Source organism: Streptomyces sp. NPDC091287, assembly GCF_044768525.1.
Classification (GTDB): domain Bacteria; phylum Actinomycetota; class Actinomycetes; order Streptomycetales; family Streptomycetaceae; genus Streptomyces.
The window spans coordinates 160,334-218,004 of the sequence record NZ_JBIVUV010000016.1 but is presented as its reverse complement, the minus strand read 5'-3'; the positions used below and the strand labels follow the sequence as shown (position 1 = coordinate 218,004).

At 71.1% G+C, this 57,671-nt stretch carries 43 protein-coding genes, 1 tRNA gene and 3 pseudogenes (2 of these 47 running past the window's edge); 21 read left to right on the top strand and 26 right to left on the bottom strand.

Annotated features, from left to right (window positions below):
* On the top strand, positions 1 to 542 hold the 3' portion of the coding sequence (locus ACIQRW_RS26745) for an IclR family transcriptional regulator (protein WP_403764724.1). It extends 271 nt beyond the left edge of the window; only the last 542 of its 813 coding nucleotides appear in the window; its start codon lies off the left edge, out of view; it ends in the stop codon at positions 540 to 542.
* Between the two features lie 62 nt (positions 543 to 604).
* Here ACIQRW_RS26745 and ACIQRW_RS26740 read toward each other — a convergent pair whose 3' ends face one another.
* Positions 605 to 1,261, bottom strand: a complete 657-nt coding sequence (locus ACIQRW_RS26740) for an HD family hydrolase (RefSeq protein ID WP_403764722.1) — start codon at positions 1,259 to 1,261, stop codon at positions 605 to 607.
* Positions 1,262 to 1,332: 71 nt separating this feature from the next.
* Positions 1,333 to 2,133: a FadR/GntR family transcriptional regulator gene (locus ACIQRW_RS26735; RefSeq protein ID WP_403764720.1), complete on the bottom strand. Its 801-nt coding sequence runs from the start codon at positions 2,131 to 2,133 to the stop codon at positions 1,333 to 1,335.
* A 290-nt stretch (positions 2,134 to 2,423) separates the two neighbouring features.
* Between ACIQRW_RS26735 and ACIQRW_RS26730 the strand changes: the two genes are divergently transcribed.
* The 5 genes and pseudogenes from ACIQRW_RS26730 to ACIQRW_RS26710 all read left to right on the top strand — a co-directional run bounded on the left by ACIQRW_RS26730 (position 2,424) and on the right by ACIQRW_RS26710 (position 5,987).
* Complete coding sequence (locus tag ACIQRW_RS26730) at positions 2,424 to 3,290, top strand: fumarylacetoacetate hydrolase family protein (protein ID WP_403764718.1); 867 nt, start codon at positions 2,424 to 2,426, stop codon at positions 3,288 to 3,290.
* Positions 3,291 to 3,347: 57 nt separating this feature from the next.
* Entirely contained in the window at positions 3,348 to 4,280 is a 933-nt protein-coding gene (locus ACIQRW_RS26725; protein ID WP_403764716.1) for a VOC family protein, read from the top strand.
* Positions 4,281 to 4,347: 67 nt separating this feature from the next.
* Positions 4,348 to 4,893: pseudogene (locus tag ACIQRW_RS26720) on the top strand (FAD-dependent monooxygenase); the annotation flags it as partial.
* Between the two features lie 218 nt (positions 4,894 to 5,111).
* Positions 5,112 to 5,264, top strand: a pseudogene (locus ACIQRW_RS26715) (FAD-dependent monooxygenase); the annotation flags it as partial.
* Positions 5,265 to 5,324: 60 nt separating this feature from the next.
* Positions 5,325 to 5,987: a monooxygenase gene (locus ACIQRW_RS26710; RefSeq protein ID WP_403764778.1), complete on the top strand. Its 663-nt coding sequence runs from the start codon at positions 5,325 to 5,327 to the stop codon at positions 5,985 to 5,987.
* A 42-nt stretch (positions 5,988 to 6,029) separates the two neighbouring features.
* Here ACIQRW_RS26710 and ACIQRW_RS26705 read toward each other — a convergent pair whose 3' ends face one another.
* Entirely contained in the window at positions 6,030 to 9,443 is a 3,414-nt protein-coding gene (locus ACIQRW_RS26705) for a glycosyl hydrolase (protein ID WP_403764714.1), read from the bottom strand.
* 281 nt (positions 9,444 to 9,724) lie between these two features.
* Here ACIQRW_RS26705 and ACIQRW_RS26700 point away from each other — a divergent pair, with 281 nt between their 5' ends.
* Complete coding sequence (locus tag ACIQRW_RS26700) at positions 9,725 to 10,786, top strand: LacI family DNA-binding transcriptional regulator (protein ID WP_403764712.1); 1,062 nt, start codon at positions 9,725 to 9,727, stop codon at positions 10,784 to 10,786.
* A 57-nt stretch (positions 10,787 to 10,843) separates the two neighbouring features.
* Here the strand turns inward: ACIQRW_RS26700 and ACIQRW_RS26695 are convergent, their stop codons facing one another.
* The 3 genes from ACIQRW_RS26695 to rhaI all read right to left on the bottom strand — a co-directional run bounded on the left by ACIQRW_RS26695 (position 10,844) and on the right by rhaI (position 15,652).
* Positions 10,844 to 12,349, bottom strand: coding sequence for a rhamnulokinase family protein (locus tag ACIQRW_RS26695; protein WP_403764710.1), 1,506 nt, complete (start codon positions 12,347 to 12,349; stop codon positions 10,844 to 10,846).
* A gap of 17 nt (positions 12,350 to 12,366) precedes the next feature.
* Positions 12,367 to 14,409 carry a bifunctional aldolase/short-chain dehydrogenase gene (locus ACIQRW_RS26690; RefSeq protein WP_403764708.1) on the bottom strand — a complete coding sequence of 681 codons (2,043 nt, stop codon included), beginning with the start codon at positions 14,407 to 14,409 and terminating at the stop codon, positions 12,367 to 12,369.
* Positions 14,410 to 14,485: 76 nt separating this feature from the next.
* Positions 14,486 to 15,652 carry an L-rhamnose isomerase gene (gene rhaI / locus ACIQRW_RS26685; RefSeq protein WP_403764706.1) on the bottom strand — a complete coding sequence of 389 codons (1,167 nt, stop codon included), beginning with the start codon at positions 15,650 to 15,652 and terminating at the stop codon, positions 14,486 to 14,488.
* Between the two features lie 270 nt (positions 15,653 to 15,922).
* Between rhaI and ACIQRW_RS26680 the strand changes: the two genes are divergently transcribed.
* From ACIQRW_RS26680 to ACIQRW_RS26635, 10 genes and pseudogenes are all read left to right on the top strand, one after another.
* The gene (locus ACIQRW_RS26680; protein ID WP_403764704.1) at positions 15,923 to 16,252 is read left to right on the top strand and encodes an L-rhamnose mutarotase; all 330 of its coding nucleotides are present in this window, start codon (positions 15,923 to 15,925) and stop codon (positions 16,250 to 16,252) included.
* Positions 16,253 to 16,313: 61 nt separating this feature from the next.
* Positions 16,314 to 17,630 (top strand): MFS transporter, encoded by a 1,317-nt coding sequence (locus ACIQRW_RS26675; RefSeq protein ID WP_403764702.1) that lies wholly within the window; start codon positions 16,314 to 16,316, stop codon positions 17,628 to 17,630.
* Positions 17,631 to 17,680: 50 nt separating this feature from the next.
* Positions 17,681 to 18,718 carry a LacI family DNA-binding transcriptional regulator gene (locus tag ACIQRW_RS26670; RefSeq protein WP_403764700.1) on the top strand — a complete coding sequence of 346 codons (1,038 nt, stop codon included), beginning with the start codon at positions 17,681 to 17,683 and terminating at the stop codon, positions 18,716 to 18,718.
* A gap of 145 nt (positions 18,719 to 18,863) precedes the next feature.
* Positions 18,864 to 20,315 carry an arabinose isomerase gene (locus ACIQRW_RS26665; RefSeq protein WP_403764698.1) on the top strand — a complete coding sequence of 484 codons (1,452 nt, stop codon included), beginning with the start codon at positions 18,864 to 18,866 and terminating at the stop codon, positions 20,313 to 20,315.
* Between the two features lie 86 nt (positions 20,316 to 20,401).
* The gene (locus tag ACIQRW_RS26660; RefSeq protein WP_403764696.1) at positions 20,402 to 22,543 is read left to right on the top strand and encodes a family 43 glycosylhydrolase; all 2,142 of its coding nucleotides are present in this window, start codon (positions 20,402 to 20,404) and stop codon (positions 22,541 to 22,543) included.
* Between the two features lie 158 nt (positions 22,544 to 22,701).
* Positions 22,702 to 22,881 (top strand): annotated as a pseudogene (locus tag ACIQRW_RS26655) (rhamnose isomerase); the annotation flags it as partial.
* 83 nt (positions 22,882 to 22,964) lie between these two features.
* Positions 22,965 to 23,672, top strand: a complete 708-nt coding sequence (locus tag ACIQRW_RS26650) for a (Fe-S)-binding protein (RefSeq protein WP_403764694.1) — start codon at positions 22,965 to 22,967, stop codon at positions 23,670 to 23,672.
* A complete protein-coding gene (locus ACIQRW_RS26645; RefSeq protein WP_403764692.1) occupies positions 23,669 to 25,153 on the top strand; it encodes a lactate utilization protein B in 1,485 nt (494 codons plus the stop codon). The genes ACIQRW_RS26650 and ACIQRW_RS26645 overlap by 4 nt, the downstream gene beginning before the upstream one ends.
* Positions 25,150 to 25,818 (top strand): lactate utilization protein C, encoded by a 669-nt coding sequence (locus ACIQRW_RS26640; RefSeq protein ID WP_403764691.1) that lies wholly within the window; start codon positions 25,150 to 25,152, stop codon positions 25,816 to 25,818. The genes ACIQRW_RS26645 and ACIQRW_RS26640 overlap by 4 nt, the downstream gene beginning before the upstream one ends.
* Before the next feature lie 30 nt (positions 25,819 to 25,848).
* Entirely contained in the window at positions 25,849 to 29,127 is a 3,279-nt protein-coding gene (locus ACIQRW_RS26635; RefSeq protein WP_403764689.1) for a family 78 glycoside hydrolase catalytic domain, read from the top strand.
* A gap of 161 nt (positions 29,128 to 29,288) precedes the next feature.
* Here ACIQRW_RS26635 and ACIQRW_RS26630 read toward each other — a convergent pair whose 3' ends face one another.
* Complete coding sequence (locus ACIQRW_RS26630) at positions 29,289 to 29,588, bottom strand: IclR family transcriptional regulator C-terminal domain-containing protein (RefSeq protein ID WP_403764773.1); 300 nt, start codon at positions 29,586 to 29,588, stop codon at positions 29,289 to 29,291.
* Between the two features lie 514 nt (positions 29,589 to 30,102).
* Between ACIQRW_RS26630 and ACIQRW_RS26625 the strand changes: the two genes are divergently transcribed.
* From ACIQRW_RS26625 to ACIQRW_RS26615, 3 genes are all read left to right on the top strand, one after another.
* Entirely contained in the window at positions 30,103 to 30,357 is a 255-nt protein-coding gene (locus ACIQRW_RS26625) for a type II toxin-antitoxin system VapB family antitoxin (protein ID WP_403764687.1), read from the top strand.
* A complete protein-coding gene (locus tag ACIQRW_RS26620; protein WP_403764685.1) occupies positions 30,357 to 30,776 on the top strand; it encodes a PIN domain nuclease in 420 nt (139 codons plus the stop codon). The genes ACIQRW_RS26625 and ACIQRW_RS26620 overlap by 1 nt, the downstream gene beginning before the upstream one ends.
* A gap of 151 nt (positions 30,777 to 30,927) precedes the next feature.
* Positions 30,928 to 32,097: a hypothetical protein gene (locus ACIQRW_RS26615; RefSeq protein WP_403764684.1), complete on the top strand. Its 1,170-nt coding sequence runs from the start codon at positions 30,928 to 30,930 to the stop codon at positions 32,095 to 32,097.
* 7 nt (positions 32,098 to 32,104) lie between these two features.
* Here the strand turns inward: ACIQRW_RS26615 and ACIQRW_RS26610 are convergent, their stop codons facing one another.
* The 13 genes from ACIQRW_RS26610 to ACIQRW_RS26550 form a co-directional block, all read right to left on the bottom strand.
* Entirely contained in the window at positions 32,105 to 32,455 is a 351-nt protein-coding gene (locus tag ACIQRW_RS26610) for a hypothetical protein (RefSeq protein ID WP_403764682.1), read from the bottom strand.
* An 11-nt stretch (positions 32,456 to 32,466) separates the two neighbouring features.
* Positions 32,467 to 32,925, bottom strand: a complete 459-nt coding sequence (locus ACIQRW_RS26605; RefSeq protein WP_403764680.1) for a hypothetical protein — start codon at positions 32,923 to 32,925, stop codon at positions 32,467 to 32,469.
* Positions 32,926 to 33,823: 898 nt separating this feature from the next.
* Positions 33,824 to 33,900: transfer RNA gene (locus ACIQRW_RS26600), tRNA-Thr, on the bottom strand.
* Positions 33,901 to 34,023: 123 nt separating this feature from the next.
* Positions 34,024 to 35,553, bottom strand: coding sequence for an alpha/beta hydrolase (locus tag ACIQRW_RS26595; protein ID WP_403764678.1), 1,530 nt, complete (start codon positions 35,551 to 35,553; stop codon positions 34,024 to 34,026).
* Between the two features lie 79 nt (positions 35,554 to 35,632).
* Complete coding sequence (locus ACIQRW_RS26590; RefSeq protein WP_403764676.1) at positions 35,633 to 36,838, bottom strand: DNA polymerase III subunit delta'; 1,206 nt, start codon at positions 36,836 to 36,838, stop codon at positions 35,633 to 35,635.
* A gap of 214 nt (positions 36,839 to 37,052) precedes the next feature.
* Positions 37,053 to 40,340, bottom strand: coding sequence for a dTMP kinase (tmk, locus tag ACIQRW_RS26585; protein ID WP_403764674.1), 3,288 nt, complete (start codon positions 40,338 to 40,340; stop codon positions 37,053 to 37,055).
* A gap of 263 nt (positions 40,341 to 40,603) precedes the next feature.
* Positions 40,604 to 43,507, bottom strand: a complete 2,904-nt coding sequence (gene topA / locus ACIQRW_RS26580; protein ID WP_403764673.1) for a type I DNA topoisomerase — start codon at positions 43,505 to 43,507, stop codon at positions 40,604 to 40,606.
* A 281-nt stretch (positions 43,508 to 43,788) separates the two neighbouring features.
* Positions 43,789 to 43,986 carry a hypothetical protein gene (locus tag ACIQRW_RS26575; protein ID WP_032791540.1) on the bottom strand — a complete coding sequence of 66 codons (198 nt, stop codon included), beginning with the start codon at positions 43,984 to 43,986 and terminating at the stop codon, positions 43,789 to 43,791.
* Positions 43,987 to 44,546: 560 nt separating this feature from the next.
* The gene (locus tag ACIQRW_RS26570; RefSeq protein WP_403764671.1) at positions 44,547 to 46,073 is read right to left on the bottom strand and encodes a methyltransferase; all 1,527 of its coding nucleotides are present in this window, start codon (positions 46,071 to 46,073) and stop codon (positions 44,547 to 44,549) included.
* A 78-nt stretch (positions 46,074 to 46,151) separates the two neighbouring features.
* The gene (locus ACIQRW_RS26565; protein WP_403764669.1) at positions 46,152 to 46,838 is read right to left on the bottom strand and encodes a small secreted protein; all 687 of its coding nucleotides are present in this window, start codon (positions 46,836 to 46,838) and stop codon (positions 46,152 to 46,154) included.
* Between the two features lie 469 nt (positions 46,839 to 47,307).
* Positions 47,308 to 49,737, bottom strand: coding sequence for a sodium-translocating pyrophosphatase (locus ACIQRW_RS26560; RefSeq protein ID WP_403764667.1), 2,430 nt, complete (start codon positions 49,735 to 49,737; stop codon positions 47,308 to 47,310).
* A 451-nt stretch (positions 49,738 to 50,188) separates the two neighbouring features.
* Complete coding sequence (locus ACIQRW_RS26555; protein ID WP_403764665.1) at positions 50,189 to 50,659, bottom strand: ATP-binding protein; 471 nt, start codon at positions 50,657 to 50,659, stop codon at positions 50,189 to 50,191.
* Between the two features lie 199 nt (positions 50,660 to 50,858).
* The gene (locus ACIQRW_RS26550; protein ID WP_003967428.1) at positions 50,859 to 51,212 is read right to left on the bottom strand and encodes an STAS domain-containing protein; all 354 of its coding nucleotides are present in this window, start codon (positions 51,210 to 51,212) and stop codon (positions 50,859 to 50,861) included.
* Between the two features lie 79 nt (positions 51,213 to 51,291).
* Here ACIQRW_RS26550 and ACIQRW_RS26545 point away from each other — a divergent pair, with 79 nt between their 5' ends.
* Positions 51,292 to 53,760 carry a DEAD/DEAH box helicase gene (locus ACIQRW_RS26545; protein ID WP_403764663.1) on the top strand — a complete coding sequence of 823 codons (2,469 nt, stop codon included), beginning with the start codon at positions 51,292 to 51,294 and terminating at the stop codon, positions 53,758 to 53,760.
* Here the strand turns inward: ACIQRW_RS26545 and ACIQRW_RS26540 are convergent.
* From ACIQRW_RS26540 to ACIQRW_RS26515, 6 genes are all read right to left on the bottom strand, one after another.
* Positions 53,723 to 54,223, bottom strand: coding sequence for an Rv3654c family TadE-like protein (locus ACIQRW_RS26540; RefSeq protein WP_403764661.1), 501 nt, complete (start codon positions 54,221 to 54,223; stop codon positions 53,723 to 53,725). The genes ACIQRW_RS26545 and ACIQRW_RS26540 overlap by 38 nt on opposite strands.
* 174 nt (positions 54,224 to 54,397) lie before the next feature.
* Positions 54,398 to 54,763 carry a TadE family type IV pilus minor pilin gene (locus ACIQRW_RS26535; RefSeq protein ID WP_403764659.1) on the bottom strand — a complete coding sequence of 122 codons (366 nt, stop codon included), beginning with the start codon at positions 54,761 to 54,763 and terminating at the stop codon, positions 54,398 to 54,400.
* Positions 54,764 to 54,857: 94 nt separating this feature from the next.
* Positions 54,858 to 55,124, bottom strand: a complete 267-nt coding sequence (locus ACIQRW_RS26530; RefSeq protein WP_403764657.1) for a DUF4244 domain-containing protein — start codon at positions 55,122 to 55,124, stop codon at positions 54,858 to 54,860.
* A 148-nt stretch (positions 55,125 to 55,272) separates the two neighbouring features.
* Positions 55,273 to 56,115 (bottom strand): type II secretion system F family protein, encoded by an 843-nt coding sequence (locus ACIQRW_RS26525; protein ID WP_403764655.1) that lies wholly within the window; start codon positions 56,113 to 56,115, stop codon positions 55,273 to 55,275.
* Entirely contained in the window at positions 56,112 to 57,035 is a 924-nt protein-coding gene (locus tag ACIQRW_RS26520) for a type II secretion system F family protein (RefSeq protein ID WP_403764653.1), read from the bottom strand. The genes ACIQRW_RS26525 and ACIQRW_RS26520 overlap by 4 nt, the downstream gene beginning before the upstream one ends.
* A protein-coding gene (locus tag ACIQRW_RS26515) for a TadA family conjugal transfer-associated ATPase (RefSeq protein ID WP_403764651.1) crosses the window boundary here: on the bottom strand, positions 57,032 to 57,671 show its 3' portion. The gene runs 509 nt beyond the window's last position; 640 of the gene's 1,149 nt are visible here — the last part of the coding sequence; its start codon lies off the right edge, out of view — the gene reads right to left on this strand; the stop codon is at positions 57,032 to 57,034. Before ACIQRW_RS26515 ends, ACIQRW_RS26520 begins: the two co-directional genes overlap by 4 nt.

The following is a 57,671-nucleotide window of genomic DNA, read 5'->3' as shown; positions in this document are numbered from 1 at the left end:
ACCTGGGACTGGCGGTCTTCCGCAACTTCGACTTCCGCACCGCCGCTCACGCCGCCCTGACGCGCCTGCGCGACCTCACCGACGAAACGGTCCATCTGGGCGTGCTCCGCGGCACCGACATGCTCTTCCTGGACGGCATCGAGAGCCGGCGCGTGCTGCGTACCGGCAGCCGACTCGGCTGGACGCTCCCCGCCCACGCGACCGCGGCCGGCAAGGCGATACTCGCGGCCCTACCGGAAGAGGAGCTGGGCACGCTCTATCCGACCGGACAGCTCGAGGCGGCGACACCCCATACCGTCACGAGCCTGGAAGTACTGCGCAAACAGCTGGCCGAGACCCGCGAGCTGGGCTATGCGGTCAACACCGCCGAAAGCGAGACGGACGTGAGCGCGGTGGCCCTCGCGGTACGCGGCAAGGACGGCCGTCCCCGCGCGGCCATCACGGTCACCGCCCCCCGCTCCCGCGCCGTCGGCACGTGGGCGGCGACCACCGCTGCCACCGCCCGCCCCGTCATCGAGAATCTCGAAAAGCAGATGCACTGAGCCCGCGTCCAAGCCTCTGCTGCCGTGCCCCTTTCCGCGGCAGAACAGCCGGCGTGGCTCCGTCACCCCTGGGGCGTGGCGCGTCTCGACCAGCCGCGTGCCTCGCCCTCGTCGATGAGGCGTCGCCCAGCCTCCCACAGCGAGACGGACGCCTCCCCGATCACGGCCTTGCGGGTCCGGACATGGTCAGCGGTGACCCCCGGAGTGCGCCACGTACCGCCGCGCGCCATCCAGTTGAGAAGAAGTGGCTGCAGCCGGTCCATCGCCTTGGCGAACTTGGCCTCGGGAGTGCGACGCTCCTCGAATTCGTCCCAGAGAACCCGCATGCGCTGTGCTTGATCTGCGGGAAGCAGGCCGAAGAGCTCGTCGGCCGCGACCACTTCCCGCTCGCGCTGACCGCTCCCCGCGTCACTGTCGTACAAGGGGGTGTCACCGGCGTAGATCTCCACCAGATCGTGCAGGAGAACGAGCTGAACGGTGTGCCCCACGTCGATGGGCCGGTCGGAGTGTTCGGCGAGGACCAGCACCATCATCGCCAGGTGCCACGAGTGCTCGGCGTCGTTCTCGCGGCGGTCCGCCGCGGCGAGGGGGGACTGGCGCAGGACGGTCTTGAGCTGGTCCACCTCGACGAGGAAGGTGAGCTGGGCGCGCAGTCGCTCGTCGAGGTCGTCGGGGAAGGGGGTCTTCTCGGCAAGAAGGATCCGGCGCTCGTCACTCATCGGCCCATCGTGGCACGCGCCGCCGGGCCGACAGGTGACCCGGCATCCGGAAGCATCCGGCCACCGCTTGGTCAGACGGTCCCGCGCGGGCCGTCGCCCGCGGTGAACGTGGTGTTGTGCTCGCGGATCAGACGCATCGCCTCGTCGCGGTCACGGCGGTCGAGGGCGTCGACGAGGTCGCGGTGCAGGGTATGGCGGTGAGCGATGTACTCATTCAAGGGCTGTTCGCCCGCCGGCAGCACCGACAGGGTGTGGCCCTCGATCAGGTCCAGCAGGCCGGTGTAGAGCGAACCGAGCAGCGTATTGGGGCTGATCGCGGCGATGGCGGCGTGCAGGCGCCAGTTGGCGTGGACGAAGGCGACGGGGTCGGCCTCCGCAACGGCCCGCTCCATAGCCGTGAGGTGTTCGCGCAGCCCCGCGATGTCGGCAGGTGAGGCGTGCCAGAGGGCGTCCTCGATCAGCAGCGGGTCGAGCGCGTCGCGGATGCGTACGGCGTCGGCGACATCCGCTTCCTGCGCGTCCAGGGCGAGGACGGAGTTGCCGAGGCGAACCATCGGTGTCTGCCGGGCACTGAACAGCCCCCCGCCGGGCCCGGGCCTGACCGTGACCAAGCCGCGTGCCTGCAGCAGGCGCAACGCCTCGTTGAAGGTGCCCACCGACACCTCGCACAGGGTGCGTAGCTCCTCCTTGGTGCCCAGGCGCTCTCCGGGCTGCACGCTCTGGACCAGCACGGCGATCCGTTCGGCCGCGCCTTCGGCGCGTCCCGGGCCCGCCGCCCGCGGTGAGCCCTCAGCGCGGCGGCCCGCGCGGGGCGGGGCCGCGTGGCCGCTGAACGGACCGCCGCGGCGCAGGTCAGGAGCATCGTCATCCACGGATGCCCCCTGCCCCTCGGTATGAGTGTGCGCGCCGGCCTTGGAAGTGGACGTCACAGCTGCCTCCCCTCGTCTCCCCATATTCATCATGGTTGTTTTTCTCCGCACTCTTGACGCTGCCGCCATCCGCACGCAATATCAACGCAATCATCATGCTGAATTGATGGCGGGTGAAGCAAGGACTTCCGTGCCGCCGCCGGCAGGAGCTTGCTGGACCCACGGCAGCTGAGCGTCGTCCGCCGACACGGTTTCGGTCGTCCCGCTCCCTCTTCCCCTTCGGGAGACACATCGTGCGCATCGCCAACCTTTCCGGCCGTCTGGTCCTCGTCGTGGACGGCAGGGCCGTCGACGTCGAACAGGCCAGTGACGGCGGCTTCTCCGCCGACCCGCAGGCCGTCTTCGAGCGGTGGGAGGCGTTCCGGGCCTGGGCCGGCGCCGCCGACCTGCCCGAGGGCGTGGCGTTCGACCCGGCCGAGCTGGGCTCGCCGGTCCCGGCCCCGAGGCAGACGCTGGCGATCGGCCTGAACTACCACGATCATGCCGCGGAGTCCGGGTTCACGGCGCCCGAGGGGCTGCCGCCGGTGTTCACCAAGTTCGTCACCAGCATCAGCGGTCCGGTCACCGAGGTGAAGCTGCCCGCCGGCGGCCACACCGACTGGGAGGTCGAGCTGGTCGCGGTCATGGGGCGCCGCGCCGAAGGCGTCGCCGAGGCCGATGCCTGGAGTCACGTCGCCGGTCTGGCGGTCGGGCAGGACATCTCCGAACGGGTCTCGCAGCTGGCGGGCCCCGTACCGCAGTTCAGCCTGGGCAAGTCCCGCCCCGGGTTCACGCCGATCGGGCCGTGGCTGGTCACCCCGGACGAGTTCGACGACCCCGACGACCTTGAGCTGCGGTGCGCGATCAACGGCGAGGAGGTCCAGAAGGGCCGCACCCGTGACCTGATCTTCTCGGTGCCCGCGTTGATCGCCGGGCTGTCCGCGGTGCTGCCGTTGCTGCCCGGCGACGTCATCTTCACCGGCACCCCGGCCGGCGTGGGGCTGGACCGGGATCCCCAGCGCTGGCTGACCGCCGGTGACGAACTGGTCAGCACAATCAAGGGCATCGGCGAACTGCGCCAGACCTTCGTCGCCTGGCCGCCTGACCGCCTGAACGCCTGACCGCCTGAGCGCCGGACCCGACGGACCCGACGGACCCGACGGACAAAGGAGTCCCCCATGGCACTGCACCGGCTGAGCTCCCTCACCATGGGGGTCCCCAACACCGCCGAGACCGCCGCCTACTACACCGACTTCGGTCTCACCCCCGACGGCGACGGCTGGTTCACCACCCAGGACGGCGGACGCCAGCTCCGCATCGTCCACGCGCCGACCCGCCGCCTGGTGGAGGTACGTATCGGCGCCGACACCCCCGACGACCTGGCATCCGCCGCCTCCCGCCTCAAACAGTTCGGCACCGAGTCGACTCTCGACATGAACCGGCGCAGGCTCACCGCCTACGACAAAGCCACTGCCGTACGGGCCGTCCTCGAAGTCGTCCCCCAGTGGACCCAGCGCCCGATCGCGGCCGCCGTCTACAACGGCCCCGGCCGCACCGACCGCACCGGCGCCCGCGCGCCCGGCGTCCTGCGCACCCACCGGATACGGCCCCGAAAGCTCGGGCACGTCGTCGTCGGTACCACCGACTTCGAGGCCACCACCGCGTTCTTCCGCGACGGGCTCGGCTTCAAGGCGTCGGACTACATCAAGGACCACGGGGCGTTCCTGCGCTGCTCCACCGACCACCACAACATCCTGGTCCTGGCCGCGCCGGTCACCTTCCTGCACCACTCCTCCTGGCAGGTCGACGACATCGACGAGGTAGGCCGAGGCGCCGCCGCGATGCTGGAGGACCACCCCGAGTGGCACATCTGGGGCCTGGGACGCCACCACGCGGGCTCCAACTTCTTCTGGTACCTCAAGGACCCGGCCGGCAACTTCAGCGAGTACTACTCCGACATGGACTGCATCGTCGACGACCAGCTGTGGACGCCGGAGGTCCTGGAAGGCGCCAAGGGCCTCTTCAACTGGGGGCCACCGCCCCCGCCGTCCTTCCTCGCCCCCGAGGATCTCGCCGCCCTGATGACCGGCACCCACAGTGAGTCGAGGTAGAGCCGTGAGCAGAAACTCTTCGAAGGTGCACGATGTCGCGATCGTCGGCTTCGGGCCCGTCGGCCAGATGCTGGCCCTTCTCCTGGGGCGGGCCGGGCACGACGTCATCGCCCTGGAGCGCTGGCCCCGCCCCTACGACCTGCCGCGCGGGGTCCACTTCGACGACGAGATCGGCCGGATCTTCCAGGCCGCCGGCGTCGGCAAGGACGTGCGGGCCATCACCGATCCGGTGCCCGACCACTACGAATGGCGCAACGCCGACGGTGAACCACTGGTCCGCATCGACTGGTCCGGCGACGGCCCCTGTGGCTGGCCCACCGCCAGCTTCTTCTCCCAGCCCCAGCTGGAAGCCGTCCTCGCCGACGCCGCCGAAGACCTCCCGACGGTCACCGTCTCCCGGGGCTGCGAAGTCGTCGACCTGGAACACACCGAGGACCACGCTCGCCTGGTCACCAACGGACCAGGCAGCCCGGGCGAAGTACGCGCCCGCTACGTCATCGGTGCGGACGGCGCCAACAGCTTCGTCCGCACCCGCATGACCACCACCATTACCGACCTGGGATTCTTCTACGACTGGCTGATCATCGACACGAAGCCGCACGAGCAGGCCGCATGGTCCCCGATGAACTGGCAGCTGTGCGACCCGAAGCGGCCCACCACCATCGTCTCCGGCGGCCCGGGCCGGCGCCGCTGGGAGTTCCTGCGCCTGCCGCACGGAAGCATTGAGCAGCTCAACACCCTGGAGACGGCCTGGCGGCTGCTGGAGCCCTGGGGGCGCACGCCGGAGAACACCACCATCGAGCGGCATACGGTCTACACCTTCCAGGCCCGTTGTTGGACCGCTGGCGCGAAGGCCGACTCATCCTCGCCGGCGACGCAGCCCACCAGATGCCGCCGTTCGCCGGCCAGGGCATGTGCTCCGGAATGCGGGACGCCATCAACCTCGCCTGGAAACTCGACCTCGTTCTCGACGGAAGGGCCGCCCCCGACCTGCTGGACACCTACACCTCCGAGCGCAACGAACACGTCCAGCACGCCATCAGCATGTCCATGGCTCTGGGGCAGGTCATCTGTGTTCTCGACCCCGAGGAGGCCGCCGCCCGCGACCAACGCATGATCGCCGCCGGAGCCGACCCGAGGCACGCGCTGCCGGCCCCGCCGCCGCCCGTCCTCGGCGACGGCGTCCTCCAGCGCGCAGCCGACGGCACCCGCGCCCCGAACGTCGGCCACCTGACACCGCAGTACACGCTCACCCACGAAGGCCGCACCGCTCCGCTGGACGACCTCACCGGCGCGGGATTCACGATCCTCACCGACGGCACAGCCCCGCTCGACGCACTGGACGCCGCCGACCGGGACTTCCTCACGGCCATCGGTGCCACCATCGTCCCCCTGTACGCCGACAGCGCCCCGGCCGAGGGCTACCTCGACACACCCGACGGCTACCTGCCCCACATGCGGGAGCACGAACACATCGCCGCCGTCATCCGGCCGGACTTCTACCTCTTCGGCGCCGCCACCGACGGGCCGGGCCTGCGAGACCTGGTCGGCCAGCTACGCGAGCAACTGCAGCAGCCGGCCACCGACACGGACCGCGCCTCGACACCCGAGCCGCTCACCGCCGCGGCCGAACAGCTCGCGCCGGAAACGAAGCACCTCTCAGCGGGCTCGCACATCCGGCAACCTGTCAATCCCTTGAAAGGGTAGAGATCGCTCCGCACGGTAGATTCCCAGGAGCACGCGGTGGTCCTACTCGCTGCCACCGACGGACCGCACCGGCGGCAGCGGCACCTCCACTTCGCGCCAGGGGCGCATCTCCACCGGGCCGATCAGTCCTGAGACGACCTTCTCACCGCGGGTATTGGCACCCGTGTTGGTCACCCGAACCCGCACGGTATTGCGTCCCGGCCGCAGTGCCTCGGTGATGTCGATGCGGTACGGGGGCCACAGCCGCGAGCCCAGCGGTCTGTCGTTGACGACGATGTGGGCCGTCTCCCGGACCGTGCCCAGATCCAGCGTCCAGCGTCGGCCGGCCAGGGTGTCCGCGTCGAGTTCGACGGTCTTCTCGTAGTCGGCCTCCCCCGAGTGCCGGGCGTCGAGCTCGGTCCAGGAGCCCAGCGGTCGTGTGAGGCTCTGGGCCCCGTCCCGGTCGAAGCGGAAGGTCCAGTCGCCATCGAGGGCGACCGGAGAGAACGAGTCGGTCACCTCGGCGCTTCCCTTGAAGCGGCGGTTGCCGTCGGTCGCGGTCACCGTGACCGTGCCGGGCCGCTCCGCCCGGACCGTCGCCAAGGCGCTGCCTCGGTCCGCCCTGCGTATCCGCTGTACGGGCACGGAAGCCGACTCCGCGTGGAGGGGTTCGCGGGACTCCCCCCGCACGACGACAAGCAGGGTGGCCTTCGACTCGATGCGCAGTTCCACAGCTGTTCCCGCACCGCGTTGGCCGGGAAAGGGAGCGGAGCGCCACACGCCCGCCGGTGCGGTGCTTCCGGTGTCCGGGTCCCAGACCTCCGGCACGCCGGACGCCGGGAGCGTGAGGGTGGTTTCCACTGTCCTCTCCGCTTCGTTGGCCACGACGAACGCGGTGTCCCTGCCGTGCTGTAGGCGCATCACCCGTACATCGGCTGTGTGCGGGGAAAGCGACGCGGCGGCCGCGCCGGCGGACACCACCGCGGTGGCCGCCGCCGTCGCGTCGGATACGCGGTGGGCCGACTGTTCAGAAGCGAACAGACGGCGCAGGGCTGTGCGCAGGGCCGTGTGGTCGCCGCCGACCTCCCGTTCGGGCAGGGCACCGACGGCCACCACCGTGCCTCCGCCACGGACGAAACGCCGCAGCGTCTCGACCGTGCCCAGAGCCAGGGTGCGGGTGGGGGGAAGCAACACCACGCGGTACTCCTGTCGGCCGACGACCAGGCGAGGCCCCTCGGGCCGTGCGGTCGCCCGGAGCGCGGGGTCGTCGTCGAGGGCGCCTTCGTCGAGGAGGTCGAAGTCGACCTGACGGTCCTCCAACGCATGCACAGCGGCGGTGAAATCCCGGTCGAGCTGTTCGACGGCGGCCGTGTCCTGCGAGCCTTCGGCGGCTCGCTGCGGTTGCACCAGAGCCGTGCGCGGGCGCGCCGGGGCCCGGCAGGCTTCCATCAGCCGGCCGATCCACTCGTTCAGTGGCGCCGACTTGTCCCACCAGGGGTTCACCGGCTGGAACGGCGGCGGGTACACGATCTGCTTCTCGTCGCTGAAACTGGCGTGCAGGAGCGTGTGGTTGACGCCGCGCCCAGCGAACGCGCCGACGACCGCCCGGGTCAGGGCCGGGGTGACCGGCCAGCCGGTTCCTCCCATCGCCTCCAAGTAGACGCGTTCCTTGCCCAGTTGGTGGGCGGCGCTGGCGGCCCACCGCGGCAGGGTGCGGTGATACCCGCGCTGATAGTGGTCGAAGATGAGGTCCGTGCCGGGAACCTGCGCCCACTGGTGGCTGGTGTTCAGGTTGCCGGAGCTGCGCACCTGCTCGGCCGGGCCGTACTCGTCCCACAGCGGGTTGGAGATGAAGCGCAGGTCCCGCTCGTCCATCCACGCGCCCTGGCGGCGGTAGTACGCGGTGGAGAACCGGTTCGACACCGCGCGCCAGAACGCGCCGCGCAGCCGTTCGCCCTCAGCGCCGAGGTCGGTGTGGACCGCCGACAGCGCGGGCCCCGGCCGCACACCGAGCCGGTGAAGTTCCTTGTCCAGAGACGGTGACCAGGGGACCGTGTTCAGGTGCGCGTCCGCCGATGCGAGGAAGGGCTCATCGTCGGCGAAGCCGCGCAGCACCCCGCCGATGGCCCACGGGAACCGGCGTACGTACTCGCCCGGGACAGTGTCGAGGAACAGGTCGACCGCCTTGTCGTCCAGCAGGTCCAGGTAGTGGTGACCGACTCCCTGCCCTTGGGCGAGCTCCCGCAGCGGAAACAGATCGACCCGCCACTCGCCGGGCGGCGCCTTCCAGGTGTCCCCGGCTCGGGCGGCGTCGGTGAGGTCCACCATGTCGTCCGGGGACGTCGAACCCCGGGGCCGGGCGGTCGCCGCGACCAGTGGGGCGGGCTTGGGCAGAGCGAAAGCCTCCAGGGCCTCGGAGGTGTCGAACTCCTCGCTGTACAGCTCCGCGCCGTCGGCGTCGTGCACGACCAGGGCGTTCCATGCGGAGCGCTGGTCCGCGGTGGCCCGGACGCCGACCTTGCCGGAGTCGAAGGTGGCGTCATCGAGGTGGGGCAGGTCGGTCCCGTCCAGGGAGATCTGCACCCGGGCACCGCGCAACGCCACCGCCAGGTCGTGATCCTGGGCGGCGTCGAAGCCGCTCACGGGTGTGCCCTCGCGTACGTTCTCGAACCGGCCGTCCCGCTGGCGCCACACATCGACACCGCCGTCCGCGCGCAGCTCGACCAGCAGGCCGTTGGCTTCGTCGGCGCTGCGCACCATCAGCCCCGCAGTGCCCTTCGCGATGCGAACGGTGGCGTGCACGGCGTAGTCGCGCCAGTCGGATCCGTCGCGCAGCAGGGTGACGCCGTCCCGCGCCTGCGCGTCCACCAGGAGCCGGCCGTCGGCGACCGACAGCCCGCGGGCGACGAGTGGCACGCCGGTCCCTCCGGCAACGTCCAGCTGCGCGAACCCGACGCCCTTCAAGCCGTGTTCCGGTCGCGGCGGCAGTGCCCGGCCCCCCACTCGGCCGCCGCCGACGACCAGTCCGCCCGCCCTGCCGCTGGGGAAGTGGTCGTCGTTGAACAGCCACAGGTGCATGTGGTGGCGCTCTGCCTCGCGGAGGGTGAACTCGATGATCGAGAACCACTCCTCGCTGAAGAACACCGGGCGCAGCTGATCGGTCTCGAAAGGGAAGACGAGCACTTCGTGGATCCCCTTGTCCCGCATGTCGGCGAGCTGCGCGCGGACGAGGTCGGTGGTCACGGTGCCGTTCCAGAACCACAGGATGGTGGGTCTGCTGTCCGGGCGCGGGTCGGCGAACCAGTCCCTCCGGAACGCTCCGTCGACCGGCGCCGGTGCGGTGGCCGCCCGAGCGGTACCGGTGAGAGGGATGCTCGCGGCCAGTGCGGCTGCGCCGGCCAGCGCGAGTACCGATCGGCGAGAAAGTGCGGGGCCGTCGTTCGTGGTCACGATCCGTACGGCTGGAGTGTCGGTCAACGTCGCTCCTCGGAACAGAGGGTGGCAGGCATGCGGCGGGCTCCGGTACGCCCGGCAGCGGTAGGGATCAGCGCGCGGGGCGAGGGCCACAGGAGGCCGGCAAGGGGCCGCTCGACCAGTCTCTTGAAACGTTTTACAAGACCTGAACCCTAGGACCGCGCATCATCGGCGTCAACGGGTACGTCGGTGTCCACCCGCTGTGGTCGATCCGGCCGAGGGGGCGTTGGTCCGGGTCTCATAGGGTGGGCAGCTGTACGTCAGGGAGAAGGTGGGTGGGCGGCATGGCGAAGAAGGTCGGCGGGTCGGCCTCCGCACGGCGGACAGCCCGGATCCAGGACGTCGCCGCCCTGGCCGGAGTGTCGGTGGCCACCGTGTCGAACGTGCTCAACCGTCCCGGACGGGTCACCGCGCAGACGTCGGAGCGCGTGCTGCGAGCCGTGCGGGAGCTGGACTACGTGGCCCACCCTGGGGCGGTCGGTCTGCGCAGCGGCCGGGTCCGCGCGCTGGGTCTGGTGGTGCCCGACATCGTCAACTCCTTCTACGCGCGGATCGCAGGCAGCGCGGCCGACGCCGCCTACGAGCGCGGCTACTCGCTGACCTTGTGCCACAGCGGCGACGATCCCGAGCGCGAGCAGGCGTACTTCGACATGCTCGCCAACCAGCGGTCCGCCGGTGTGATCGTGGTGCCGGTGGCCGCCGACCGCGGCCGCCTTGCCCGGCTGCGTCGGCGCGGCATCCCGCTGGTCACCACCGACCGCGCGGGTTCCACCGCGGACGGCTGCTCGGTCGCCGTGGACGACGTAGGAGGCGGCCGGACGGCCGTCGAGCAACTCCTCGGGCACCGTGCCGGGCGATCCGGCGGGGTGGGCGGCGAGGCGACGGTCGTGGTGGTCAACGGCAGCCGGGACATCCAGCAGTGCGCCGACCGCTACCGGGGCGCTGAGGAGGCGGTACGGGAACGGCCCGGCGTCCGGCTGGTGGAGGTCACCGTCCAGGAGATGACGCTCGCCGCCGGGGTGGCCGTGGCCCGCACGCTGGCTGAGGCGCCCGAGCTGCCCGTCGGCGTGTTCTGCACCAACGACTTCCTGGCGGCAGGCCTTGTCCGCGGACTCCTGGAGTACGGCGTGCAGGTGCCGGCGGACATCCGCGTGGCCGGGTTCGGCGATCTGGACGCGGCGACGCTGTCGGGGATGCCGCTCACCACCGTCCGCCAGTCCGTCGAGGACCTGGGCCGCACCGCCGTCGAGCTGCTCCTCGACGAGGTGGAGGCGCCGCCGGGCGAACACACCCATACCTCCCGGGTGTTCGCCCCCACCCTCGTCGTCCGCGACTCCGCTCCCTGACCGGGGGCCGCGCGGGCCAGGCCATGCCCGGCCCTCGCCGCGCTTCCTGACGTGCGCTCAGGCCGCCGTCCGTGACGGCGCGGCAGCGTGCGGCTCGTGGCGTACGACCTCCTGGGTCCGCGCCAGTAGGGCGCGCAGCTCCGGAAGCCCGCCGGAAACCGCGCCCGCCGCCCGGGCCTGGACCAGGACGTTGCCCAGCGCCGCCGCCTCGACGGGCCCGGCGACGACCGGCCGGCCACAGGCCTCCGCGGTGAGCCGGCACAGCAGAGCGTTGCGAGCACCGCCGCCGACGAGGTGCACCACGTCGATCCGCCGACCGGAGAGCCGCTCGGCCGTGTCGAGGGTGTCGCGGTAGGCCAGGGCCAGGCTGTCCAGGACGCAACGAACCAACGCGGCCTGACTGTGAGCCAGTTCGGTGCCGCGCTCCCGGCAGGCCTCCCGGATACGCGAGGGCATGTCGCCCGGCGGCAGGAACCTCGGGTCGTCGCAATCGACGACGGGACCGCCGACGGGCAGGGCACTCGCGGCTGCGAGCAGTTCGTCCAGGTCGGTGGGCAGACCCTGTGCCGACCAGGTGCGTTGCGATTCCTGCAGCAGCCACAGGCCCATGACGTTGCGCAGATAGCGCACCGTCCCGTCGACGCCCAGCTCGTTGGTGAACCGCGCGGCCCGGCTCTCCTCGGTGAGCACCGGCCGGTCGAGCTCCACGCCCACCAACGACCACGTACCGCAGGAGATGTAGCCGAAGTGCTCCGTCGTCGCGGGCATCCCTGCGACCGCCGACGCGGTGTCGTGTGAGCCGACGGCCCGCACCGGCACCGGGCCGCTGAGCCCGGTCTCGGCCAGCACCTCGGTGCTCAACTCGCCTCGCATGTCGCCTGGTTCGCACAATTTTGGGAACAACTCCGGTGGCAGACGCAGGCGTTCCAGCAGGGGCAGGGACCAGCTGCGGCTTGTGGCATCCAGCAGGCCGGTGGTGGAGGCGTTGGTGACCTCCGCGGCGATGGATCCGGTGAGCCAGTACACGAGCAGGTCGGGCACCAGAAGCAGTGTCCGGGCCTGAGCGAACCTCGCCGACCGCCGGGCCGCGGTGAGCTGGAAGACGGTGTTGAACGGCAGGTGCTGCAATCCCCCCACCGCGTACAACTCGGCGGGCGGGACGGCCGAGTGCACCGCGTCGACCGCGGTGCCGTGGCGGCCGTCGCGGTAGTGCACGGGGTTGCCGAGCAGCTGGCCGTCGGCGTCGAGCAGGCCGTAGTCGACGGCCCAGGAGTCGATGCCGATGCCGACCACGCGCGCACCCTCCCGGGCCAGCATGCGCAGCCCGTCGAGGATGTTGCCGTACAACCCGAGTACGTCCCAGTGCAGGGTTCCGCGGGTGCGCACGGGCCGGTTGGGAAACCGGTGCACTTCCCGCAGTCGTAGGGTCCCGGGGCGGACTTCGGCGGCCATCACCCGCCCGCTGGACGCGCCCAGGTCGATGGCCACGAAAACCTCGGTGCGGGGCGCACCCGCATCCGCACCCGCATCCGCATCCGCCGGCTTCCCAGCGACTTCCGTCATCTCCGCCTGCCCTGCACTCATCGCAGGAACGCCGCTGCCACGCCCGCGTCGACCGGCACGTGCAGCCCGGTCGTGTGGGACAGCTCTCCGCCGGTCAGGGCGTACACCGCGTTCGCGACGTGCTCGGGAAGTACCTCTCGGCCGAGCAGGGTGCGCTGGGCGTAGAACGCGCCGAGTTCCTTCTCCTCGACCCCGTACACCGCCGCGCGCTGGGCGCCCCAGCCTCCGGCGAAGATGCCCGAACCACGCACGACGCCGTCCGGGTTGACGCCGTTGACCCGGATCCCGTGCGGGCCCAGTTCCGCGGCGAGGAGCCGGACCTGGTGTGCCTGGTCGGCCTTGGTGGCGGAGTAGGCGATGTTGTTGGGTCCGGCGAACACCGCGTTCTTGGAGACGATGTAGACGATGTCGCCCTCCAGGCCCTGCGCGAGCATGCTGCGGGCGGCGGCGCGGGAGACCAGGAACGATCCCTTGGCCATGACGTCGTGCTGCAGGTCCCAGTCCTTCTCGTCCGTCTCCAGGAGGGGCTTGGAGATCGACAGTCCGGCGTTGTTGACGACCAGGTCGACGCCGCCGAAGGCGAGCGCCGCGGCGTCGAGGGCGGCGTCGACCGCGCCCGCGTCGCTCACGTTCACGCCGACGCCGACGGCCGTGTCCGTGCCGCCCAACTCCGCTGCCGCCGCACGGGCCTTGTCGGCGTCCAGGTCGGCGACGACGACGCAGGCGCCCTCGGCCGCAAGGCGGGTGGCGACCGCCTTGCCGATGCCGCCCGCCGCTCCGGTCACCAGGGCGACCCGTCCTGCCAGCGGCTTGGGCTTCGGCTTGCGGGCGAGCTTGGCCTCCTCCAGGGCCCAGTACTCGATCCGGAACTTCTCCGACTCGGGGATGGGGGAGTAGCGGGAGACGGCCTCGGCGCCGCGCATGACGTTGATCGCATTGACGTAAAACTCGCCCGCGACCCGCGCGGTCTGCTTGTCGGCGCCGAAACTGAACATGCCCACACCCGGGACCAGCACGATCGCCGGGTCGGCGCCGCGCATGGCCGGACTGTCGGGGAGGGCGTGACGCTCGTAGTAGGCGCGGTACTCCTCGCGGTACTGCGTGTGCAGCTCCTTCAGGCGTGCGACGGCATCATCGTGAGGCGTGTCCGCGGGCAGGTCGAGGACCAGCGGGCGGACCTTGGTGCGCAGGAAGTGGTCGGGACACGACGTGCCAAGCGCGGCGAGCCGCGGATGCTCACTGCCCGTCAGGAATTCCAGTACGGCCTCGGAGTCGTCGAAGTGACCGACCTGCCGGCGATCGGTGGACGCCAGGCCACGGATCACCGGGGCGAGGGCGGCGGCGCGGGCGCGCCGCTCCGCCGGTGGCAGCGGGGTGTTGGGAGCCAAGGGCGCACCGAAGGGCTGCGGCTTGCCGCGCTCGGCCAAGAACGCCTCGGCGGTTCGGATGATCTCCAGGGAGTTGGCCTGGCACCCCTCGCTGGTGTCGGCCCAGGCGGTGACGCCGTGCCCGCCCAGGATCGCGCCGATGGCCTGCGGGTTCTCCTCGGCGATACGGGCGATGTCCAGGCCGAGCTGGAATCCGGGGCGCCGCCACGCCACCCACACCACGCGATCGCCGAAGCACTCACGGGTGAGCTGCTCGCCGTCGGCGGCGGTGGCCAAGGCGATGCCCGAGTCGGGGTGCAGATGGTCGACGTGGGCGGCGCGGACCAGGCCGTGCATGGCGGTGTCGATGGACGGGGCCGCACCGCCGGACCCGAACCGGCAGTGATCGAAGGCGGCCACCATCTCGTCCTCGCGGTCCACACCGGGGTAGACGTCGACGAGCGCGCGCAGCCGGTCCAGGCGCAGGACGGCGAGTCCGGGCTCGGTCAGGGTGCCCAGGTCGCCGCCGGAACCCTTGACCCACATCAGGTCCACGGGGGAAGCGGTGACCGGGTCGGTGGCGGTGCCGCAGGCGGAGGTGTTGCCGCCGGCGTAGTTGGTGGTGCGCGGGTCGGAGCCGAGCGCGTTGCTGCGCGCGATGAGCTCGGCGACGACGGGATGGGTCTCACTCACGGACGGTTCTCCTGACGGGGTGTGTCGGTGGGGCGTCGGGATGTGACGGACGGATGTCGGCGCCCGGGCGGGCCGCTCAGGCACCCCAACTGGCCTGCACACCGCCGACGCGTTCGGCGGCGATGCGCTCGGCGTACCCGGAGGCCGCGAAGGCCGCGTACGGGTCGGCGGGCAGGCCGCGGGTCTCACGGAACTCGGCGAGCAGCGGGCGGACATCGGTGTGGTACGCGTCCATCAGGACGGCGTTCGCGCCGAGTACGTCCCCTGCCTGCTGGGCGGCGCGCAGTGCGTCCCGGTCGACGAGCAGGGCCTTGGCGGTGGCTTCCTGGACGTTGAGCACCGACCGGATCTGGCCGGGGATCTTGGGCTCGATGTTGTGGCACTGGTCGAGCATGAAGTTGACGCCGGAGGCCGGGGCGAGCGCGTCGTTGCCGACGATCTCGTTCATGATCCGGAACAGCTGGAAGGGGTCGGCCGCACCGACGATCAGGTCGTCGTCGGCGTAGTTGCGGGAGTTGAAGTCGAAGGCGCCGAGGCGTCCGGCCCGCAGCAGCTGCACGACGATGAACTCGATGTTGGTGCCGGGGGCGTGGTGGCCGGTGTCCAGGACGACCTGGGCGCGGTCGCCGAGGGCCAGACAGTGCAGCAGCGAGGTGCCCCAGTCGGGGATGTCCATGGTGTAGAAGGACGGCTCGAAGAACTTGTACTCAAGCAGCAGCCGGTGGTCGGGGTCGAGCAGCGCGTAGACCTCGTGCAGGGACTCGGCGAGGCGGTCCTGCCGGGCCCGGATGTCGTCCTGTCCGGCGTAGTTGGTGCCGTCGGGCAGCCACAGCTTGAGGTCGGTGGAGCCGGTGGCCCGCATGATGTCCACGCACTCGGCGTGGTGGGCGATGGCCTTCTTGCGGACGGCCCGGTCGGGGTGCGTGAGCGAGCCGAGCCGGTAGTCGTCGTCCTGGAAGAGGTTGGCGTTGACCGCGCCGATCGTGATGCCCAGGTCGCGGGCGTACGAGGTCAGCGCGTCGTAGTCGTCGACCCGGTCCCACGGGATGTGCAGCGACACCCGCGGTGCGAGCCCGGTGAAGCGCTGCACCTGCGCGGCATCGGCGAGCTTCTCCCAGGGGTCGCGTGCCACGCCGGGCTGGCCGAACACCTTGAACCGGGTACCGGCGTTGCCGAACGCCCAGCTCGGGAGCTCGATCGACTGCTCTGCGAGCGCGGCGAGAACGGACGGGGGTGTCGTCATCGGTGATCTCCTCGATCGGTCCGGGCCGGACGGCGGGACGGCAGGTCGGGTGCGGCGCACTGCCCTCGCCCCGCCGCACGGTTGAAACGTATCAAAATCGAGAGTGACGGTAGTCGCCCTCTCCGCGAGCGTCAATGAAACGAGATGGTTGCGACCAGAAACGATCTGCGGTTGAGCCCTTGTATTTCGCTGCGCGTCATGGCAGCGTCGCCGCATCGCAGATTTGAAACGCTTCATTAACGTGGAAGTCATCGCCCCGGAGAGGTGGCCGTGAACGACGACGAGCGCGTGTGCTTCCTGATGCACCTGCGTCCCGAGCTGGTCGACGAGTACCTGGAGGCCCACCGCACGGTGTGGCCCGAGATGCTCGACGCACTGCGCCGGCATGGCTGGCGCGACTACTCGCTCTTTGTCCGCGAGCAGGACGGTCTGGTCGTCGGCGTCGTGACATGTGCCGACTTCGATGCCTCACTCGCCGGCATGGACGCCGAGCCGGTCAACGCCCGCTGGCAGGCCTCCATGTCCCGCTACTTCACCGTCGACGACCGCAGGCCCGACCAGGGCATGGAGCGACTGTCGGCGTACTTCCACCTGGCCTGAGCGAACCCGCCGGTCACGGCTGTCCGCATTTCCGCCCGACCACTGCTGAGAGGCAGCGACGATGCGCATCGGGAGCAAGAACACCAGCGGTTGGAAGGCGACCATCTCGGTCGCCATGTCCAACTACATCGAGGCAGGGTCGATCATCGCGATCGCCACCAGCCTCACCCTGTGGCAGGAACGCTTCGGCGTCGACGACTTCGCGGTCGGCCTGCTCGCCGCGATCAGCGCCAACGCGTTCGGCGCCGCTGTCGGCGCCGCGATCGGCGGCCCGCTGTGCGACCGCTACGGCCGCAAGTTCATCTACACCTACGACCTGCTCCTGTACATGCTCGGCGTGCTGCTCGCGGCCTTCGCGGTGAGCTACGGGATGCTGCTCGTCGCCTTCGTGATCACCGGCATAGCCGTCGGAGCGGGAGTCCCCGCCTCCTGGACCTACATCGCCGAGGAAGCACCGCCCGAGCAGCGCGCCAAACACGTCGGATCGGCCCAACTGGCTTGGTCGATGGGCCCGGTGATCGGGTTCCTGCTCGCGGTCGTGCTCACCGGGCCGCTCGGCCTGCTCGGCAGCCGCCTGATCTTCCTGCACCTGTTCGTCGTCGCCTTCGTCGTCTGGTACATCCGCCAGGGCCTGAGCGAGTCGGCCAAGTGGACCTCCAGCCGGGACAGCGCGGACGCCGGCCGCACCCGCGGCCTGCGGGAACTGTTCTCCAACCGGCTCAACGTCAAGGCCCTGCTGTTCCTCTTCGGCATCTACGGCTTCTGGGGCGTGGTCGCGGGACAGATGGGGATCTTCATGCCCCGGGTGTACGAGACCTCGGGCGTGGAGAGCGCCGCCGGGCAGAACCTGCTCCAGGTGCTGATGTGGTCCTTCACCGTGCTGGCCACCTACTTCGGCTTCATGCGGCTCGGCGACCGGATCAGCCGCCGCCTGCTCTACACGGTGGGCGCCGTGCTCGGCGTCGTCGCCTGGGTGCTGCTGGTGTTCGTGCACGCCTCGCTGCCGGTCCTGATGCTGTTCGCGGTCTGCTGGGGCGTCTCGGCGGGCATCGGCTCCCAGGCCTTCTACGCGGTCTGGACCAGCGAGCTGTTCGCCACCCCCTACCGGGCCAGCGCCCAGGGTCTGCTGTTCTTCGCCGCACGCGTGTCGATCGGCCTGCTCAGCTACTACTTCCCGACCATGCTGGCCGACCAGGGCGTCCCCGCCGTGGGCCTGGTCATGATCGGCCTGCTGGTCCTCTCCCTGGTCATCGGCGCACTCTGGGCACCCAACACCCAGGGCCGCAGCCTGGAGGACATCGAGGTGGAGCGCTACGGAGAGGTGCTCTCCGAGCGCGCGACGGACGGCACCCGCGAGACCCCTGTGGTCAGAGCCTGAGGTTGTCGTCTGCCCGGTAAGGTGGCCGGTCGGAGTGATCGGAGGGGACGATGGCCAATATCAAGGATGTCGCGCGGCTCGCGGGCGTGTCCCTGGGTACGGTCAGCAACGTCCTCAATCATCCGGACCGGGTCAGCCAGGAACTGCGGGAACGCGTCGAACGCGCGATCGATGATCTCGGATTCGTCCGCAACGAGCCTGCCCGTCAGCTGCGCGCGGGGCAGAGCCGCACCATCGCCGTGGTGGTCCTGGACATCGCCAACCCCTTCTTCGCCGACCTGATCGCCGGCGCCGAGGACGCGGCCGCCGAGCAGGGCGCGCAGGTGATCGTCTGCAACAGCAACGGTGACCCCGCGCGGGAGGCCGGCCACCTGCAGTACCTCGGCCAGCAGCGGGTCCTCGGAATCCTGCTGTCACCCATCCAGGAGGCGGTCGCCGCGCAGCTGCTGGCCGCCCGGCGCAACAGCCCGCCCGTGGTGTTCGTCGACCGGGTCCCGGCAGGACCGGGGTTCGCCTCCGTGTCCGTCGACGACGTGCACGGAGGCGCGCTGGTCGGCGAGCTGTTCACGGCCGCCGGGCACGAGCGCGTCACGTACCTCGGCGGACCGCACACCCTGCGCCAGGTGTCCGACCGCCTGCACGGCCTGCGGTCGACCTTCCGCGGCGGGGAGATCGACGTCGTCGCCGCGCCCGAGCTGACCATCCGTGCGGGGGCGGCGGCGCTGGGCGAGCTCCTCGCCCGCCCGGCCGACCGCCGCCCACAGGCCCTGTTCTGCGCCAACGACCTGCTGGCGATCGGCGCGGTGAACGCCGCGACGCGGCTCGGCATCGCCGTCCCGGACGACCTGACGATCGTCGGCTATGACGACATCGACTTCGCCGAGACCGCAGGCGTCGCCCTCACCACGGTGCGCCAGCCCGCCCGCACGATCGGCAGGCGGGCCGCCGAACTCCTCCTGCGCGAGGTCACCGACGGGGCGGAGCCGACCAGCCTGGTCTTCAAGCCCGAGCTGGTGATCCGCTCCTCGAGCCTGCCCGTGACGGCCGCCGTCGCCGGACCACCGCCGGACCGTAGCGCCGGACAGTAGCGCCGGAGCAAGGCAGGGCGCCCAGGCACCCTGCGCCGACCCTTGACGCCCCGCCATGTGCGGCTTACGGTCCCTCCGAGATCGCGATTAAAACGTTTTACAGCTTGGTATTCCCCTTGGCAGTACGTCCTGAAGGAGCCGAACCATGACCACGGAGACCCCCGCACCCGCTGAAGTGGGGCTTCCCCGCACGACCCCGCGCAAGACCCGGATCGGCCTTGTCGCCGGCGGACTCGGCGCGTACTGGCCCCAGTTCCCCGGCCTTCTGGAGCAACTGCAGCACTCGGCCCGGGAAGTCTCCGACCGGTTCTCCGGCATGGGGTGCGAGGTCGTCGACGTCGGCTTCGTGTCCGACCCGCAGGAGGCGGCCCAGGCCGCTGACAAGCTGCGTACCACGGACTGCGACCTGATCGTCACCTTCCTCACGACCTATCTGACCGCCTCGATGGTCCTGCCGATCGCCCAGCGCAGCCAGGCCCCCGTGCTGCTCATCGACCTGCAGCCGACCGCGTCCATGGACCACGCCACGTTCGACACCGGCAAGTGGCTCGCCTACTGCGGCCAGTGCCCACTGCCGGAGATCGCCAACGTGTTCCGCCGGGCCCGCATCCCCTTCCGGTCGGTCTCCGGCCATCTGCACGACGACAACGCCTGGACCCGCATCGAGCGCTGGATCCGCGCCGCCGGTGTGCGCGCCGCGATGCGGCACGGACGGCACGGCCTGATGGGACACCTCTACCCCGGCATGCTCGACGTCTCCACCGACCTCACCCTCGTCTCCGCCCAGTTCGGCTCACACGTGGAGGTCCTCGAAGTCGACGACCTGCGGGTCCGCGTCGCCGAGGTCACCGAGCGGCAGGTCGACGAGCGAGTGGCCCTGGCCCGCGAGGTGTTCACCCTCGACACATCCGTCGTCGAGGAGGACCTGCGCTGGGGCGCCAAGGTCTCGGTCGGCCTGGACCGCCTGGTCGACGACTTCGCCCTGGACTCCCTCGCCTACTACCATCGCGGCCTCGACGGCGAACTCCACGAACGCCTCGGGGCGGGGATGATCCTCGGCGCCTCACTGCTCACCGCGCGCGGCATCCCCGTCGCCGGTGAGTACGAGCTGCGCACCAGTCTGGCCATGCTCATCGCCGACCGGCTCGGCGCGGGCGGCTCGTTCACCGAACTACAGGCACTGAACTTCGACGACAACGTCGTCGAGATGGGCCACGACGGTCCCGCCCACCTCGCCATCAGCAGCGCCGACCCCCTGCTGCGCGGCCTCGGCGTCTACCACGGCAAGCGCGGCTGGGGCGTGAGCGTGGAGTTCGACGTACGGCACGGCCCCGTCACCACCTTCGGACTCGGGCAGGACGCGGACGGCACCTACATGGTGATCGCCTCGGAGGGCGAGGTCGTCCCCGGCCCGCTGCTGGAGATCGGCAACACCACCTCCCGCGTGGACTTCGGCTGCGATCCCGGCGAGTGGACCGACGCATGGAGCGCCTCCGGCATCGGCCACCACTGGGCCCTGTGCGTCGGACATCGCGCCAAGGATCTCCAGGCTGTCGCCGACCTGCTCGGACTGCCGTTCGTCCGCGTCACCGTCTGACGGCCGGAGCAGGTCGAGAACGCCGGCGCTTCAGAGCGAAACCTTCCCATTCCGCTGCTTCTGATCTGATCTCTGGAGGAAACGACATGACGACGACCGCACGATTTCGCAGGCGGCTGGCCGTGCTTGGGCTGCCCCTGGTTCTGGTGCTCTCCACGGCGCAGACGACGTATGCGGCTCCGACTGACGGGGACAAGCCCAAGACAGGGACCGGCGAAAAAACAGTCACCTTGGTGAACCAGGACGCCGACGGAAACCCCACCATCCGATTCGACGTCAACGGCAACGCCATCGACGCCCACGACGGCCAGATTCAGCGCTTCGGCGATACCTACTACCTCTATGGCACCAGCTACGGCTGCGGGTTCGAGTGGAACACCCCCGGGGCTCCGTTCTGCGGGTTCGTCTCCTACAGCTCGCCCGACCTGGTGAACTGGACCCCGCGCGGTCCGCTGTTCGACGCCTCCACGGAGACCTGGCAGAAGCAGTGTGACGGCGGCACCTACGGCTGCTTCCGCCCGCACGTCGTGTTCAACAAGAAGACCCAGAAGTACGTGCTGTGGATCAACTCCTACGACAACGGTGTCGGCTACCACGTCTTCACCTCCGACCACCCGACCCGCGGGTTCGAGGAGGTGGAGGTGCCGGACCTCGCGGCCCCCGAGGGTGCGCCCGGCGGCGTGAACTACGGCGATCAGCAGATCTTCGTCGACGATGACGGGACCGCCTACCTCTCGTTCACCGACTGGCGCCGGGACGGCGACATCATCATCGAGCGCCTGGACGACAGCTATACGACAGGCACCGGCGACTGGACCCGGACGAATCTGCGCTCGACCGAGGCGCCGACGATCTTCGAGCGTGAGGGCACGTACTACCTCACCTACTCCGACCCCAACCGTGGGTACACGACCACCGGCACCGGCTACGTCACAGCGCCCACTCCGCTCGGGCCGTGGTCGGGGACGGGCACCAGCCGCGACGCCTGGTCGGTCTCCGACGGGATGCTGAACATCGAGGGTGGTGACGTCGGTCTGAGCCGCGAGGGCGAGGACTGGCGGGACTACTCCTTCGAGGCGAAGGTCACGCCCAAGCGGGCCGAGGAGGGCGACTACGCGCAGGTCGGCCTCGCCGTGCGCGGATCGGCCGAAGGCAGCTACCAGTGGCTCATCGGCAACTACCCCCACGACGGGGCGACCGGTGGCAACCTCACCAAGTTGGTGCCGGGCAAGCCGGCCACCACCGAGAAGCTGCCGATGCCGATCGTCACCGGGCAGTCCTACGACGTCAAGATCACCGTCAAGGGCTCGCGAATCGAGACCTGGATCGACGGCCGATTGGTGGACACCACGGAGGACACCACGAGCGATCACGGTCGCGTTGGATTCCGCGAGGGCGCCGGCGAGAAGGCGAGCGTCGACGAGGTCACCGTCACCGCGGCAGACGGAACGGTGCTGCTGTCCGACGACTTCTCCGACGGGCTGGAGAAGTGGGACCGTCCGGCGCCGACCATCACCGGGACCAACATCACCACGACCTCGTGCGGTGGACAGCCGACGGACGTCCTGCCGCTCGAGACCAGCTCCGGCACTGTGTACCTCTACCAGTCGGACGTGTGGATGAACGCGAAGCCGAACGAGGCGCTCGCCAAGCACTACTGGCAGCCTCTGGAGTTCGACAGCGACGGCTCCATCCGGCCCATCGAGTGCGGCCGGTCCTACGACGTCACGATCCCGGTCGGGCCGGACAAGCCGCTCCCTCCCAAGCCGGCGGTCAGCACCGGCGACCGTGGCTACCGCACCCACTGGGACGTCGCGGACGGACTCGCCCGCGCGCAGGAGATCACGATGCCGGGCGCCGGCCGCCTGCGGGCGGTGCGCTTCACCACCTTCCAGTCCGGGTACCCGAACGCGCCGCTCGTCCTCGACCTGCGTCGCACCGGGGCCGACGGCGTCGGCGCCACCGTGGCGTCCGTGGAGATCCCCGCCGACAAGATCTCATGGGCCGCGCGATGGGCCGAGCTCAAGCTCGATCGACCGCTGCAGGTCCGCGCCGGTGACCGGTTCGCGCTGGTGGTTCGGTCCGCGACGACCCAGGGCGCCTACGGCATCGCCTACAGCGACACCACCCCCTACGACGGAGGTCGGGCCCTGATCAGCCACGACGGTGGCAAGAAGTGGGCTGCGGAGTCCGGCCGTGTTCTGCGCGTCGAGGCCGACGTCTCGTGATGGCGCGCCACTGAGTGGGGAGACTGCTCAGCCTGGATCCACCGTGCGGCGGTCGGCTGTGAACCATCCAGCGAACCCGATCAGAAACCACGCGGTGGATCCAGGCTCAACACCACCGACAAGTCCCTCGATGAGCTCGAGTCCGAGCGGAATGCGTGATGAAGGAAATCCTCAAGTCCCAGTCCATCGAGACCCCTTCGTGGGGGTACGGCGACTCCGGCACCCGGTTCAAGGTGTTCGCCCAGCCCGGGGTTCCGCGCGATCCGTACGAGAAGCCGGACGACACGGCGCAGGTCCACCGTTACACCGGCGTTGCCCCGGTCGTCTCGCTGCGGTTGCGCAGGCTGCTGCACCGCACGCAGCCCGTGCTGCGGTACGAGCCGCGCGGCCAGGCCGCCCGGTGGGAGGAGGCCGAGGCTCCGTGCGCGTAGCTCTGTTCGTGACCTGCATCAACGACGCGCTGTATCCGCGTACGGGGCAGGCGGCCGTCGCACTGCTGGAGCGGCTGGGCGTCGCAGTCGAGTTCCCGGCGCAGCAGTCGTGCTGCGGCCAGCCGCAATACAACACCGGCTATCGCAGCCAGGCGGAGCCGCTCGCGCAGCGGTACGCGTGGACCTTCGCCGACTGCGACTACGTGGTGACCCCGTCCGGCTCCTGCGCCGCGATGGTGCGCGACCACCACCCGAAGCTGGCCGCGGGCGACGCGGCCGGGCGGACCTACGAGCTGACGGAGTTCCTCACGGACGTGCTCGGGGTGACCGATGTCGGCGCCTACTACCCCCACACCGTCACCTACCACCCCACCTGCCACGGCCTGCGCATGCTCGGCCTGGGCGACCGGCCGCGGCGGTTGCTGGAGCAGGTCAAGGGCCTGTCGCTGCGGGAGCTGGAGGGAGCCGAGGAGTGCTGCGGCTTCGGCGGCACCTTCGCGGTGAAGAACCCCCACGTCTCCGCGGCGATGGGCGCGGACAAGGCCCGGCACATCGAGGACACCGGCGCCGACGCCGTCTGCACGGTGGACAACTCCTGCCTGATGCACATCGGCGGCACGCTGTCCCGGCGCGGCTCCGCGGCCCGGCCCGTACACATCGCGGAGATCCTCGCCAGCACCGAAGGAGGCGTGTGGTGAGCGGTACGTTCCTGGGCCTGCCCGCCTTCCCGCGGGCCGCGGCCGACGCCACCGAGAACCAGCAACTGCGCGGCAACCTGCGCCATGCCACGCACACCATCCGCGCCAAGCGGGCCGCGGCGGTCGCCGAACTGGACGACTGGCAGCAGCTACGCGCCGCGGGCAAGGCCATCAAGGACCGGACGCTGCGCCACCTGGACAGATATCTGGTGCAGGTCGAGGAAGCGGTCACCGAAGCCGGCGGTACCGTGCACTGGGCCGCGGACGCCGCCGAGGCCAACCGCATCGTCACCGAGCTGGTGCGGGCGACGGGCGAGACGGACGTCGTGAAGGTCAAGTCCATGGCGACCCAGGAGATCGAGCTCAACGACGCCCTGGCCGAGGCCGGCATCAGCGCGTACGAGACCGACCTCGCCGAGCTCATCGTGCAGCTCGGCGACGATCTGCCCTCGCACATCCTCGTCCCGGCCATCCACCGCAACCGGGGCGAGATCCGCGACATCTTCACCGAGAAGATGGCCGACTGGGGCAGACCGGCCCCGGACGGGCTCAGCGACCGGCCCGCGGACCTGGCCGAGGCGGCACGGCTGCACCTGCGGGAGAAGTTCCTCAAGGCCAAGGTCGCCATCTCCGGCGCCAACTTCATGGTCGCCGAGACCGGCACCCTGGTCGTTCTGGAGTCGGAGGGCAACGGCCGCATGTGCCTGACCCTCCCCGAGACGCTGATCTCCGTCGTCGGCATCGAGAAAGTGGTGCCGACCTGGCGGGATCTGGAGGTGTTCCTGCAGCTGCTGCCGCGCTCGTCCACCGCCGAGCGCATGAACCCCTACACCACCACCTGGACCGGCACCACCGACGGCGACGGGCCGCAGGACTTCCATCTCGTGCTGCTCGACAACGGCCGCACCGACACCCTCGCCGACGAGGTCGGACGGCAGGCGCTGCGGTGCATACGCTGCTCGGCATGCCTGAACGTCTGTCCCGTGTACGAGCGGGCCGGCGGCCACGCATACGGCTCCGCCTACCCGGGGCCGATCGGCGCCATCCTCACCCCGCAGCTGCGCGGCACGGCGAGCGAGCTGGAGGCGTCACTGCCGTACGCGTCGTCGCTGTGCGGCGCCTGCTACGAGGTCTGTCCCGTCGCCATCGACATTCCCGAGGTGCTGGTGCACCTGCGCGAACGGGTCGCAGAGGGCGGCGAGGTCACCGAGCGCGGCCGGCGGACGGTCATCAAACCGGCGAGAAGTCACGCGGTCGAGCGGGCGGCGATGCGCGCCGCGGGCTGGGTCTTCCGGCATCCGCGGACCTTGCGGGCCGGGCAGCGACTTGCGGCCCGTACCCGCAAGGTGCACCCGAAGCGGCTGCCGGGACCGGGACGCGCCTGGTCCGACAGCCGCGATCTGCCGACGGTGCCCACGGAGTCCTTCAGCGACTGGTGGCAACGCACCCACAAGGGCGGCGAAGGGAGCGGCGGCGCATGAGCCATCGCGACATGATTCTGGACCGGATCCGGCGGGCGACGGCCGCACATACCGGCAGCGCGACGGAACCGGAGATCGCGCGGGACTACCTGCGCGTGCACGGCACCCGCACGCCGGTGCAATCAATCGAACTACTGGCGGAGTACCGAGCCCGGGTACACCATGCGGACGCCGCCAGCCTGCCGCGATTCATCGCCCAACTGCTCGCCGAGCGCGCCTCCCGCCGGATCGTCGTCCCCGCCGGTCTGCCGCAGGTGTGGCTGTCGGCCACGGACGCCGAGCAGATCCCGGACACCGCCGACCTCACCGCCCGCGCACTGGACGCCGTCGACGGTGTGGTCACCGGCTGCACCCTGGCGATCGCCGAGACCGGCACCCTGGTCCTCGACGCCGGCGACGGGCAGGGGCGGCGCAGGATCACCCTGGTCCCCGATCACCACATCTGCGTCGTCCACGCCCCCGGCCAGGTCGTCGACTCCGTGCCCCAAGCCCTCGAACGCCTCGACCCCGCACGCCCACTGACGTGGATCTCCGGCCCCTCGGCCACCAGCGACATCGAGCTCGACCGGGTCGAGGGCGTCCACGGGCCGCGCACGCTGGACGTCGTCCTGCTGCACTCCCCCACGGCCCATACGGGCACGCACCACGTCTCACGTTCGACCTGATTCTCCCCTTCGCCATGCAAGGAGCGTGCTATGAGCAACGAGCATGAAACCCCCCATGACAGTGCGTGGAACAGGCGGCACTTCCTGCGAACGTCCGCGGCAGTCGGCGCCGGCGCGAGCATCCTCGGCCTGAGCCAGGCCACCCCCGCCGCCGCCGTCGGCAGCGATGCTCGCCGCCAGAAGGACGGCGTACTGAAGATCGAGCGCACCACCGTCGAGTACGCGACCACGCTCCTTGGCACCGCCGTGGCGACGCCACGGCTGAGCTGGGAGCTGTCCGCCCCCGGCTCGGGCGCCAAGCAGAGCGCCTACCAGGTCGTGGTCTTCACCGACCCCGACGATGCGGATGCCTCGACCGTATGGGACTCGGGCAGGGTCTCCTCCGAGCAGTCCATCGGCATCGCGTACGACGGCCCCGCACTCAAGCCCCGTACCCGCTACCACTGGCAGGTACAGGTCTGGGACGGCGACGGGCAGCCGTCCGCCCTGTCCGCCGCGAACTGGTGGGAGACCGCCCTGGCGCAGGGGGACTGGAAGGGGCACTGGATCGGCGCGGATGCGCCGCCGGCGCCGCCCGGCTTCGACGGGGCGTCCTGGATCTGGGCCCCCGGCGCCACCACGGAGGACGCTCCCGCGGGTTCGGTGTGGTTCCGCGGCGCAGTCGAACTCCCCGCAGGCGCCGAGATATCCGCCGCCCGGATCGTGGCCAGTGCCGACGACGACTTCACCCTGTACCTGAACGGCGAGCAAGTGCTGCACGCACCTGTGCAGCCCGACGGCTGGCGCACCGGCCGACTGGCCGACGCGACCAAGGAGGTACGCGCCGCCGGTGGCCGCGTGGTGGTCGCCGCTCGGGCGACGAATCGCGGTGAGGCGTCGGTCAACCCCGCCGGCCTGCTCGTACGTCTGCTGGTGCAGACCGGCGACGGCGAGCACGAGCTGGTCACGGGGCCGGGCTGGCGGTGCGCCGATGCGGAGCAGCCCGGCTGGCAGCAGCCCGGATTCGACGACAGCGGCTGGGCGGAGGGGAAGGTGCTCGCCCCGTACGGCGAGGGCCCGTGGGGCAACGGCGTCCAGGTCGCGGCGGACGAGCTGCCGGCGCCGCTGCTGCGCCGCGAGTTCGCCGTCGAAAAGCCCGTGGCCCGGGCACGCCTGTACATCAGCGGCCTCGCCTACTACGAGGCCGAGATCAACGGCCGCCGAGTCGGTCGCCAGGTCCTCGACCCCGGCTTCACCGACTACGACGAAACCGTCCTGTACGCCGTCCACGACGTGACCAAGTACGTCAAGAAGGGCATCAACGCCATCGGTGTGACACTCGGCCGCGGCTTCTTCGGCATGACCACATCCAACGTCTGGAACTGGCACACCCCGCCGTGGCACGGCGAGCCCCGCCTCCTCGGCCAGCTGGAGCTCCACCACCCGGACGGCTCCCGCACCACCATCGCCACGGACGGCTCCTGGCGCATGACCGAGGGCCCGACCCGCTCCAACTCGCTGTACGCCGGCGAGACCTACGACGCCCGCAAGCACCCCGCGGGCTGGACCGAACCCGGTTTCGACGACGCCGGCTGGAGCAGTCCCCCGCGCCAAAAAGCCCCCAAGGGCACGCTCGGCGCCCAGCCCCACGACGCGATCCAGATCACCGACACCGTCCGCCCGGTCGACGTCAAGGCGCACGGCGACGACTGGATCGTCGATATGGGCCGCACCATGGCGGGGTGGACGCGGCTGACCGTACGGGCCGAAGCGGGCACCACCATCCGCCTGGCGCACGGCGAAAAGCTCAAGGACGACGGCAGCGTGCACGCCGAGACACCCCACGTGCCCGGCCGCTTCCAGACCGACGAATACATCTGCGCCGGCGGCGGTTCAGCGGAGACGTGGGAGCCCAAGTTCTCGTACAAGGGCTTCCGTTACGTGCAGATCAGCGGCCTGCCCGGCAAGCCGTCCCTGGACGACGTGCGCGGCCGGCTGGTGCACTCGGAGGTCTCCGATACCGGCAGCTTCCGCTGCTCCGAGCCCTTCTTCGAGAAGCTCGAGCAGGCCATGCGCCGCACCGTCTTGAACAATCTGCACGGCATCCCCACCGACACGCCGATGTACGAGAAGAACGGCTGGACCGGGGACGCCCAGGTCGGCGCCCCCACGATGATGTACGCCCTGGGCATGCACCGCTTCCTGGGCAAGTGGCTGGGCGATCTGCGGGACAGCCAGAACGGCGAGGGTCAGTTGCCGGTGATCGTCCCCAGCGGTGGCTGGGGCTACAAGGAACTGGCGCCGACGCCGGAGTGGACCACGGTGTATCCGTTCCTCGTCCGCGAGATGTACCGGGTGTACGGCGACGAGCGCGTCATCCACGACCACCTGCCCACCGTGACCGGCTATCTGGACTGGGAACTCGGCCGCCTCGAGAACGGCCTGGCGGTCACCGCCCTCGGCGACTGGGTCTCTCCCGGCTACGAGGTCCCGCCCGAGGACACCCGGCTCACCGCGACCTGCTACCTGTTCCGGGCACTCTGCGACACCGCCGACATGGCCGAACTCATCGGTGACAACGATGTCCGCGACCGCTACCGCACCGCCGCGCGCAAGCTGAAGGACGCCCTCAACAAGGAGTTCCTCGGCTCCGACGGCTACTACCGCACGGCCAAGGACCCGGAATACCGGCAGGCCAGCAACTGCATCCCGCTCGCCTTCGGCCTGGTCCCGGCCGGCGCCAGGGCAAGCGTCACCGCCTCCCTCGTCGCCGACATCAAAAAGCGCGGCAACCACCTCAACACCGGCTGCCTCGGCACCAGCGTCCTGCTGCGCGCCCTCAGCGCGCAGGGCCACCCGGAGGTCGCCCACGCCGTCGCCACCCAGACGACGTACCCGAGTTGGGGCCACTGGTTCGCCAACGGCGCCGACACTATGTGGGAGTACTGGCCGAGCGACTCGCGCTCGCGCGGCCACTACTTCCTGGGCACAGTCGTGCAGTGGCTGTACGAGAACGTAGCCGGCCTGCGCCCCGGCGACGCCGGATACCGCACCTTCACCGTACGACCGGACGCCCGCACCGGCGTCGACTGGGCCCGCACGCAGCTGCACACGGTGCGCGGACCTGCCGCGGTCTCCTGGTCACGCGTCGACGAGACCGTCCGCCTCACGGTCGACGTCCCTGTGGGCGCCACGGCCGAGGTCCACGTACCAGCGGCTACCAAAGACGACGCCCACGCGCCCGAAGGGACGGAGTTCGTACGTACCGAGCCCGGTTATGTGATCTACCGCGCCGCGCATGGCATCTGGGGATTCCGCGGCCGCCCCTGACGGCAGGACTCAATACGGCAAGGGAGAGGGCCGCAAGTCGAGGCACTCAGGCGACGACGGCCTCGACGCCGGGCGGGAGGCGAGGCCGTCGATCCACATAAGTTCCTGCGGGCGCAGTGCGCGTCGTTGGCCGTCCCTGCCGTGCTGGATGGGCTGTAGCGTCAGGCGATGTTTCGCAGCTGCACTTGGTCGGCCAGCTGCTTGGCTGCCTCGAGAACAGGGGTGACGTACTGGTCGATCGTCTGGTCGGGCACGCGATGCGAGAGTGTCGCGATGCTGATGGCGGCGATGATCCGGCCGTCTTCGCCGCGGACAGGAGCTGCGATACCGAGTACATCGGGGTCGAGTTCGCCGCGGCTGACCGCGAAGCCCTGGTCGCGAATGTCGGCGAGGTGGTCTCGCAGCTTGTCGGCGTCGGCGTAGGTGGCATCGGTGAACCGGGTGAGATGGTTCGCGAGCAGATCGTCGAGTTCATCGTCCGGTACCCAGGCGAGCAGGGAACCTCGGGACCGGCGACCTGGAGGTCCGTATCGTCTCGGCAGCCGACCTGGAGAAGGCGGCGCCGCTGATCCGGCGGGCGTTCGAGGCTGCGCTGCACGCTTGTCCACCGGTTGTCCACCGGGGGCGATCATGAGGCCCCAAGCGGGACGCATCACCCAGAGGAATGGATCATGAAAACTGTGCCGGGACACCCTCGTTCATCGCACTGTCCGCGCCACGACTGTGACATGTCGTGATCTACGCCCGCAGGCCGTTTCGTACGTCTTCCACCCCTACGGGTCCGCCCGCTGAGCGACTCTGTGACCGGGAGCCGCACGGACCGCCGGCCACGTCCGCCGGCCTGGACCGGGGGCGGTGCCGAGGTCCCCTTCCACGCAACGACCTCAATCAAAACGATATCTAGTATCGTCGATCGGTGCTATCGTTTTCAGGTAGAAGTGCGCAGGTGGAAATGTGCGCGAAGGGACTATCCGCATGGCCAGAACAGTCATCGACCTCGACGAAGACATGGTCACCGAGGCCATGCGCATCTTCGGCACCAAGACCAAGGCCAAAGCTGTCCGCCTCGCCATGGAGGACGCCGTCAAGAGACACCTCCGGCAGGAGGGCTTCGACGCCATGGAGGCCGGCGAACTCGACTTCAGCGAGATCGTCGAGAACACCGGGCCCCGCAACGCGGACGGCTCCCTCAAGCGCGACGGCGGCCGGGACGGAGGCCGGGCCGCCTGATGCAGGACCGCTACCTGATCGACAAGTCCGCCCTCGCCCGCTGGACGAAGCCGAACGTCAAGGACGTACTCAAGCCCCTGCACGAGCGCTACCTCCTCGCCGTGTGCCGGCCCACCGAGTACGAGATGATCCACTCCGCGCGGGACCGCTCGGAGGCGACCCGGATCAGCACCTGGCTCCACGCCTTCGACTACCTCCCCGTTGACGACCGCGCCTTCGCCCGCGCCCTGGAGGTCCAGCGGCACGCTCTCAACGCGGGCTTCCACCGTGCACTGTCCCTGCCCGACCTGCTGATCGCCGCCACGGCAGAACTGCACCGGCGGACGGTCCTCCACTACGACGGCGACTTCGACATGATTGCCTCCCTCACCGGCCAACCCACCGAATGGGTCGTATCGCCCGGCAGTGCCGACCGGTGATCAGGTTGAGATCTTCCGCTTCCTTGCCGCTCTCGCGGGGCAGGTACATCCACGGCGACAGCGTGGACCTCACCGTGACGCTCCCTCCTCGGCGCAGGCGGCACGTCGGGCTCGGGGTGACGACGGCCTGACATCGATAGGCTGCGCGGATGTGAGCGAGTACCAGTACTACGAGTTCCAGGCCATCGACCGGCCGCTGACGAACGACGAGCTCGAAGCGGTGCGGGCGCTGTCGAGCCGGGCCCGGATCAGCGCGACGCACTTCGTCAACGAGTACCACTACGGCAACTTCCGCGGCGACGAGCGCAAACTGATGGAGCAGGTGTACGACGCCCATCTGTACTACGCCAACTGGGGCTCGCGGCACCTGATGCTGCGCCTGCCCACCACACTGCTGCCCGCCCGCAGCGCCGAACCATACTGCACGGAAGACGCCTTGACCTGCTGGACCAGGAAAGGGCACCTGCTGCTCGACTTCTCCTACGAGGCCGAGGACGGCGGCGAATGGGACTTCGAGACCTCCTTCACCCTCGCCTCGTTCACCACCCTGCGTACCGAACTCGCCGCCGGTGACCTGCGCCCCCTCTACCTGTCCTGGCTCTCCATGCTCACCCGCTGGGAGCTGGAGGAGGACGTCGACGAGGACGAGTACACCTCCACCGTCGAGCCGCACGTACCCGCCGGTCTCGCCCGACTCACCGGCCCGCAGCAGGCATTGGCCGACTTCCTTCACGTCGACCCGCATCTGCTCACCGCGGCTGCCCGCGCCAGCGGTGCCGCCCCTTCCCAGGCCAACGACACGGACGCGCTCGCCGCCTGGATCCGCGCCCTGCCGCAACGTGAGAAGGACACCATGCTGCTGGACGCCGTCCTGGGAACCGCCCCGCAGCCGGGCCCCACGCTGCTGGCCCGCCACCGCGCCGCGTCCCGCGGTACGGCCGGACCGTCCACCGCCGCCCGGCGCCGCTCAGCCGCGGAACTCCTCGACGCCGCCCATGAGGTGCGCACCGAGCACACCCGGCAGCAGGAACAAGCCCGCACCCAGGCCCGTCGGGCCGAACGGCGGGCCCGCGAGAGCCACCTGGACCGCCTGGCCGAGAACGCCGAGCAAACCTGGCAGGACATCGCCCACCTGATCGGGAAGAAGCAGCCCGGCACCTACGACACCGCCATCACGCTCCTGAAGGATCTCCGCGAGGCCCACGACCGAGTAGGCAACCCCGAGGAGTTCACCCGGCGCCTGCACGACCTGCGCGAACAGCACCGCGGCAAGCCCTCGCTGATGCAGCGCCTCACCGACGCCGGTCTGACGGCCCGCTGAGGCGCACTCAGACGCGACCGCGCGGCCCCTCGGCCAGGAGGCGGAGCGCGGCGAGGGCGGCCGAGCGGCCAGTGGCGGACAGGGAGATCGGGGCGTCGACGGACCGTTCCCGCTCGTCGAGGTAGCCGAGTTCGCGACCGGCGTGCCAGAGCCTCCACAGCAGCCGCTCGGTGTCCTTCGCCTCCATCGCGGTGCCGTCGCCGTGGGTGAAGCCCGCCGCAAGCACCGGATGGACGGCATCGCGCAGGTCCTCGTGGAGCCGGGGCTCCGCCCACAGCGCGCAGAGGGCGTACTCGGCCACCTGCCGATCCGCTGCGGTGTCGCCGAGCCAGGCCAGCGCGGCCGTGCGCTGACGCAACTGGTGGTCCGTCAGCCGAGCACGGCTGGCAGCCGAGAGCTTGAGCATGCGATGGCGCTTGGCCACCAGTCCGTGGGCGCGGGCGAGTTCGTGCAGGCCGGCCAGCTGGAACAGGTCCGCCTCGGAGCGCGCCCCTTGCCGATCGGGTACCAGCGCGGATAACGGGCGAACGCGGCTGCCACCAGTTCCCGGGGCCGGTAGCCGGCCTGGGTCAGGGTGACCCCGTCACCGATCTGCTCCAGCAACCACCGCAGCGGCTCAGCCGTGTCCACGGTTGCCGCAGTCGGCTCCTCCAGGGCAGGCAGGACGGCGGCGAGCAGGGCACGGCGCTCAGCCGGGGGCGCCGCGGCCCACACCTCGCGCCGTTCTCGGCGGACGACCTCCAGCGGAACGCGGCCCTCGAACACGGGCTGCGCGGTGATGAGCCAGTGCTGGACGAGCCGTCGGCGCGCGGCCGGGAACGCACGCACGTCCGGGCCGAGCTCGCCCTCGTCGTCCAGAGCCTGCTCCAGTCGACCTTCGAGGGGGCACAGACCAGCGCGTCCTGGATGCCCATGACTTGCCCCCAGCTCAGCTCGGGCACGTCCGGCGGGGTCGTGGGCGAGGCAGCCACGGCCTTGCGGCAGGCCGCGAAGCCCGCCTCCTCGGAGCGCTGCCAGGCCGCCAGTACCTGGGCGGTGGTCGCGCTCGAGCACACCGCGACAGCCCGAACACGGCCGCCTTTGGTCAGCAGGCCAGCCAGGACTGTGACAGCCCGCTGCTGCTCACGCGCGTCCGCGTGCCACTTGCGGGGCAGCTCGTACCAGCAGAAGCGTTCGACCTCGGCCCCGAGAGCGCGACCAGCGAGTCACCGTCGGGCACCAGCCAACCCAGCAGGCGCTGCGCCATCGCCTCGTCCGCCACCAACGACGTCACCTCCGCCGCACTCCGGCCTACCTGCCGATCCTCCCACGGACGAGATCCCATCCGAGGGCGACTCTGCGGCGGGAACCTCACCAGAGACGTCGCCCCTCGGCAACCAGGGGTTCCCTCAACCTGTCGGAACAGCACAACCACTATGCCGCCGTCCACTCTGCCCAAGGCATCGGAACCCTCGCCTCCCCCAGGGGCTGCAGGGCGTTTCCGACGAGCCGTCACGCACGCTTGTCCACCGACTGTCCACCGGAGCGTTTGCCTGCCCAGTCAACCGAACGGCTCAAGTACGTCAAAACCGCTGGTCAGAGTCTCGTCAGGGGCTCGTCGGCAACAGGGGGTCAACCCGCGACCTACCCATTACGATGCCTAGGTCGCGGGTGTCCGATCTACCCGAATTCCAAGGTCACCCGAAACAAGAAACCCCAGGTCAGAGGCCTGACCTGGGGCTTACCATGGAGCCGCCTTCGGGATTCGAACCCGAGACCTACGCATTACGAGTGCGTTGCTCTGGCCAACTGAGCTAAGGCGGCGCGCCCTGTCGCACTATGGTGCGATCAGCAGCGGGGCCAAGTCTACACAGTTTCCGGGGGTGCTCAGCACACGGCACTCCCGGTGGCGTTTGCGCTGGTCAGGGCAGGTCGGAGGGGCAGGGGTCAGGTGCACTTCTTGCCGTCGGTGGGCGCGGTGCCCTCCAGGAGGTACGTGTTGATCGCCGTGTCGACGCAGTCGCTGCCCCGGCCGTACGCGGTGTGGCCGTCGCCCTCGTAGGTGAGCAGGGTGCCGGAGGAGAGCTGCTCGGCGAGGGCCTCGGACCACTTGTACGGGGTGGCCGGGTCGCGGGTGGTGCCGACGACGACGATCGGGTCGGCGCCCTTCGCCTCGGTGCGGTGCGGGGTGCCCGTGGCATCGGTGGGCCAGTAGGCGCAGTTCAGGGAGGCCCAGGCGAAGCCGCGCCCGAAGACCGGGGACGCCTTCTCGAAGTCCGGGACCGCCTTCTCGACCGCGTCGGGGCCGTCGAAGGCCGGCGGCAGGTCGAGGCAGTTCACGGCGGCGTTGGCGAACATCAGGTTCGCGTACTTCCCGTTCGGCTCGCGCTCGTAGTAGCTGTCGGCCAGGGACAGGAGGCCGGAGCCGTCGCTGCGCTGCGCGCCCGCCAGCGCCTCGCGGAGCTGCGGCCAGGCCGCCTCGTCGTACATGGCGGCGATCACGCCGGTGGTGGCCAGGGACTCGCCCAGCTTGCGGTCGTCGCCGGTCGGGACCGGCTTGGCGTCCAGGTCCTTGAAGAGCTGCTTCAGCGCGGTCGCCGCGTCGGCGGTGGACGTGGTGCCCAGCGGGCAGTCCGGCTGCTCGACGCAGTCGGCGGCGAAGGACTGGAAGGCCCCCTCGAAGCCCGCAGTCTGGTCGCGGTTCATGTCGATGGCCTTCAGAGAGGGGTCCATCGCCCCGTCCAGGACGAGGCGGCCGGCCCGCTCCGGGAAGAGGTCCGCGTAGGTGGCGCCCAGGAAGGTCCCGTACGACGCTCCGACGTAGCTCAGCTTCTCGTCGCCGAGCAGGGCCCGCAGGACGTCCATGTCGCGGGCCGTGTCGACGGTGGAGACGTACGGGAGGATCTCGCCGCTCCGCTTCTCGCAGCCCGCCGCGAACTTCTCGAAGGACGCGCTCAGCTTCTTGACCTCCGCCTCGTCGTCGGGCGTCTGGTCGACCTGGGTGTAGGCGTCCATCTCCGGTCCCGTGAGGCACTCGACGGGTTCGCTGCGGGCCACGCCGCGCGGGTCGATCGCGACCATGTCGTAGCGGGCCCTCACCTGGGCCGGATAGCCGAGTGCCGCGTACCCCTGGAGATAGCCGATCGCGGAGCCGCCGGGGCCACCCGGATTCACCAGGAGGGAGCCGATCCGTTTGCCCGGCCCGGTGGCCTTCTTGCGGGAGACGGCGAGGTCGATGTCGCCGTCATCCGGCTTGTCGTAGTCCTTCGGCGCCTTCATCGTCGCGCACTCGAACCCCTCCACCCCGCAGTCGCGCCAGCTCAGCTTCTGCGCGTAGTACGACGACAGGCCCTCGGGGGCCGCGGTGCCGGTGGCCGAAGCGCTCGGCGACGAGCCGCTGCCACTACAGCCGGAGATGAGGAGGCCGGCAGTGCCGATCCCGATGGCGAAGGTGCGGAGCAGCCGCCTGGTATCCATTCAGGGAGCGTATCCGCCGGGTGACGAGTCGTCCGATTCCCTGCTCATTCGGGTGAACAGGGACCCGGCGTGGAAGCGTTCAGCCCGCCCGCAGCGCCATCGTCATCGCCTCCACCGCGAGCAGCGGCGCCACGTTGCGGTCCATCGCGTCCCGGCAGGCGATCACCGACTCGATCCTGCGCAGGGTCCCCGCGGGCGTCGAGGACTCCGCGATCCGGTCGAGGGCGTCCTGCACGTCGACATTGGCGATGGCGATCCGGGAGCCGAGCTGGAGTGCCAGCACATCGCGGTAGAACCCGGTGAGCTCGGTCAGCGCCAGATCGAGGCTGTCCCGCTGCGTACGCGTCTTGCGGCGCTTCTGCTTGTCCTCCAGCTCCTTCATCGCCCCCGCCGTACCGCGCGGCATCCGGCCCCCCGCCACCCCGCCGAGCGCCGCCTTGAGGTCCTCGGTCTCCTTGACGTCGACCTCCTCCGCCATCTGCTTGGCGTCGTCGGTGGCCGTGTCGATCAGCTCCTGGGCCGCCTTGAGGCACCCCCCGACGTCGGCGACCCGCAGCGGAACCTTCAGCACCGCCGCCCGCCGCGCCCGCGCCCGCTCGTCCGTCGCGAGACGGCGGGCCCGGCCGATGTGCCCCTGGGTGGCGCGTGCCGCGGAGTGCGCCCGCTCGGGGTCGACGCCGTCGCGGCGAATCAGGACGTCGGCCACCGCCTCCACCGGCGGGGTGCTCAGGGTGAGGTGCCGGCAGCGGGAACGGATCGTGGGCAGGACGTCTTCGAGCGAGGGGGTGCAGAGCATCCAGACCGTGCGCGGCGCGGGCTCCTCGACGGCCTTCAGCAGGACGTTTCCCGCGCCCTCGGTGAGGCGGTCGGCGTCCTCCATCACGATGACCTGCCACCGGCCGACCGCCGGGGAGAGCTGGGCGCGCCGGACCAGGTCGCGGGTCTCCTTCACGCCGATGGAGAGGAGATCCGTACGGATGACCTGGACGTCGGCGTGCGTACCGATCAGGCTGGTGTGACAGCCGTCGCAGAAGCCGCAGCCGGGGGCGCCGCCCAGCGCCCGGTCCGGGCTCGTGCACTGGAGTGCGGCGGCGAAGGCCCGGGCCGCCGTGGACCGGCCGGAGCCCGGCGGTCCGGTGAACAGCCAGGCGTGCGTCATCTTCGAGCCCTGGTCCAGCGGCTTGCCGGCGGACACGGCGGTGACCAGGGCGTCGGCGTCCTTGGCGGCGGCGGCGAGCTGTTCCTGCACGCGGGTCTGTCCGACCAGGTCGTCCCATACGGTCATGGGTCACCGCCCTTCCGGTGGTGTCGTGCCGTGCTGTGGTGCGGCGGGGGCGTTGAGCGTTCAGCGTCGTACTGCGTCGTTCTGCGGGAGGGTGCACGGTGCGCTGTCCGTCTCGCCGCTCTCCATTGTGGGGGACGCCACTGACAGTCCGGCCCGCCCGCCCCCGGAGGGACGGACGGGCCGGGACTTCACCGTAGGCGGTGGGGCTGGGGCGTCAGCCGCGCGGGCGACGTCCCCGGCCCGCGGGGCCGTCGTCCTCCTGGCCCCCGAGCAGCTCGTCCGCCAGGGTCGGCAGGTCGTCCAGCGGAGTCTCCTCCGCCCAGTCCGGGCGGGGGCGCTTGCGGCGGCCCTGCTGCCGGTCGGGCGTCTCTCCGGCGTTCGGGTCCTCGACCTGCGGCAGTTCCCGGGTGCGCTCGTTCTCGCTCTCCGCGGGCGAGGCCGCCTGGCTCTCGTCCCGGAAGAAGCCCTGGGGCACCCGGTCGGAGGGCCGATCGGCGGAGACCGGCGGCAGCACGGCCGTCTCATCCGCGTCCCGGGCCAGCCGCCGGTCCCCCGGCCGCTGGTCCGTGACGCGCGGCAGCATCGCCGTCTCGTCCTCCCCGGAGGCGGAGCCCGAACGTGCCCCCGTACCCGTGCCGGACCCGGAAGGTCGGTCGTCCTCCGGCCGGACCGCCGGAACCGGCTGCGTGATCTCGTTCGGGTTCACGATCGGTGTGGGCACCGTGAGCTCGTTCTCCGGAACGGACGGGCCTTCCGACCGCGAGGACGACGGCGGGGACGACGGCGAGGAGGTCTCCGTACGGGAGTCACGGGAGTCACGGGAGTCACGGGAGTCACGGGACGCCCGCGCCTCCTCCGCCCGCCGGGCCTCCGCCCGCTCGGCCTCCGCCCGCTCGGCCTCGGCGCGCGCCGCCTCCGTACGGGCTGCGGCTTCGGCCTCGGCCCGGCGGCGGGCCTCCTCGGCGCGCATCAGGGCCTCTTCGGCCCTGCGCTGCTTCTCCAGCCGCTGCGCCTCGGCCTCCTTGCGGAGCCGGGCCTCCTCCTCGGCCTGCTTGCGCAGACGTTCCTGCTCGGCCTCGCGGACCCGCTCCTCGGCCTCCAGCCGGAGCCGGTCCTCCTCGGCGCGGCGGCGGGCCTCCTCGGCGCGCTGCCGAGCCTCCTCCGCCTGGCGCTCGGCCTCGCGGCGACGGGCCTCCTCCAGCTCGCGCTGCTTGCGCTCCTCCTCCTCGGCGCGCAGCCGGGCGAGCTGCTCCTGGCGCTCCTTCTCCAGGCGCTCCTCCTCGGCCTTGCGCGCGGCCTCTTCCTCCGCCTTGCGCCGGGCCTCCTCGATGGCCTGGCGGCGCGCCTCCTCGATGGCCTCGATCTCGGCCTCGGAGAGCGGCAGGAGCTGGTCGAGCCGGTGACGTACGACCGTGGTGATCGACTCCGGCTCCTGGCCGGCGTCCACCACCAGATAGCGCGTCGGGTCGGCGGCGGCCAGGGTCAGGAACCCGGACCGCACCCGCTCGTGGAATTCGGCCGGCTCCGACTCCAGCCGGTCCGGCGCCTCGGTGAACCGCTCCCGCGCGGTCGCCGGGTCGACGTCCAGCAGCACCGTCAGATGCGGCACGAGGCCGCTCGTCGCCCACCGCGAGATCCGGGCGATCTCGGTCGGGGCCAGGTCCCGGCCCGCACCCTGGTAGGCGACGGACGAGTCGATGTAACGGTCGGAGATGACGATCGCGCCCCGCTCCAGCGCCGGGCGGACGACGGAGTCGACGTGCTCGGCGCGGTCGGCCGCGTACAGCAGGGCCTCGGCCCGGTTGGACAGGCCGGCCGAGGACACGTCGAGCAGGATCGACCGCAGCCGCTTGCCGACGGGGGTCGCCCCGGGCTCGCGGGTCACGACGACCTCGTGGCCCTTGGACCGGATCCAGTCGGCGAGCGCCTCGACCTGAGTGGACTTGCCCGCTCCGTCACCGCCCTCCAGGACGAGGAAGAAGCCGGTGGCCGCGGGCGCCACCGCCGGGTCGCCGCCGCGCAGCGCCTCGCGCAGGTCCCGGCGCAGCGGCACGCCCGCCCGGTCGTCCGTCTTGGCGAGGACGAGCGCGGCGACGGGCAGCAGCAGCGCGCCGAGCAGCATCAGGGTGAACGCGGCCCCGCCGTGGGCGAAAACGAAGTCGCCGGCGACCAGGCGGTGCCGCCCGATCGCGGCGGCCAGCAGGGGGCCCGCGACCGCGCCGAGCGCGACGAGCACCCGGACGACGGCCTGGAGGTGCTCGGTGGTCCGGGCCTGCCGGAACGCCTCGGTCTCCTGGTCGATCAGGGTGTGCCCGGTGTTCGCGGCGACCCCGGCGGCGTAACCGGCGAGCAGGGCGATGGCGATCCCGGTCGCGGTGTCCGGCACCAGGCCGAGCGCGAGGAGCGCGAGGCCGGTGACCATGATGGCCAGCGCCAGCAGACGGCGGCGCGACAGGGTGGGCAACACATGGCGCGCGGTGCGGATGCCGAGGGCGGTGCCACCCGTCAGTCCGAGGACCAGCAGCGCGAATGTCGCGGGCCCGCCCCCGAGGTCGTAGGCGTGCAGTACGGAGACGGCGGCCGCCGCGGCGACGGCTCCGGCGAGGGCCGCGCAGACCGCGACCAACAGGGGGACCGCGCCGGTGCGGCCCTTGTCGGGGCCGTTGCCGGTGGCGGGGCGGCGCAGGCCCTCCAGCGGGGAGCGCGGCCGGGTCGTCTGCGTGGCCGGGAACTGAAGGAAGTACAGGGTGGAGATGGAGGCCGAGAAGAGCCCGGCCGCGACGTAGGACCCCAGGGCCGCCTGGTGGAAGGAGAACCACTCCAGGCCCGAGCCGAGGAGGTTGCCGACCAGCGTGGCGGCCAGCAGGACCAGCGCGGCGGCGGGCACAGCGAGGAAGTTCGTACGCAGCGAAAGGCGGCGCAGGGCGTCGAGGTGGTCGGGCAGGGGGCGTACGGCCGCGCCTTCGAGGGGCGGGGCCGGCAGCAGCGCCGGGGCGGCACTGTCCTTGGCCACGGCCCACAGGCGCTCACCGGCGCCGGTCACGAAGACGGTGATGAGGATCATCATGAGCGCCTTGTCGGGCGTCCAGTCGATCCACAGCGGGGCGACGACCAGGAGCGCCAGGCGTAGCCCGTCCACCCCGATCATCAGCCATCGCCGGTCCAGCTTTCCGCCGGGCCCCGTGAGGGACGTCAAGGGCCCCAGGAGTACGGCTCCGAAGAACAGGGTGGAAAGGATCCGGGCACCGAAGACGGCGGCGACGGCGAAGGCCGCCCCGCGGTATCCGGTGCCGAATGAGCCCTCAAGGACCGCCGCTTGCAGCGACAGCAGCACCAGCACGAGAAGGGCGAGTGCATCGCCGATACCGCCGACGAGCTGGGCGCTCCACAACCGCTTCAGCGGGGGAATACGCAACAGGGCCCGTACGGCGCGCTCGCGTGAGTCTGCGGCAAGTGTGTCGGAGGTGGGGCTCACGACCGTTGGCTGCTCGGCTCGCGTCATCCGCCCAGCCTATCGGCAGCGATGCGGTGACCGTCGGCCCGTCCGAACATATGGACGCAGACAGCTTCCGGCCATGGTGCGCGAGACCCTCTTGCGCACCACCGCCCGGCCCCCTTGCGCACCACCGACGCGCACGCTTTCGCCCACCGCCGCCGGCACGCTTACGCGCCACCGCCCCGCACGCCTACGCACCACCGCCCGGCACCTGGATCACGGGGATCGAGGTACCGGGCGGCTGGGTGCGATCCGCGCGAACGGCGGGGTCAGTCGTCCGACGGGGCGGCGGCGGAGGCCGAAGCCGTCTTCTTCGCTGTCGACGTCGTCTTCTTGGCGGCCGTCTTGGCGGTCGTCGTCGCCTTCTTGGCCGTCGTCGCCTTCTTCGCCGCGGTCTTCTTGACGGCCGTGGTCTTGGTGGCCGTCGTCTTCTTCGCGGCCGTCTTCTTGGCCGTTGCCTTCTTCGCCGGGGCCTTCTTGGCCGTCTTCTTCTTCGCGGGCCCCTTGGCGCGCTTCTCGGCGAGCAGCTCGTAGCCGCGCTCCGGCGTGATGTCCTCGACGCTGTCGTCGGTCCGCAGCGTCGCGTTGGTCTCGCCGTCGGTGACGTACGCGCCGAAGCGGCCGTCCTTCACCACGACCGGCGCACCGCTGACCGGGTCGGTGCCCAGCTCCTTGAGCGGCGGCTTGGCCGCGGCCCGGCCGCGCTGCTTGGGCTGGGCATAGATCGCGAGGGCCTCTTCGAGGGTGATGTCGAAGAGCTGGTCCTCGGAGGTCAACGACCGGGAGTCGGTGCCCTTCTTCAGATACGGGCCGTAGCGGCCGTTCTGCGCGGTGATCTCGACGCCCTCGGCGTCCTCGCCGACGACGCGCGGCAGCGACATCAGCTTGAGGGCGTCGGCGAGGGTGACCGTGTCCAGGGACATGGACTTGAAGAGGGAGGCGGTCCGCGGCTTCACCGCGTTCTTGCCGGTCTTCGGCGTCCCCTCGGGCAGCACCTCGGTGACGTACGGGCCGTAGCGGCCGTCCTTGGCGATGATCTGGTTGCCGCTGACCGGGTCGGCGCCCAGCTCGAAGTCGCCGCTGGGCTTCGCCAGCAGTTCCTCGGCGAGCTCGACGGTCAGCTCGTCGGGTGCCAGGTCCTCGGGGACGTCGGCCCGCTGATGGCCCTCGGCGTCCTTCTCGCCCCGCTCGATGTACGGGCCGTAGCGGCCGACGCGGAGCTTGATGTCGTTGCCGACCGGGAAGGAGGAGATCTCGCGGGCATCGATCGCACCGAGGTCGGTGACCAGTGCCTTCAGGCCGCCGAGGTGGTCGCCGTCGCCGTTGCCCGCGTCGGAGGCCGCTCCGACCGCCGTGGTGTCGTCACCGGGCTGGGCGCCGAAGTAGAAGCGCTTGAGCCACGGCACGGACTGGGCCTCGCCGCGCGAGATGCGGTCGAGGTCGTCCTCCATGCGGGCGGTGAAGTCGTAGTCGACGAGCCGGCCGAAGTGCTTCTCCAGCAGGTTGACCACGGCGAAGGACAGGAAGGACGGGACGAGTGCCGTGCCCTTCTTGAAGACGTAGCCGCGGTCGAGAATGGTCCCGATGATCGAGGCGTACGTCGACGGGCGGCCGATCTCGCGCTCTTCCAGCTCCTTGACCAGCGAGGCCTCGGTGTAGCGGGCCGGGGGCTTGGTGGCGTGCCCGTCGACCGTGACCTCCTCGGCGGACAGCGCGTCGCCCTCGGCCACCTGCGGCAGCCGGCGCTCACGGTCGTCCAGCTCGGCGTTCGGGTCGTCCGCGCCCTCGACGTACGCCTTCATGAAGCCGTGGAAGGTGATCGTCTTGCCGGAGGCGGAGAACTCGGCGTCCCGGCCGTCGCTCGCCCGGCCGCCGATCTTGACGGTGACGGAGTTGCCGACGGCGTCCTTCATCTGGGAGGCGACGGTCCGCTTCCAGATCAGCTCGTAGAGCCGGAACTGGTCGCCGGTGAGGCCGGTCTCGGCGGGGGTGCGGAAGCGGTCGCCGGAGGGGCGGATCGCCTCGTGCGCCTCCTGCGCGTTCTTGACCTTCCCGGCGTACGTACGCGGCTTCTCGGGGAGGTAGTTCGCCCCGTACAACTGCGTGACCTGGGCCCGGGCCGCGGAGATCGCGGTGTCCGAGAGGGTCGTGGAGTCCGTACGCATATAGGTGATGAAGCCGTTCTCGTACAGCTTCTGCGCCACCTGCATGGTCGCCTTCGCCCCGAAGCCCAGCTTGCGGCTCGCCTCCTGCTGGAGGGTCGTGGTCCGGAAGGGGGCGTACGGGGAGCGGCGGTACGGCTTCGACTCGACGGACCGGACCGCGAAGGAGGAGTCGGCGAGCGCGGCGGCCAGGGCGCGGGCGTTCGTCTCGTCCAGGTGCAGGGTCTGGGCGGAGCCGGCCTTCAGCTGCCCGTCGGGGCCGAAGTCGCGGCCCTGGGCGATCCGGCGGCCGTCGACCGCGCTGAGGCGGGCGGTGAGGGTCGAGGGGTCGGAGGCGTCACCGGCGCGGCCGGTGGCGAACTTTCCGGTCAGGTCCCAGTACTCGGCGGAGCGGAAGGCGATGCGCTCGCGCTCCCGCTCGACGACGAGCCGGGTGGCGACGGACTGGACGCGGCCCGCCGAAAGCTTCGGCATGACCTTCTTCCACAGGACCGGCGAGACCTCGTAGCCGTAGAGGCGGTCGAGGATGCGGCGGGTCTCCTGGGCGTCGACCATGCGCTGGTTGAGCTCGCGCGGGTTGGCGACGGCGGCCCGGATCGCGTCCTTGGTGATCTCGTGGAAGACCATCCGGTGGACCGGGACCTTGGGCCTGAGCACTTCCTGGAGGTGCCACGCGATGGCTTCGCCCTCGCGGTCCTCATCGGTGGCGAGGAAGAGTTCGTCGGACTCGGCCAGCAGCTGCTTGAGCTTCCTGACCTGGGCCTTCTTATCGGCGTTGACCACATAGATGGGCTGGAAGTCGTTCTCGACGTCCACCCCGAGGCGGCGTACCTCGCCGGTGTACTCGTCCGGGACCTCGGCCGCGCCGTTCGGGAGGTCGCGGATGTGCCCGACGCTCGCCTCGACGACGTATCCGGGGCCGAGATAGCCCTTGATCGTCTTCGCCTTGGCAGGCGACTCGACGATGACGAGTCGGCGGCCGCCCTGTGCGGTCTCGCTGGTCGGGGACAACTTCGCTCTTCTCTCCGGTCGACACTCGATGGGCATCCGGGCAGCGTCATGACGCTGCCCGCGGTGCTGTCGCTGCGGAGTGTGACGGTACAACCCGCCCCCGTGTCAAACGGCAAAAGCCCGCAACGGCCACTCGAACGGTAACCCGACTTCCGCCATTCCTGCCGCCCGGACCGCCAGGTCCGCGCCACGCGGAGGCTTGGCCAGTGTCTTTTCGGAGGTGGTCGCCATGTCCGCCGGGCAACCTGCCGGCCCGGGCGCCGCACTGCCGGGGGCGCGAATCAGACGAGCGTGAAGCACCACACGCCGAGGCCGAGGAAAACTACGCCGAAGAGCGTCGTGAGTGCGGTGGAGGCGACGGGGCTCACACCGTGCGCCACCGGCGCGCGGTGCAGGGCTCGCGCCCCTGTCCAGATCAGGAGGGCGGCGCCGAACAGCGCCAGGGCCGTACCGGCGAAGACTGCTGAGACGCTCTCCATGTCGTACTCCCGGACCGTCGTGGCGAACCGCCCGGGGCGGGCCGACCGGTCCCGGAGCCGGACCTCGGCGGCCCGGCACGGGGAGGTTGTCACCCCGGGGCATCGCCCACACGAACCCAGGGTGAACAGCACTCCCCCGCCGACCAGCGGAACCCCATCGGCCGCATCCGAATCGCATACGGACCGCCCAGGGATCACACGACCGGAATGCACGGTCCGGGCGCGCCGGGGAGCGCGCGGAGCGGGAACGCACTGGTGAAAAGGACGGCACCGCCCGAGCGGGGAGCGCCCCCACCCCGTACCGGAGGCGGCCGCGGTCACTGTCCTACGGACACGGCCTCCAGCTCACACCGTCGTACGGAAACGGCCTCCAGCTCACACCGTCGTACGGAAACGGCCTCCAGCTCGCACCGTCGTACGGAAGCCTCCAGCTCGCACCGTCGTACGGAAACGGCCTCCAGTTCGCCGGCCGCCGCGCCCTCCGCGGCCCCGGCGCACTCCGCACTCGCCGCGCCCTCCACCCACTCCGCGCTCTCCAAGGCCTCGACGCACTCCGCGCCCTACTGGCCCCGCGGTACGGCGCCGGGCGCCGGTTCCAGGAAGCCCTCCTCGACCAGCAGCCGGATCGCCTGCGGGGTGCGGTCGCGCAGGAGCACCGGGTCTTCCGCCATCAACTGCGCGATGGCGTCCAGGATCCGCCCGGCGGGCAGCGAGCCGTCGCACACGCCCGCGAACCCGGCGGCCACCGCGTCGACCTTGGTCGCCCGCATCATGCCGCGGTGCTGACGCAGCACCACATGCTCGGGGTCCTCCGCGCCCGGCAGGCCGACCTGCTCCTGCACGACCTCGGCCGCGAGGACGAAGTGCCCGGCGAGCAGCGCCGCGTCGTCCTGGTCGCGGAGGTAGTCCTGGCGGGCGAAGTGCTCCTGGACTGCCTGCCCGAGCGGCTGCTGCACCGCGTGCGGCCACTCCTCGATCACGATCGAGGGGTTCCCGGCCTCCGCCGCGGCGGATTTGCGCAGGGTGATCCAGCCGAACCCGACGGCCGTGGCGCCCCGCGCCTCGAACTCGTCGAGCCACGCCTCGTACCGCTCGGTGTACTCGGCGGGGTCGCTGCGGTGGTCGCCGCTGTCCCGCAGCCACAGCTCGGCGTACTGCGTGACGTCCTGGACCTCGCGCTGGACGATCCAGGCGTCACAGCCGTACGGCACCCAGGAGCGCAGCCTGTCCTGCCACTCCTCACCCTCCACGTGCTGCCAATTGGCGAGGAACTGGGCGTAACCCCCCTCGTTCAGATGGGCGCCGGACTGCTGCACCAGCGCCCGGCACAGGTCGTCGCCGCCCATGCCGCCGTCCCGGTAGGTGAGGCGGGCGCCGGGCGAGATGACGAAGGGCGGGTTGGAGACGATCAGGTCGAACGTGTCGGAGCCCACCGGCTCGAAGAGGGAGCCCTCGCGCAGGTCGGCAGGGGCGGCGCCGGACAGGGCGAGGGTGAGCCGGGTGAACTCCAGGGCACGGGGGTTGAGGTCGGTGGCGGTGACCCGGCTCGCGTGCTGGGCCGCGTGCAGCGCCTGGATGCCGGAGCCCGTACCGAGGTCGAGGGCCGAGGCGACCGGCGCCCGGACGGTGATCCCGGCGAGGGTGGTGGAGGCCCCGCCGACCCCGAGGACGACGCCCTCCTCGCGCGAGCCGATCCCTCCCGCACCGCCGACCGCGCAGCCGAGGTCGGACACGATGAACCAGTCCTCGCCGTCCGGCCCCCCGTACGGCCGTACGTCGACGCCCGCACGGACCGTCCCGTCGGCGTGGCTCACCCAGCCGTCCGCGACGCACTCGGCGAGCGGCAGGGCGGCACGTGCCCGCTCCTCGGCGACGGGACGCTGCAGCAGGAACAGCCGCACCAGCGTGTCGAGCGGGGTGTCACCCCGGGTGGCCCGCAGGGCGGGGACCGTCTCGCTGCGGGCGAGGGCAGCATAGGCGGGCGCGCCGAGGCGGTCGAGGAGCCCGTCCGCGGTGAAGTCCGCGGCGAGCAGGGCCTCACGGAGGGCGGCGGCGTGGTCGGATGCGGGAAGGCTGCTCTTACTCACCCACCCATTGTGTCCGCTCCCACCGACAACGGCAGCGGCCCGGACACCCACCGGGTGCCCGGGCCGCAAGAACGGCGCTCAGCCCTTCTTCTCCGCGGAGTCCTTGTCCGCGGAGTCCTTCTCCGTCGCGTCCTTCTCCGTCGCGTCGTTCTTGTCGGCGTCCGTGCCCGCCGGGGACGCGTCGGAGCCGGCCGCCGCGGAGCCGGAGGGGCCGGTCGAGGCAGTCGGCTTCTGGCAGCCCTTCTGCTTCGACATCGCGACGCCGACTTCACCGGACTGGAGCTTCTTCAGAGCTTGGTCACCGCTGGTGCTGATCTTGTTCAGCTCGTCGGCGATGCCCTTCAGCCCATCGGCGAACTTCGCCTGGTCCTTGGTGTCGAGCGCGTCGACCTCGGTCTTGAGGTCGGCGTACGCCTTGGAGGAGGCGTTGAGCTCCTTGACCGCTTCCTTCTGCGTGGTCTCGCCGTCGTCGACCGGCGGCGGACCGGCGGAGTCCACGGCGGTGCCCAGCGACTTGTACGCCTGGGAGATCTGCTGGAAGGCGGCCGAGTCGGTCTTCTGGACGTCGGCGGGCTTGCTGTTGTCCGCGGTCTGCTGCTGGATGGAGGCGTTGGCGTTGGCGATCTTCTGCAGTTGCGGCTGAACCTGGTCGCAGACCTTCTTGGCCCAGTCGTTGACCTTGTTGTCGCTGTCGTCGCTGCAGCCCGACAGCGTCAGTACGAGTACCGCACCGCCGGACAGTGCGGCTGCAAGCTTCTTGTTCACCGGATGGGTCCCTTCCAAGGCTCTCGGCCCCGGAACTTACACGCCGAGGGGACGACAGCCGGGTGCCGGTCATCCGGTGTGCACGCTTTTGAAGCCATTTGCACCAAGGGAAATGAGGGAGATGCCACTCGCGCCGAGAATCGGACGCACGATCGGGCACTCATCCGAAAGGCTGCTCCCGATCATTGGCCCCATCGCCCCCCATCACCCTCGCCGCAAACGCGGACGACACCGGTACGAGAGCGGAAGCGGCGCCGGAGGGGCAGCGGGAGGCGGAGGAGGAGCGGACGGAGGCGGAGGCGGAAACGGAGGCGGAGGCGGAGGAGGAGCGGACGGAGGCGGAGGCGGAAACGGAGGCGGAGGCGGAGGCGGAGGCGGGGCGAACGGCACGTCAGCGCGTACCGCCCGCCCACACCTTGACCACGCGTCACACAACTACGCGCGCCCGGCACACCTCGCTACGTACGGCTCACGGGGCCGCCGCGGGATCGGGCGCGGGGACCGAGGGGCCGGCGTCCCCCGAGGCGTCGTCGTCGCCCACGGCGATGCCGCGCCGCTTGGAGACGTAGACCGCGACGACGATGATCCCGATGGCGACGACGGCCACCAGCGCCCGCACCCAGGGATTGGCGTCCGCTCCGTAACTGAACTGCACGATCGCCGGGGCGATGAGCAGAGCGACCAGGTTCATCACCTTGAGCAGCGGGTTGATCGCCGGACCCGCCGTGTCCTTGAACGGGTCGCCGACCGTGTCACCGATGACGGTCGCGGCATGGGCCTCGCTGCCCTTCCCACCGTGGTGGCCGTCCTCGACGAGTTTCTTGGCGTTGTCCCAGGCTCCCCCGGAGTTGGCGAGGAACACGGCCATCAGCGTGCCCGTGGCGATCGCGCCGGCGAGGTACGAGCCGAGGGCGCCGACGCCGAGGGTGAAGCCGACCCCGATCGGCGCCAGGACCGCGAGCAGTCCCGGTGTGGCCAGTTCGCGCAGGGCGTCGCGCGTGCAGATGTCGACGACGCGCCCGTACTCGGGCTTCTCCGAGTAGTCCATGATCCCGGGATGCTCGCGGAACTGCCGCCTGACCTCGTAGACCACGGCTCCGGCGGACCGGGACACGGCGTTGATGGCCAAGCCGGAGAACAGGAAGACGACCGCGGCGCCCAGGATCAGGCCGACGAGGTTGTTGGGCTGCGAGATGTCCAGGCTCAGCCCCAGCTCGCCCGCCCCGGCCCCGACCTCGTCCACCGCCGTGGCGATGGCGTCACGGTAGGACCCGAAGAGCGCCGCCGCTGCGAGGACGGCGGTGGCGATGGCGATGCCCTTGGTGATGGCCTTGGTCGTGTTGCCGACCGCGTCCAGGTCGGTGAGCACCTGGGCGCCGGCCCCCGTGACGTCCCCGGACATCTCGGCGATGCCCTGGGCGTTGTCCGAGACCGGCCCGAAGGTGTCCATGGCCACGATGACGCCCACCGTGGTGAGGAGCCCCGTCCCGGCGAGCGCGACCGCGAAGAGCGCCAGCATGATCGACGTACCGCCCAGCAGGAACGCCCCGTAGACGCCGAGGCTGATCAGCAGCGCGGTGTACACGGCCGATTCCAGGCCGATGGAGATGCCCGCCAGCACCACAGTGGCCGGGCCGGTGAGCGAGGACTTCCCGATGTCCCGGACCGGGCGGCGATTGGTCTCGGTGAAGTAGCCGGTGAGCTGCTGGATGAGCGCGGCCAGGACGATGCCGATGGCCACCGCGACCAGGGCGAAGATCCGCGGATCGCCACCGTGCCCGGCGATCACCTCGTCGGTGACCCCGTCCAGCTCGGCGTACGAGGAGGGCAGATAGGTGAAGGCGGCGACGGCCACCAGGGCGAGTGAGACCACCGCGGAGATGAAGAAGCCGCGGTTGATCGCGGTCATGCCGCTGCGGTCGGCACGGCGCGGGGCCACCGCGAAGATCCCGATCATCGCGGTGACGACGCCGATCGCCGGGACCATCAGGGGGAAGGCGAGACCGGAGTCGCCGAACGCGGCCGTACCGAGGATGAGCGCCGCGACGAGCGTCACGGCGTACGACTCGAAGAGGTCGGCGGCCATGCCGGCACAGTCACCGACGTTGTCGCCCACGTTGTCGGCGATGGTGGCGGCGTTACGCGGATCGTCCTCCGGGATGCCCTGCTCCACCTTGCCCACCAGGTCGGCCCCGACATCCGCGGCCTTGGTGAAGATGCCGCCGCCGACCCTCATGAACATGGCGATCAGCGCCGCGCCGAGGCCGAAGCCCTCCAGCACCTTGGGCGCGTCGGCGGCATAGACGAGCACCACGCAGGAGGCCCCGAGCAGGCCGAGTCCCACCGTGATCATTCCGACTACGCCACCGGTACGGAAAGCGATCTTCATCGCTTTGTGCGAGACGGCGGTGAGATCCTTTTCCGGCTCGCCTTCCGCTGGAGTCGCCTCACGTGCGGCTGCGGCCACCCGCACATTGCTCCGTACGGCGAGCCGCATGCCGATGTATCCGGTCGCCGCGGAGAAAAGCGCACCCACCAGGAAGAAGAGGGAACGCCCCGCGCGCTGCGACCAGTTGTCGGCCGGCAACAGGAACAAGAGGAAGAACACGACGACGGAGAAGGCACCGACCGTGCGCAGTTGTCGGGACAGATAGGCGTTCGCGCCCTCCGAGATCGCCGCGGCGATCTCCTTCATGCGTGCGGTGCCCTCGCCGGCCGCCAGGACCTGGCGTACGAGCAGCTGGGCGACGATCAGCGCGGCGACGGCGACGACCGCCACCGCGATGACGATCAGCCGGTTGCCGTCGGTGAGTACCGCCGCCGCGAGGGAGACGGGTCGGTCGGAAAGTGCGGATTCTTGCGTCAGTGCTGCCATTGGGGTGGTGAAGAACTCCGCCATACGTCCTCCTTGACGCTCAGCGCTCAAGTCGTGGACGGATTGTAGGGAGCGGAACCTGATCAAAACAGTGGGTGGGAAGAGAATTGGTCGCTCTCCCCCCAACGCCGAAAGATCAGCGGCGAGATTCTCCTCGAATGCAGTAATGAGGCAGGCGCATTACGCGAGGGTAATCAAGAAAAAGGCCCTGCTCAGCAGGGCCTGGGAAAACGAAACATCATCCGCGCGGCTCAACGCCCACGCTCCTCAACGCGCCGGGACCGGGGGACGGATCTCAGCACCGGGGCACCTCAGCACCTGGAATCACGGACAGAGGCACAGAAACGGCGAGCACGGGCACGGACAGTGCCACGGGGTACGGGGTTACTGGGCACGGGCACAGAGCGCGCAAGCACGGGCACACGCGAGCAGCATGTACGGGCACAGGCACAGGAGCGGACGCAGATACGGGCCCTCAGGGGCGTACCGCGGCGTCGGCCGTCGGCCAGCTCATGCGGATCACTCCGCCGGCCGCACCGGATCGAACCTCCACGTCGTCGACGAGACCGCTGATGACCGCGAGGCCCATCTCGTCCTCGCCCTCACCGTCCATCTCGGGATCGGGCCGGTCCGGCCCCGCTCCGGAAGCACTGGAACCGGTACGCGCCCCGGACGCGGTGGGATCCCCGCCGGGGCCGGGAACACTGTCCCCGACCTCGATGGAGAACGCCTTCTCCTCCTCGGTCAACGCGACGCTGACCGGCTCGGTGATGCCGTGACTGCGATGCAGCCCGACCGCGCGGCTACACGCCTCCCCGACGGCGAGCCTGACCTCGTCGAGCACCGCCTCGTCGACGCCGGCCCTGCGCGCCACGGCGGCCGCCACCAGGCGGGCCGTCCTGACATGTTCAGGCTGGGCGCTGAAGCGGAGTTCAACGGTGGCCATGACATCCCCCTCGAACGTTCGGGCGTACGCCTCAGAGGCCCCGGGCATATCGCCCGGCACCCCTGCTCTCCTCCTCCGGAAGCCGACAAAGCCGACAGCCGACCCAAGGGTCGACCGCCTGCCCGTCACGGCCCACGCGCTGCCGCTGCCGGCCTGTTCACTGCCTGCCGACCGGCCCGGGGGCCGGTCCGCTCCGACCTCAGTCGGTGGCGGCGACAGCCTCGTCGACCGTGGTGTGAATCGGGAACACCTTGGTCAGACCTGTGATCCGGAAGATCTTGAGAATGCGCTCCTGGTTGCAGACCAGGCGCAACGAGCCCTCATGGGCCCGGACACGCTTCAAGCCGCCCACGAGCACGCCGAGGCCGGTGGAGTCGAGGAAGTCGACGCCTTCCATGTCGACAACCAAGTGGTAGCTGCCGTCATTCACCAACTCGACCAACTGCTCGCGCAGCTTGGGCGCGGTATACACATCAATCTCGCCACCGACCTCGACGACCGTACGGTCGCCACCAGGGCCGGACACATTGCGAGTCGACAGGGACAGGTCCACGGATCCTCCAGCACCTTGCTATCGAGCGGTCGCCCCTCGGTCTCCCCGACGGAGGCCAGGGGACGGATCGCCAGCCGCGATGGCATTCAATCACTTACCAGCAGCCATGCACGACGCCTTGGGACCATTGTCCGTCACGCCAGTGACACACTCGGTGCCGATGGCCAAGAATCACCGTCCCGGACGACCACCCGAGAGTGGGGCCTCGCGCCCCTCTCCCGCCATGATCCTCGACCGGCTCGCCGCAGGGGCGGGCCGGGCCGCGCGCATCACTCATACGGAGCACTTGCCCCCGCGATCGGGAACCCATGCCATCTGGCCGGATCGCATCCGGCCAGAAGTGATCTCGGCGATCGAAAAGGCCGGGATCGCCCATCCGTGGGCCCATCAGGCGGCCGCGGCGGAACACGCGCTGGACGGCGAATCGGTCGTGATCGCCACCGGCACGGCCTCCGGGAAGTCCCTCGCGTACCTCGCGCCGGTCCTCAGCACCCTCCTGGACGGCTCGGAGGCCCCCAACGGCCGCGGGGCCACCGCCCTGTACCTCGCCCCCACCAAGGCCCTGGCAGCCGACCAGCGGCGCTCGGTGAAGGCACTCGCGGCCCCGCTCGGCAACGCCTTCAGGCCCGCCGTCTACGACGGCGACACCCCCGTCGAGGAACGCGAATGGGTACGGCAGTACGCGAACTACGTCCTGACCAACCCCGACATGCTGCACCGCGGAATACTGCCCTCCCACCCCCGCTGGGCGTCCTTCCTGCGCGCCCTGCGGTACGTCGTGATCGACGAGTGCCACACCTACCGGGGCGTCTTCGGCTCCCACGTCGCCCAGGTCCTGCGCCGTCTACGCCGTCTGTGCGCCCGCTACGGGGCCGATCCGGTCTTCCTGCTCGCCTCAGCCACGGCGGCCGATCCCGCGGTCGCAGCCGGGCGTCTGACGGGTCTGCCGGTCCGGGAGGTGTCCGACGACGCCTCCCCGCGCGGTGAGCTGGTCTTCGCCCTGTGGGAGCCCCCGCTGACCGACCTGCACGGCGAGAAGGGCGCACCCGTTCGCCGTACCGCGACGGCCGAGACCGCCGACCTCCTCACCGACCTGACCCTCCAGGGCGTCCGCTCGGTCGCCTTCGTACGCTCCCGGCGCGGCGCCGAACTGATCTCGGTGATCGCCAAGGAGCGCCTCGCGGAGGTCGACCGCTCACTGCCGAAGCGGGTCGCCGCCTATCGCGGGGGTTACCTCCCCGAGGAGCGCCGGGCCCTGGAGCGGGCGCTGCACTCCGGCGAGCTCCTCGGTCTGGCGGCCACCACCGCCCTGGAACTGGGCATCGACGTCTCCGGCCTCGGCGCGGTCGTCATCTCCGGCTACCCGGGCACGCGGGCGTCCCTCTGGCAGCAGGCGGGCCGGGCCGGCCGCTCGGGGCAGGGCGCCCTGGCCGTTCTCGTGGCCCGGGACGACCCGCTGGACACGTACCTGGTGCATCACCCCGAGGCCCTGTTCCAGCAGCCCGTCGAGTCGACGGTGCTGGACCCGGACAACCCCTACGTCCTCGCCCCCCACCTCTGCGCCGCGGCCGCCGAGCTGCCCCTGACCGAGCCCGACATCGCCCTCTTCGGCCCGGCCGTGCCCGAGCTGCTGCCGCAGCTGGAGGCGGCGAAGCTGCTGCGCAGACGGGCGTCGGGCTGGCACTGGACGCGCCGCGAGCGGGCCGCCGACCTGGCCGACATCCGGGGCGGGGGAGGCCGCCCCGTCCAGATCGTCGAGGAAGGCACCGGCCGCCTGCTGGGCACCGTCGACGAGGCCGCCGCCCACACGGCCGTCCACGAGGGGGCCGTCCACCTCCACCAGGGCCGCACCCACCTGGTCCGGAAACTGGACCTGGAGGACTCCGTGGCCCTGGTCGAGCAGGCCGACCCGCCGTACTCGACGGTCGCCCGCGACACCACGGCCATCACCGTCCTGGAGACCGACACCGAGATCCCCTGGGGCCAGGGGCGGCTCTGTTACGGCTCCGTCGAGGTCACCAACCAGGTCGTCTCCTTCCTCCGCCGGAAGCTGATCACCGGGGAGGTCCTGGGCGAGACGAAGCTCGACCTGCCGCCCCGCACCCTGCGCACCCGCGCCGTGTGGTGGACGGTCACCGAGGACCAGCTCGACGCGGCCCGCGTCAACCCGGAGATCCTCGGCGGCGCACTTCACGCCGCCGAGCACGCGTCGATCGGCCTGCTGCCGCTCTTCGCCACCTGCGACCGCTGGGACATCGGCGGCGTGTCCGTACCGCTGCACCCCGACACCCTGCTGCCGACCGTCTTCGTCTACGACGGCCACCCAGGAGGAGCCGGATTCGCCGAGCGGGCCTTCCACACCGCCCGTACGTGGCTGACGGCGACCCGGGAGGCCATCGCGTCCTGCGAGTGCGAGGCGGGCTGCCCCTCCTGCATCCAGTCCCCCAAGTGCGGCAACGGCAACGAGCCCCTGCACAAACGCGGAGCCGTACGCCTGCTCACCGAACTCCTCAGGACCGCACCCCCGGAACCGAACGGACCGGTATAGCCCGGCTATCGGCCGGAGATCCGGCCCCAACATCGACAGGAGGGCCGGCCCGGGCCCTGACAGCGGGCAGGTAGGGCCCGAATCCCGAGCGGGCGGTCACATCAGCGATCTCCCCGTGCACCCCGCAGCGAACGAGCACGGCCCCCTGCGCCTGGGCCACTCGCCGGGCCGCCCCACACGCGGCCACCGTCCCTTCCAGCGCCCGGTCCGCGGCCGCGAGGGCCGCCAGATCCGCGGCCCCACCCGCCCGGTGACGGGCAGCCACGGCCTGTCCCAGCGCGAGCACCACGGCGAACACCGTGCAGAGACCGGCCGCGGTGACAGCCACCCACACCGTCGCCACACCCCGGTCCGCGCCAAGACCCGCACGCTGGTTCGCGACCCGGCGTGCAATCCGCGCCCCGAGCCGGGCCCCGAGCCGGGCTGCGATCCGGGCCCCGAGCCAGGCTGCGATCCGATCCATTCGCCGGCCGGCTTCCCGGTCCGCGCCACGTCCCATCCTCCGGCCCATACCTCTGTCCTCGCCCTCGCCCTCGTCCTCGTCCCCGCCCCGATCCGACCCGACCCGACCGCCGGAACCTGCCCCACCGACAACACCCGCCCAGTCCCCGGCCCCGGGTCTCCCTTTCCCTCGCCCTCATGGCCCGGAGCCCCCGACCGTGTCCTCCGCCAGGGCGGCCGCCTCGGCGCTCAACGTCAGGGCCAGCACGCCCGGCCCCGGGGTCGGGGCCTCCACCCGGACGCGCCACAGGTCTCCTGCCCGCCCCACCTCGACCCGGGCACCGCGGGGTGCCGCGTCACGGACGGCTTCCCGTACCGCCGCCTCCGGCTCCGAACGGGCCGCCGCCCGTGCCCCCGCCCGCGCCGCGTCCACACATCGGATCTGGTCCGAGGCCGCCAGCAACGCCCACAGCAGCGCCATGGTGAAGGTCACCAGCACCGGGATCACCACCGCCGCCTCCGCGGTCACAGCGCCCCGGTCGCCGCGCCCGTCGCCACGCATGGCCGGGCGCCCGTGCGGCCCCCGCTGCCGCCCCCGGGGAAGGCCGCGGACCGATGCCACGGGCCCCTTCCCCGGGCAGGGCCCCGGCGGGGTCTCAGAATTTCGCATCGAGCGCGTCCTCGACCAGCGACTGCAGCGCCGACAGCACCGGCCCGCTGTTCACCACCTTGTAGAGCACCGCCGCGAAGGCGCACGCGGCGATGGTTCCCACCGCGTACTCGGACGTGGTCATCCCTCGGTCGGACCGGCCGAGCCGCCCCGCCCACCGTGCGGCCCACTTCACCCTCCGGTCCGGCACACCTGCGGACAGCCGGCCTCCGCGCAGAACGTCGACGGCCCGGCCCCAGAACTTCGTTTCCATTTCATCCCCCGATGAGCATCGATGACGAGCGGGCGCCCTGAATGGAACACCCGTGAGTGACAGCGAAAATGAATGACCGCCAGGTCGCCGACGGCCGCGAAAGCCCGGCAGGCTCACCAGCCCGGCAGGCCCACCGGCCCGCGCAGCCTCACCAGCCCGGACGGCCGGTCGCGAGCAGGTCGCCGGCCAGGCCGATGATCACCGGCGCCACCCCGACCGCCAGGAAGGCGGGGAGGAAGCAGAGGCCGACCGGCGCCGTGATCAGCACCCCGGCCCGTTGCGCCCGCGCCACCGCCGCGGCGGCTCGCTCGGCGCGCATCGACTCGGCCAGCCTGGCAACCGGCTCCGCGGCCGGAGCCCCCGTCGAACCCGCCCGGTGCAGACAGCGGGCCAGCGGGCCGGCGCCCGGTATCTCCCCGAACCGACCCCAAGCCTCGGCCGGTTCGCCGCCGAGGCGGATCTCGGCGGCCGTGCGGGCAAGCCGGTCACCGACCGGGCCGCCGATGGATTCGCCCACCTCCGCGGCCGCCTCCCGGGGACCTGCCCCGACCGCGATACAGGCCGCCAGCAGATCCGCGGCCAACGGAAGCTGCCCGGCGATCACGGCCCGCTCCGGATGGGTACCGCCGGGACGAGCGCATGGCCGGGTTCGCCGCCACCGCCACAGCCCGTACGCCGCGGCCGAACCGACCGCGCAGCCCATCGCGCCGCCGACCAGAATCCATCCGGCCAGCCAAGCCCCGGCCGGGGCCGCCCACCGCCGGGCGGACTCGGAGAGACCCGAACCACCGCTCGCCCGGAACGGTGCGACCAGCCGGCTCCACCTGCCGGGCCGTGCCGCAATGACCGTCCCCAGCAGCAGTGCCCCCCGCCCACGCACCGCCCGCTTCCGAAATCCGGCGGCGATCACGGCTGCCAGCTGAGCCGCCACGCCCAGCACCGCCGCCGACATCCCCAGGCTGTGGAGAACTTCTCCGTCCGCCACGTTCACGCCGCCTCCCCTCCGCGCACGATCCGGCAGGCCCAGTACAGCCCGGCCGCCTCCAGGAGCACCCCCACAGCCAGGCAGGCCAGGCCGCCCGGGGTGTGCAGCAGTACACGCAGGGGTTCGGCCCCGAGTGCCGCTCCCAGCCCCAGACCCGCAAGCGGGAGCAGGGCCAGGACCACGACCGTCGACCACGCGCCCGCCAGTTGAGCGCGTAGCTCCTCCCGTCTGCGCCGGTCCTCCCGCAGCGCCGCCTCCAGGCGCTCCAGCCCGGTCGCCAGCCCGGCCCCGCCGTCCACGGCCACGCGCCAGCACGCGGCCATTCCGGACAGGCCCCCCAGCCCCGGGCCCTCCGCCGCCTGCCGCAGCGCCGCCGGCACATCACCGCCGAACCGCGCCGCCGCCAGCACCGCGGCCTCCGCCTCCCCCAGCCGGCCGCCTGAAGTGGGCGTAGCCCCTGAGCCGGCCTCCGCCGGACCTTCGCGGAGCGCGACCAACAACGCCTGGCCCGGCTCGCGGCCGGCCCGCAGCTCCCCGACCACGGCTCCGCACAACGCCGCCACCGCGGTCGCGGCCCGCTCCGCCTGACGCGCTCCTGCCCGCCTCCGCAACCACCGTCGCACCAACGGGACCGCCACGGCCCCCGCGACCAGCGGCAGCACCGAACCCCCCAGCACCGCAAGCAGCCCCGCGACCGGAACGCACCACCACTCCCGACGCCCCCGTGCGGACTCCCTCACACGCCCCAGGACCTTGAGCAGGTGCGGCCGCCATCGGCTCCATGGCCGACCCGGCTCGGCGGGAGCATCCACGAACAACACCCGCGCCCGCCGAACGCCCGTGTCCCGCACCATCGCGAGCCACACCGCTGAACCCGCGCAGAGAGCCACCGCATGGGCCGCGTAAGCGGACGTTGCCCCCGTCACAGCGCACCTCCGATCAGCGACCGCAGACGTTCCCATCCGCGCTCCGGAACGAATCCGCCGACGCCCCAGCTCAGGGCCGGAACCGTGAGGACCAGCCCCGCCGCGTCCCGCTCCAGGACGTGCACCTCGGCGACTCGCCGTTGCCCCGCGCGGTCCCGCACGAGATGCACGACCACAGAGAGCGCGGCCGCCAACTGGCTGTGCAGTGCCACCCGGTCGAGGCCGGCCGCGGTGCCCAGAGCCTCCAGTCGGGCCGGAACATGCTCGGCGGCATTGGCGTGGACAGTGCCGCACCCCCCTTCGTGTCCAGTGTTCAGCGCGGCCAGCAACTGGGTGACCTCAGCTCCTCGCACCTCTCCGACCACCAGCCGGTCGGGCCGCATGCGCAGTGCCTGCCGCACCAGATCCCGCAACGTCACCCGGCCCGCCCCCTCCTGATTGGCCGGACGGGACTCCAGGCGGACCACATGCGGATGGTCCGGCCGCAGCTCGGCGGAGTCCTCGGCGAGCACGATCCGCTCGTTCGGGCCGACCGCGCCCAGCAGACTGGCGAGGAGCGTCGTCTTGCCCGCCCCGGTGCCGCCGCTGATCACATAGGAGATCCGCGCTTCCACGAGCGCCCGCAGGATCCGGTCT

Coding starts and splice junctions, on each gene's coding strand:
- ACIQRW_RS26595 (WP_403764678.1), bottom strand. CDS start 35,553: ATGGATACCAGGCGGCTGCTCCGCACCTTCGCCATCGGGATCGGCACT.
- ACIQRW_RS26620 (WP_403764685.1), top strand. CDS start 30,357: ATGCAGGACCGCTACCTGATCGACAAGTCCGCCCTCGCCCGCTGGACG.
- ACIQRW_RS26590 (WP_403764676.1), bottom strand. CDS start 36,838: ATGACCGTATGGGACGACCTGGTCGGACAGACCCGCGTGCAGGAACAG.
- ACIQRW_RS26640 (WP_403764691.1), top strand. CDS start 25,150: ATGAGCCATCGCGACATGATTCTGGACCGGATCCGGCGGGCGACGGCC.
- ACIQRW_RS26625 (WP_403764687.1), top strand. CDS start 30,103: ATGGCCAGAACAGTCATCGACCTCGACGAAGACATGGTCACCGAGGCC.
- ACIQRW_RS26660 (WP_403764696.1), top strand. CDS start 20,402: ATGACGACGACCGCACGATTTCGCAGGCGGCTGGCCGTGCTTGGGCTG.
- ACIQRW_RS26530 (WP_403764657.1), bottom strand. CDS start 55,124: ATGGAAACGAAGTTCTGGGGCCGGGCCGTCGACGTTCTGCGCGGAGGC.
- ACIQRW_RS26710 (WP_403764778.1), top strand. CDS start 5,325: ATGTCCATGGCTCTGGGGCAGGTCATCTGTGTTCTCGACCCCGAGGAG.
- ACIQRW_RS26545 (WP_403764663.1), top strand. CDS start 51,292: ATGGCATTCAATCACTTACCAGCAGCCATGCACGACGCCTTGGGACCA.
- rhaI (WP_403764706.1), bottom strand. CDS start 15,652: ATGACGACACCCCCGTCCGTTCTCGCCGCGCTCGCAGAGCAGTCGATC.
- ACIQRW_RS26635 (WP_403764689.1), top strand. CDS start 25,849: ATGAGCAACGAGCATGAAACCCCCCATGACAGTGCGTGGAACAGGCGG.
- ACIQRW_RS26740 (WP_403764722.1), bottom strand. CDS start 1,261: ATGAGTGACGAGCGCCGGATCCTTCTTGCCGAGAAGACCCCCTTCCCC.
- ACIQRW_RS26560 (WP_403764667.1), bottom strand. CDS start 49,737: ATGGCGGAGTTCTTCACCACCCCAATGGCAGCACTGACGCAAGAATCC.
- ACIQRW_RS26575 (WP_032791540.1), bottom strand. CDS start 43,986: ATGGAGAGCGTCTCAGCAGTCTTCGCCGGTACGGCCCTGGCGCTGTTC.
- tmk (WP_403764674.1), bottom strand. CDS start 40,340: ATGACGCGAGCCGAGCAGCCAACGGTCGTGAGCCCCACCTCCGACACA.
- ACIQRW_RS26675 (WP_403764702.1), top strand. CDS start 16,314: ATGCGCATCGGGAGCAAGAACACCAGCGGTTGGAAGGCGACCATCTCG.
- ACIQRW_RS26665 (WP_403764698.1), top strand. CDS start 18,864: ATGACCACGGAGACCCCCGCACCCGCTGAAGTGGGGCTTCCCCGCACG.
- ACIQRW_RS26540 (WP_403764661.1), bottom strand. CDS start 54,223: ATGGATCGGATCGCAGCCTGGCTCGGGGCCCGGATCGCAGCCCGGCTC.
- ACIQRW_RS26670 (WP_403764700.1), top strand. CDS start 17,681: ATGGCCAATATCAAGGATGTCGCGCGGCTCGCGGGCGTGTCCCTGGGT.
- ACIQRW_RS26535 (WP_403764659.1), bottom strand. CDS start 54,763: ATGCGTGGCGACGGGCGCGGCGACCGGGGCGCTGTGACCGCGGAGGCG.
- ACIQRW_RS26700 (WP_403764712.1), top strand. CDS start 9,725: ATGGCGAAGAAGGTCGGCGGGTCGGCCTCCGCACGGCGGACAGCCCGG.
- ACIQRW_RS26555 (WP_403764665.1), bottom strand. CDS start 50,659: ATGGCCACCGTTGAACTCCGCTTCAGCGCCCAGCCTGAACATGTCAGG.
- ACIQRW_RS26725 (WP_403764716.1), top strand. CDS start 3,348: ATGGCACTGCACCGGCTGAGCTCCCTCACCATGGGGGTCCCCAACACC.
- ACIQRW_RS26695 (WP_403764710.1), bottom strand. CDS start 12,349: ATGACGGAAGTCGCTGGGAAGCCGGCGGATGCGGATGCGGGTGCGGAT.